Origin of the sequence: Nocardioides pelophilus, assembly GCF_014180685.1 — a bacterium.
Classification (GTDB): Bacteria; Actinomycetota; Actinomycetes; order Propionibacteriales; family Nocardioidaceae; genus Nocardioides; species Nocardioides pelophilus.
In genome coordinates this window covers 1-56,802 of sequence record NZ_JACEHF010000001.1, presented here as the reverse complement: position 1 = coordinate 56,802, position 56,802 = coordinate 1, and the positions used below count along the sequence as shown (strand labels likewise).

At 68.4% G+C, this 56,802-nt stretch carries 55 protein-coding genes; 35 read left to right on the top strand and 20 right to left on the bottom strand.

Annotated elements, in window-relative coordinates; all coding sequences use genetic code 11:
* Positions 1-207: 207 nt before the first annotated feature.
* The 5 genes from H0488_RS00270 to H0488_RS00250 all read right to left on the bottom strand — a co-directional run bounded on the left by H0488_RS00270 (position 208) and on the right by H0488_RS00250 (position 3,187).
* The gene (locus H0488_RS00270; protein ID WP_183097318.1) at positions 208-354 is read right to left on the bottom strand and encodes a hypothetical protein; all 147 of its coding nucleotides are present in this window, start codon (positions 352-354) and stop codon (positions 208-210) included.
* 13 nt (positions 355-367) lie between these two features.
* Complete coding sequence (locus tag H0488_RS00265; RefSeq protein ID WP_183097317.1) at positions 368-757, bottom strand: hypothetical protein; 390 nt, start codon at positions 755-757, stop codon at positions 368-370.
* A 120-nt stretch (positions 758-877) separates the two neighbouring features.
* Positions 878-1,372 carry an Abi-alpha family protein gene (locus H0488_RS00260; RefSeq protein WP_183097316.1) on the bottom strand — a complete coding sequence of 165 codons (495 nt, stop codon included), beginning with the start codon at positions 1,370-1,372 and terminating at the stop codon, positions 878-880.
* Between the two features lie 157 nt (positions 1,373-1,529).
* Complete coding sequence (locus tag H0488_RS00255) at positions 1,530-2,735, bottom strand: cytochrome P450 (protein ID WP_183097315.1); 1,206 nt, start codon at positions 2,733-2,735, stop codon at positions 1,530-1,532.
* On the bottom strand, positions 2,732-3,187 hold the full coding sequence (locus H0488_RS00250; RefSeq protein WP_183092397.1) for a PaaI family thioesterase: 456 nt from the start codon (positions 3,185-3,187) through the stop codon (positions 2,732-2,734). Before H0488_RS00250 ends, H0488_RS00255 begins: the two co-directional genes overlap by 4 nt.
* A 274-nt stretch (positions 3,188-3,461) precedes the next feature.
* On the opposite strand from H0488_RS00250, the gene H0488_RS00245 reads away from it, so the two are divergent.
* The gene (locus H0488_RS00245) at positions 3,462-4,280 is read left to right on the top strand and encodes a lysophospholipid acyltransferase family protein (RefSeq protein ID WP_312856151.1); all 819 of its coding nucleotides are present in this window, start codon (positions 3,462-3,464) and stop codon (positions 4,278-4,280) included.
* A 26-nt stretch (positions 4,281-4,306) separates the two neighbouring features.
* Here H0488_RS00245 and H0488_RS00240 read toward each other — a convergent pair whose 3' ends face one another.
* Complete coding sequence (locus H0488_RS00240) at positions 4,307-4,966, bottom strand: transglutaminase domain-containing protein (protein ID WP_183097314.1); 660 nt, start codon at positions 4,964-4,966, stop codon at positions 4,307-4,309.
* Complete coding sequence (locus H0488_RS00235) at positions 4,963-6,000, bottom strand: BtrH N-terminal domain-containing protein (RefSeq protein WP_246371262.1); 1,038 nt, start codon at positions 5,998-6,000, stop codon at positions 4,963-4,965. The genes H0488_RS00240 and H0488_RS00235 overlap by 4 nt, the downstream gene beginning before the upstream one ends.
* Positions 6,001-6,244: 244 nt before the next feature.
* On the opposite strand from H0488_RS00235, the gene H0488_RS00230 reads away from it, so the two are divergent.
* Positions 6,245-6,847, top strand: a complete 603-nt coding sequence (locus H0488_RS00230; RefSeq protein ID WP_183097312.1) for a TetR/AcrR family transcriptional regulator — start codon at positions 6,245-6,247, stop codon at positions 6,845-6,847.
* A 412-nt stretch (positions 6,848-7,259) separates the two neighbouring features.
* Here the strand turns inward: H0488_RS00230 and H0488_RS00225 are convergent, their stop codons facing one another.
* Together H0488_RS00225 and H0488_RS00220 are read right to left on the bottom strand one after the other, a co-directional pair.
* Positions 7,260-10,322, bottom strand: coding sequence for an MMPL family transporter (locus H0488_RS00225; RefSeq protein WP_183097311.1), 3,063 nt, complete (start codon positions 10,320-10,322; stop codon positions 7,260-7,262).
* On the bottom strand, positions 10,322-10,924 hold the full coding sequence (locus tag H0488_RS00220; RefSeq protein WP_183097310.1) for a TetR/AcrR family transcriptional regulator: 603 nt from the start codon (positions 10,922-10,924) through the stop codon (positions 10,322-10,324). The genes H0488_RS00225 and H0488_RS00220 overlap by 1 nt, the downstream gene beginning before the upstream one ends.
* Before the next feature lie 107 nt (positions 10,925-11,031).
* On the opposite strand from H0488_RS00220, the gene H0488_RS00215 reads away from it, so the two are divergent.
* From H0488_RS00215 to H0488_RS00205, 3 genes are all read left to right on the top strand, one after another.
* The gene (locus H0488_RS00215; protein ID WP_183097309.1) at positions 11,032-12,243 is read left to right on the top strand and encodes a cytochrome P450; all 1,212 of its coding nucleotides are present in this window, start codon (positions 11,032-11,034) and stop codon (positions 12,241-12,243) included.
* Positions 12,198-13,028, top strand: a complete 831-nt coding sequence (locus tag H0488_RS00210) for an SDR family NAD(P)-dependent oxidoreductase (protein WP_220794059.1) — start codon at positions 12,198-12,200, stop codon at positions 13,026-13,028. Before H0488_RS00215 ends, H0488_RS00210 begins: the two co-directional genes overlap by 46 nt.
* A gap of 125 nt (positions 13,029-13,153) precedes the next feature.
* Complete coding sequence (locus H0488_RS00205) at positions 13,154-14,506, top strand: cytochrome P450 (RefSeq protein ID WP_246371258.1); 1,353 nt, start codon at positions 13,154-13,156, stop codon at positions 14,504-14,506.
* Between the two features lie 274 nt (positions 14,507-14,780).
* Here the strand turns inward: H0488_RS00205 and H0488_RS00200 are convergent, their stop codons facing one another.
* Together H0488_RS00200 and H0488_RS00195 are read right to left on the bottom strand one after the other, a co-directional pair.
* Entirely contained in the window at positions 14,781-15,926 is a 1,146-nt protein-coding gene (locus H0488_RS00200; RefSeq protein WP_183097308.1) for an acyl-CoA dehydrogenase family protein, read from the bottom strand.
* Positions 15,927-16,266: 340 nt separating this feature from the next.
* On the bottom strand, positions 16,267-16,500 hold the full coding sequence (locus H0488_RS00195) for a hypothetical protein (protein WP_183097307.1): 234 nt from the start codon (positions 16,498-16,500) through the stop codon (positions 16,267-16,269).
* 498 nt (positions 16,501-16,998) lie between these two features.
* Between H0488_RS00195 and H0488_RS00190 the strand changes: the two genes are divergently transcribed.
* The 9 genes from H0488_RS00190 (at position 16,999) to H0488_RS25205 (ending at position 26,850) form a co-directional block, all read left to right on the top strand.
* Positions 16,999-17,748: an MlaE family ABC transporter permease gene (locus tag H0488_RS00190; RefSeq protein WP_220794058.1), complete on the top strand. Its 750-nt coding sequence runs from the start codon at positions 16,999-17,001 to the stop codon at positions 17,746-17,748.
* Positions 17,749-17,839: 91 nt separating this feature from the next.
* Complete coding sequence (locus tag H0488_RS00185) at positions 17,840-18,598, top strand: ABC transporter permease (RefSeq protein WP_220794057.1); 759 nt, start codon at positions 17,840-17,842, stop codon at positions 18,596-18,598.
* A gap of 62 nt (positions 18,599-18,660) precedes the next feature.
* The gene (locus H0488_RS00180; RefSeq protein WP_183097305.1) at positions 18,661-19,548 is read left to right on the top strand and encodes an ABC transporter ATP-binding protein; all 888 of its coding nucleotides are present in this window, start codon (positions 18,661-18,663) and stop codon (positions 19,546-19,548) included.
* 3 nt (positions 19,549-19,551) lie between these two features.
* The gene (locus H0488_RS00175; RefSeq protein WP_183097304.1) at positions 19,552-20,793 is read left to right on the top strand and encodes an MlaD family protein; all 1,242 of its coding nucleotides are present in this window, start codon (positions 19,552-19,554) and stop codon (positions 20,791-20,793) included.
* A complete protein-coding gene (locus H0488_RS00170) occupies positions 20,790-22,226 on the top strand; it encodes an MlaD family protein (protein WP_183097303.1) in 1,437 nt (478 codons plus the stop codon). Before H0488_RS00175 ends, H0488_RS00170 begins: the two co-directional genes overlap by 4 nt.
* Before the next feature lies 1 nt (position 22,227).
* Positions 22,228-23,514, top strand: a complete 1,287-nt coding sequence (locus H0488_RS00165; protein WP_183097302.1) for an MlaD family protein — start codon at positions 22,228-22,230, stop codon at positions 23,512-23,514.
* A 56-nt stretch (positions 23,515-23,570) separates the two neighbouring features.
* Positions 23,571-24,920: an MlaD family protein gene (locus H0488_RS00160; protein WP_220794056.1), complete on the top strand. Its 1,350-nt coding sequence runs from the start codon at positions 23,571-23,573 to the stop codon at positions 24,918-24,920.
* A gap of 74 nt (positions 24,921-24,994) precedes the next feature.
* The gene (locus H0488_RS00155) at positions 24,995-26,134 is read left to right on the top strand and encodes an MlaD family protein (RefSeq protein WP_246371253.1); all 1,140 of its coding nucleotides are present in this window, start codon (positions 24,995-24,997) and stop codon (positions 26,132-26,134) included.
* Positions 26,135-26,181: 47 nt separating this feature from the next.
* The gene (locus H0488_RS25205; RefSeq protein ID WP_376768436.1) at positions 26,182-26,850 is read left to right on the top strand and encodes a lipase family protein; all 669 of its coding nucleotides are present in this window, start codon (positions 26,182-26,184) and stop codon (positions 26,848-26,850) included.
* Positions 26,851-26,987: 137 nt separating this feature from the next.
* Here H0488_RS25205 and H0488_RS00150 read toward each other — a convergent pair whose 3' ends face one another.
* Both H0488_RS00150 and H0488_RS00145 read right to left on the bottom strand, forming a co-directional pair.
* Positions 26,988-28,553, bottom strand: coding sequence for an acyl-CoA carboxylase subunit beta (locus tag H0488_RS00150; protein ID WP_183097299.1), 1,566 nt, complete (start codon positions 28,551-28,553; stop codon positions 26,988-26,990).
* A 23-nt stretch (positions 28,554-28,576) separates the two neighbouring features.
* On the bottom strand, positions 28,577-29,581 hold the full coding sequence (locus H0488_RS00145) for an MBL fold metallo-hydrolase (RefSeq protein WP_183097298.1): 1,005 nt from the start codon (positions 29,579-29,581) through the stop codon (positions 28,577-28,579).
* A gap of 49 nt (positions 29,582-29,630) precedes the next feature.
* On the opposite strand from H0488_RS00145, the gene H0488_RS00140 reads away from it, so the two are divergent.
* Positions 29,631-30,494, top strand: a complete 864-nt coding sequence (locus H0488_RS00140; RefSeq protein WP_183097297.1) for an SDR family NAD(P)-dependent oxidoreductase — start codon at positions 29,631-29,633, stop codon at positions 30,492-30,494.
* 22 nt (positions 30,495-30,516) lie between these two features.
* Here the strand turns inward: H0488_RS00140 and H0488_RS00135 are convergent, their stop codons facing one another.
* The 5 genes from H0488_RS00135 to H0488_RS00115 form a co-directional block, all read right to left on the bottom strand.
* Positions 30,517-30,993, bottom strand: a complete 477-nt coding sequence (locus H0488_RS00135) for a nitroreductase family protein (protein WP_220794054.1) — start codon at positions 30,991-30,993, stop codon at positions 30,517-30,519.
* Entirely contained in the window at positions 30,993-31,991 is a 999-nt protein-coding gene (locus tag H0488_RS00130; protein ID WP_183097295.1) for an IS481 family transposase, read from the bottom strand. The genes H0488_RS00135 and H0488_RS00130 overlap by 1 nt, the downstream gene beginning before the upstream one ends.
* Before the next feature lie 66 nt (positions 31,992-32,057).
* A complete protein-coding gene (locus H0488_RS00125) occupies positions 32,058-32,321 on the bottom strand; it encodes a nitroreductase family protein (protein ID WP_183097294.1) in 264 nt (87 codons plus the stop codon).
* Between the two features lie 73 nt (positions 32,322-32,394).
* Positions 32,395-33,552, bottom strand: a complete 1,158-nt coding sequence (locus H0488_RS00120) for an acyl-CoA dehydrogenase family protein (protein WP_183097293.1) — start codon at positions 33,550-33,552, stop codon at positions 32,395-32,397.
* A gap of 7 nt (positions 33,553-33,559) precedes the next feature.
* Positions 33,560-34,714: an acetyl-CoA C-acetyltransferase gene (locus H0488_RS00115; RefSeq protein WP_183097292.1), complete on the bottom strand. Its 1,155-nt coding sequence runs from the start codon at positions 34,712-34,714 to the stop codon at positions 33,560-33,562.
* 100 nt (positions 34,715-34,814) lie between these two features.
* On the opposite strand from H0488_RS00115, the gene H0488_RS00110 reads away from it, so the two are divergent.
* The 19 genes from H0488_RS00110 to H0488_RS00020 all read left to right on the top strand — a co-directional run bounded on the left by H0488_RS00110 (position 34,815) and on the right by H0488_RS00020 (position 54,344).
* The gene (locus H0488_RS00110) at positions 34,815-35,267 is read left to right on the top strand and encodes a MaoC family dehydratase (protein WP_183097291.1); all 453 of its coding nucleotides are present in this window, start codon (positions 34,815-34,817) and stop codon (positions 35,265-35,267) included.
* Positions 35,264-36,016, top strand: coding sequence for a 3-oxoacyl-ACP reductase FabG (gene fabG, locus H0488_RS00105; protein WP_183097290.1), 753 nt, complete (start codon positions 35,264-35,266; stop codon positions 36,014-36,016). The genes H0488_RS00110 and fabG overlap by 4 nt, the downstream gene beginning before the upstream one ends.
* Positions 36,013-36,804: an enoyl-CoA hydratase/isomerase family protein gene (locus tag H0488_RS00100; RefSeq protein ID WP_220794053.1), complete on the top strand. Its 792-nt coding sequence runs from the start codon at positions 36,013-36,015 to the stop codon at positions 36,802-36,804. The genes fabG and H0488_RS00100 overlap by 4 nt, the downstream gene beginning before the upstream one ends.
* Positions 36,801-37,604, top strand: a complete 804-nt coding sequence (locus H0488_RS00095; RefSeq protein ID WP_183097289.1) for an enoyl-CoA hydratase/isomerase family protein — start codon at positions 36,801-36,803, stop codon at positions 37,602-37,604. Before H0488_RS00100 ends, H0488_RS00095 begins: the two co-directional genes overlap by 4 nt.
* Positions 37,605-37,612: 8 nt before the next feature.
* Positions 37,613-38,392, top strand: a complete 780-nt coding sequence (locus H0488_RS00090) for an enoyl-CoA hydratase/isomerase family protein (protein ID WP_220794052.1) — start codon at positions 37,613-37,615, stop codon at positions 38,390-38,392.
* 11 nt (positions 38,393-38,403) lie between these two features.
* Entirely contained in the window at positions 38,404-40,026 is a 1,623-nt protein-coding gene (locus H0488_RS00085; protein ID WP_183097288.1) for a class I adenylate-forming enzyme family protein, read from the top strand.
* Positions 40,027-40,089: 63 nt separating this feature from the next.
* Positions 40,090-41,868 (top strand): class I adenylate-forming enzyme family protein, encoded by a 1,779-nt coding sequence (locus H0488_RS00080; protein WP_183097287.1) that lies wholly within the window; start codon positions 40,090-40,092, stop codon positions 41,866-41,868.
* A complete protein-coding gene (locus H0488_RS00075; protein ID WP_183097286.1) occupies positions 41,865-43,139 on the top strand; it encodes an aromatic ring-hydroxylating oxygenase subunit alpha in 1,275 nt (424 codons plus the stop codon). The genes H0488_RS00080 and H0488_RS00075 overlap by 4 nt, the downstream gene beginning before the upstream one ends.
* A gap of 8 nt (positions 43,140-43,147) precedes the next feature.
* Positions 43,148-43,696, top strand: coding sequence for an aromatic-ring-hydroxylating dioxygenase subunit beta (locus tag H0488_RS00070; protein WP_220794051.1), 549 nt, complete (start codon positions 43,148-43,150; stop codon positions 43,694-43,696).
* Entirely contained in the window at positions 43,696-43,974 is a 279-nt protein-coding gene (locus tag H0488_RS00065; protein WP_220794050.1) for a hypothetical protein, read from the top strand. Before H0488_RS00070 ends, H0488_RS00065 begins: the two co-directional genes overlap by 1 nt.
* Positions 43,971-45,227: an acetyl-CoA hydrolase/transferase family protein gene (locus H0488_RS00060; protein WP_183097284.1), complete on the top strand. Its 1,257-nt coding sequence runs from the start codon at positions 43,971-43,973 to the stop codon at positions 45,225-45,227. Before H0488_RS00065 ends, H0488_RS00060 begins: the two co-directional genes overlap by 4 nt.
* A 21-nt stretch (positions 45,228-45,248) precedes the next feature.
* Complete coding sequence (locus H0488_RS00055; RefSeq protein WP_183097283.1) at positions 45,249-46,460, top strand: acetyl-CoA C-acetyltransferase; 1,212 nt, start codon at positions 45,249-45,251, stop codon at positions 46,458-46,460.
* Positions 46,457-47,854 carry an OB-fold domain-containing protein gene (locus tag H0488_RS00050; RefSeq protein WP_183097282.1) on the top strand — a complete coding sequence of 466 codons (1,398 nt, stop codon included), beginning with the start codon at positions 46,457-46,459 and terminating at the stop codon, positions 47,852-47,854. The genes H0488_RS00055 and H0488_RS00050 overlap by 4 nt, the downstream gene beginning before the upstream one ends.
* Complete coding sequence (locus tag H0488_RS00045) at positions 47,854-49,044, top strand: acetyl-CoA acetyltransferase (protein WP_183097281.1); 1,191 nt, start codon at positions 47,854-47,856, stop codon at positions 49,042-49,044. The genes H0488_RS00050 and H0488_RS00045 overlap by 1 nt, the downstream gene beginning before the upstream one ends.
* Positions 49,045-49,104: 60 nt before the next feature.
* Entirely contained in the window at positions 49,105-50,325 is a 1,221-nt protein-coding gene (locus tag H0488_RS00040) for an enoyl-CoA hydratase-related protein (RefSeq protein WP_220794049.1), read from the top strand.
* A 2-nt stretch (positions 50,326-50,327) separates the two neighbouring features.
* Positions 50,328-51,491 carry an acyl-CoA dehydrogenase family protein gene (locus H0488_RS00035; protein ID WP_183097280.1) on the top strand — a complete coding sequence of 388 codons (1,164 nt, stop codon included), beginning with the start codon at positions 50,328-50,330 and terminating at the stop codon, positions 51,489-51,491.
* 15 nt (positions 51,492-51,506) lie between these two features.
* A complete protein-coding gene (locus H0488_RS00030; RefSeq protein ID WP_183097279.1) occupies positions 51,507-52,841 on the top strand; it encodes a phytoene desaturase family protein in 1,335 nt (444 codons plus the stop codon).
* Positions 52,842-52,869: 28 nt separating this feature from the next.
* Positions 52,870-53,061, top strand: coding sequence for a ferredoxin (locus H0488_RS00025; protein WP_183097278.1), 192 nt, complete (start codon positions 52,870-52,872; stop codon positions 53,059-53,061).
* A 2-nt stretch (positions 53,062-53,063) separates the two neighbouring features.
* Complete coding sequence (locus H0488_RS00020) at positions 53,064-54,344, top strand: NAD(P)/FAD-dependent oxidoreductase (protein WP_183097277.1); 1,281 nt, start codon at positions 53,064-53,066, stop codon at positions 54,342-54,344.
* A gap of 16 nt (positions 54,345-54,360) precedes the next feature.
* On the opposite strand, the gene H0488_RS00015 is transcribed toward H0488_RS00020, so the two are convergent.
* Complete coding sequence (locus tag H0488_RS00015) at positions 54,361-55,008, bottom strand: TetR/AcrR family transcriptional regulator (protein ID WP_183097276.1); 648 nt, start codon at positions 55,006-55,008, stop codon at positions 54,361-54,363.
* A gap of 34 nt (positions 55,009-55,042) precedes the next feature.
* Positions 55,043-56,200 (bottom strand): acyl-CoA dehydrogenase family protein, encoded by a 1,158-nt coding sequence (locus tag H0488_RS00010; protein ID WP_183097275.1) that lies wholly within the window; start codon positions 56,198-56,200, stop codon positions 55,043-55,045.
* A gap of 70 nt (positions 56,201-56,270) precedes the next feature.
* Between H0488_RS00010 and H0488_RS00005 the strand changes: the two genes are divergently transcribed.
* Positions 56,271-56,802 (top strand): HpcH/HpaI aldolase/citrate lyase family protein (locus H0488_RS00005; protein WP_246371233.1); only part of this gene is annotated, 532 nt, incomplete at its 3' end.

Genomic DNA, 56,802 nt, shown 5'->3' with positions numbered 1-56,802 from the left:
GTCGGAGCACAGATAGGTCACCTCAGTGGCCGAAGTGCTCGATGACCTGGACCTGGATCCGCCGACGATGCCGCCGCTGCTCGTCTTCCTTGAAGACCGGCCGCGAGGACGGCGCCGACGGAGATCATCGGCAGGATCGAGTCGTACTCGACGTTGTCGAGCTGGCCCACCTTCTCCACGATTGTGCCCTCGAGATCGATGACGCTCTCATGGTGTAGTTCTGCGCGTCGCCGGGGTGTCGGGCAGCCGGTCGATCCCCAGCTGCGCAGCGGTCTCCTTCATCTCGCGGTAGCGGGTGCTGCCGATCACGAGCGACACCAGTGGGGTGGCGAGGCCCGTCTGGGCATCGATCACCGAGCTCACCTCCTTAGAGATCGGGGAGTCGAGTTTGTCGCCACTGCTCCCCTGTAAGGTGAACAGCCGATGTAGCGCGTGGGTTCGAGCGGCCGGAAGGGCATGTTGAGCGCGATGTTGTCGCTGACGACGCCGAAGCCGATCGCCGGCATGATCCACGGCTAGTGGAAGACGCCCAACGCGGGACCATCTCGACCAGGCCGATGCCGAACCCGAAGCAGATGCCGCTGCGGCGCACGAACGCCGTCGCGTCGGTGCTGAGCGACCGCAGCAGGTCGTTGAGCTTGTCCTTGTTGCGAATCTGCGTCGTGACCGCGAGGAACTGGACGTCGACGTAGCGTCTGAGGTCGCTGCGAATCTCCTTCATCAGGCGTTCGCCCACCTTCGGCGCCTGGCTGAGCACGCGTGCCTGGATCGCGCGGCGGCCGGCCTCGGGCAGCGAGTCCCACAGACCGGGGCGGATCTGCTCGGCGAGCTCGGGCGTGATAGGTGCGATCGCCTGGACCAGCGGCTAGCGCAGCTGCTAGAGGACGTTGGTCTCGGCCATCACGATCTCGTAGTCCTGCTTCATCGAGGCGTGCTCCGGTCCCTGCTCGACCAGGCCCAGCGAGAGCAGATGCGACACGTAGGTGGCCGGTTCCATCGCCGGTAGCGCGAGGTTGGCGGTCGGGCCAACCAACGCGGCGTTATCGAGCTGGACCTTCCCGGGGCCCCGGGTCGCGGACCGGTCGCGGACCGTCACCAGAGGTGAGGCGGAGACGTCGGAGAGGGCGTTGATGATCCGCGCCTCGTCGGGGACGCGCTGGTCGTCGATCAGCCGGTGGAAGAGCTCGCTCTGACCGCCGCCGGTGCTCTGGTCGAGGGCTCGGTCGAGCAAGCTCTGCTCTTCTGGTCGAGCGATGCGGCCGGCCGCGGACCCTCGAGCTCGCGGGGCGCGTTCCTGGGGACGGCGATACGGCTGCTGAGCAGGGCGCATCGACTGCTGCTCGGTCCAGCTGGCCGCCTGGATCTTCGTCATCGCCGCCTCCACCGCCCCGGAGAACACCCCGACCGTGCGCGCGTGCAGGCGTCCCGGCGTCAGAGCCCGAGTGGTTCGGTTGTCGGACTCCCCGAGCTCTCTGATGATCTTCGGGCACTCGCCTCCAGGCCGCTGGTCCTTTGGGGCCGTCAAGTGATCACGTCGCGACGGGCAGCTCCAGCAGCCCGCGGAAGGTGAGGCCGGGGCGCCATCGTGCCGGCGCGCTCGCCCGCAGGGCGGGGAAGCGGGCGAGCAAGCGCGGGAAGAGCAATCGGCCCTCGAGCCGTGCGAGAGGAGCGCCCAGGCAGTAGTGGATCCCGGCACCGAACGCGAGCGATCCGCTGTCGGGTCGGCCTAGATCGAGTCGGTGGGGATCTTCGAACCGTGCGGGGTCACGGTTGGCGGCGCCGATGAGGAGCAGCACCATAGTTCCGGGTGCGATGGGGACACCGTCAAGGTCGGTTGCCTCCATCGCGGTTCGGCCATCGGTCTGGATGGGCGCATCGAATCGGAGCAGTTCATCGATCGCCGTGAGCGAGAGATCAGGGTTGCGCCGCCAGCGGTCAGCCTGGTCGGGATGGTCAAGGAGCGCTGCGGTTCCGTTGGCGATGAGGTTGGTCGTTGTCTCGAACCCTGCGGCGAAGAGCAGCATCGCGGTGCCGACGCATTCCTCTTGGTCGAGTGCGCCTGTGTCACGATTCGCGGCCAAGCGCGACAGGAGGTCGTTTGTCGGACGCCTGCGCTTCTCGTTCAGTAGGTCGCCGAAGTAGTCCGCTAGTTGCGACTCTGCACGTGCGGCGGCTTGCATGCCGGCGACGTCCGCAGCAGGCTCGAGAGGGATGAGGAGATGACGAACCAGAGGTGCGGCGACAAGTCGGTCGGCTGAAGGAACTCCGAGCAGGTCCCCGATCACCGCTACCGGCAGCGGCAGGGCAAGGTCTGCCACGATGTCACAGCCCTGCCTCTCCTCGATCTGGTCGAGCAGCGTGTCTGTCGTGGACGCGACCCGCGCCTCCAGATCCGCTACGTGCCGCGGCGTGAAGACGTCCGAGACGAGTCGGCGGAGGCGCGTGTGGTGGGGCGGGTTCTGGAAGAGCATGGTGCGACGCAGGCGGGACAGCGTGGTCTGTTGGAGCTCTGGCGGCACGGGGTTGAGTTGAAACCCGAGTGACTCGTCGGCTTTGCCGAGGCGCGGGTCGCGAAGTGCCTGAGTGCAGGCGCGCCAACTGGAGAGGACCACGGTTCCCCTGGAAGCGATGAGGACGGGGGCCGTGGTACGGATCCTGTCGTAACCCCGGTAAGGACCGGCAGCGCCGTGGTCGTCCAGAAGCACGGATGCAAGCAGCTGGTCGGTCTCGCTCATGGGGCCGGCGGGGGCGAGAAGTGCGAGCGATCGACGGTCACGAAGGTTGCCTTGGCTGTTCCGTGAACGGTGCCGTCCGGTGCATCCACTTGTGCGGCGACGTGGAGTCGTCGCCCAGATCGATCGTTGATCGAAGCCGTGAACACGTAGTCCTGGTGGAGCCGGACTGGTCGGAGGTATTCCACGGTGAGGGACCGGGTGACGGCAAGTTGTCCCACGCTGTAGAGCAAGAATCCGAACAGGTCGTCGAACGCCGCCGCGACCAAGCCTCCGTGCGCGATCCCGGGTGCGCCAGTCTGGCGATCGTCGAAGCGGTGGACCGCGCGGACACCGGCTGCCGAGTTTTCGACGCGAAGCCCTAGGCCAGCAGGGTTGTCGGGTCCGCACCCGGCGCATGTAGCGGAGTGCGGAGGGAGGAGCTCGCCTTCGGCTGCCGGCGAGGTGTCCTTCATGAGGCGAACCCAGCTGTCGAGGTCCGTGCCGTTCGCACTTGTCGAGCCTGGGAGGAGGCACTGCTGCTGGGGAAGGTCAGGCACTGGTTGTCATCCTCGTCGGTAGTGGTTGCGAGCGAGGCAGAAGACCGCCCGTCGAACGTGGTCCGGTAAGAACCAGCGGACGCATCCTCATCACCCGATCCGGCACGTCGATCCTGCTCCAGAGCACGTCGGACCAGGGGGCGAGCGGACAGGGCCAATGTGAGACAGAAGGGTCAGGTTTGTCAACGAGGTGAACATTACATCGGAGTATGTCTATGATCTGCTCATGCTGGTCCATGGTGATTCCGTCCGGTCCCGGAAGGCCGTGGCTGCGCATGGTCCCCATGGGCGTGACAAGGAACGTCGTGGCGTGCCGTGGTGGGTGGCGATCACCGTGATCAAGCCAATACTCGTGGTGGTGCGGCGACGAGATTGGAGAGGTACGGAGCTGCTACCCGGGTCCGGCGGCGTGATCCTTGCTGCTAATCACGTCTCGCACGTCGACCCGCTGTTGCTGAGTGAGATGGTCCTGGCCCAGCGCCGTGTCCCGGCGTTTCTCGCCAAGTCGGCCCTCTTCGATCGTCGGCTAGTTGGCTGGTGGTTCCGGTCGGCTGGTCATATCGCGGTCGATCGTGAGGAAGGTCGTCAGGGGTACGACGCTGCACTCGCCGCCGTCCGCAGCGGCCGAGTGGTCCTGGTCTATCCCGAGGGGTCGATTACGAAGGCCGACGATGGATGGCCCATGGCTATGAAGAACGGCGCAGCGCGTTTGGCCTTGGAGTCGGGCGCGCCGCTTCTCCCGGTGGCTCAGTGGGGAGCGCAGGAACTGCTGCCGGCCTACAGCAAGCGTCCGCACCCCTTGCGCCGTCCGCGAGTGCTGATCGAGATCGGCCCGCCGGTCGACCTGGATGATCTTCGCGGGGGTGGCTCAGTGCACGAGGCGGCCAGTGAGGGCACGCGCCGACTCTTCGAGGCAATCGTGGGCATGTTGGAGCGGGTGCGCGGCGAGGGTCCGCCCGTTCGGTTGAGGCCCGCAGAACCCAGCGAACCATCGCCGCCGGAGGTGTAGAACGCAACCTCCGCGGGGGCGTGGTGTCAGCCTTCGACGGGGGAGAAGGTGTCATCCTCGCCCCTTGGGTAGAGCATGCCCCCATAGGTCGCCCGAAGGGCTTCCATGACTTCGGTGAAGGGGAGGTCGGCGAAGACGCCTCGCTCTCGCACGTACTCCATGTGCCTGCGGCCTGCGCCGTCGTACTGGTGCAGGAGGGCGTCCTTCGTGCCGTCGAACTCGAGTGGTGTGACGCCGAACCGTTGGCACAGTTCGCTGTTGAACGCCGGTGAGGCTTTGCGCCACTGACCCCCGACGTACATCTGTACCCAGCCGTGGTAGACGAACAGGTCCGTGCCCATCAACGTGAGGAGCTTGGGACTGGAAAGGTGGTTGCGAACATCGGAGAAGCCCAACATCGCAGGGATCTCGACCGCGCGCGCCGCCGCCGCCAATGCGACGGCCTTCGGGACGCACCACGCCGACTCTGAGGTCAGGATGGCGCTCGCGCGGTACTGGCCGGGATCTGCCGAGAGGCTGTACGGGTCGTAGCGGAGGCGGTCCCGCACGGCAGCGAACAGCCGACTTGCGCGTTCGCGGTCATCGGACGCGCCCGAGGTCACCGAGCGGGCGAAATCGACGACCGCCGGATGATCGCTGTCGACGTACGCGCTTGGCTGGATGCTTTCAGGTGGCGGAAGGGTCACCGCGACAACCTCGCCCGTTGCAACGAGAGCGCGGCGGCGTCCAACGCATCCGCCAACGCTGACTCCAAGCCCGGCAACGCCTGGGCCGCAGAGCCGGCGTCCCTCCACCGCTCATCGACGGAGCAATCCTTGCTCCAGGCCAGGTGCGCCACCTCGGTCCATGCCCGCGCGCAGTTCCTGGCTGCCGTCGCCAGGTGGTTCACGTCGCGACTACCTAGGTGCTCGGCGATCTCCGCGGAACCGCTCGCCAGGAGCCGCCGGAACAGGCCCCCTCCGGTGCCGGCTTTCTCGATGAAGGCTCCCAGCCCGAGCAGCACGACGTGGAGCTCGTCGTTGGCGAAAAGCTGGCGCCAGGTCAGGATGTCAGAGGCGAACAGTTGCGCCGCTTCGAGACCCCTGGCCCCCACCATGCCAGTGTCGACAGCTGCGATGACGGAGCCGGACGAGCCGCGCATGGTCGCGGCTGCCTGAGCGAAGGCCTCTCCGGCGACCTCTTGGAGCGGAGGCACGGCGGCGGGCCAGGCGATGTCGTAGAGGGTGTGCCTGGTCGGCACGGGGAAGGACGTTGATGCACGTGCGCGTGCCAATGCGTCGTAGGGGACCTCTTGGACTTCCTCGCGGTCGTTGTCGACGACGAACGCGATCCGGCGGTCGTTGTCGTACCCGATGATCACGATGTCGTGACGGCTCATCTGCAGGCGGACGCGGAGGTAGGGGAGTTCGCCGATGTCCCCCCACACCATGACCGGCTGGCCGTCGTCGATGCGGTCGCGCACCCAGGTCCAGCCGAGGTCGGCATCATCTGTGGAATGCATCGAGACCGTTGCTCCGAGCCGCTTCGGCAGATCGACCTCGAGATCGCCTCCTCGGCCGACGAGATAGATCGGTGGCACCATCTCGCCGGTACGTGCATAGGCGATGTCGAGCGCCCCTCCCAGCGCGAAGACCATGCCCTCGCTTGGAGGTTCGCCCCACCCCAATCCAGCCCAGTGCATCAAGTCACGCAAGGCACCTGACCCGCAGTGACCGCCCATCCGATGCGGATAGGGCGTGATGGTCGAGCCACGTGCGGACGTCATCTCGTTCCCCCATGCTGTCGACCGAGTTGGCAACGCACCGCAACAATACGGTGCTCAGTGCCTTCATTGTAGACGGCATTGGAATTCTGTACCCCCTCGACGTTGCGTGCCCGTGCGCCCCCGGTGATTCGCGATCGTGGCCAGCGACTCTGTCCGTGACAGACGTCATGAATGAAACAGGATCCATTACGCTGTTCGGGTGGATCGTCCGAGCGTCCGAGAGTCCTATCGACGGCACGTCCGCGGCTTGATCCTCGAATCGGCGTATGAGCTCGCAGTCGCCAAGGGCTGGGACAAGGTCCGGATGAGCGAGATCGCCGAGCGCGCCGGCGCGTCGAGGGCGCTGCTCTACAAGGTTTTCGGTGACAAGGCCAGTCTGGGCGACGCATTGTTGCTGCGCGAGGCCGACAGATTTCTGGCAGGGATCCACCTCGAACTGGAACGCCACAGATCCGACGCGGCCGCCGGCATCTCCGCCGCTGTCCAGTTCACGCTCACCGAGGCTGAGCGAAGCCCCCTGCTGAAGGCGGTCTTGATCTCACATCGTGACGCGACGGATCAACCGCTCGGCGTCCTGCCCCTCCTGACTACCTCGTTCACGCTACTCGAACGATCCACGGAGGTGCTCGTCGGGTGGTTCATGGAGAGCTTTCCCGAGCTCGACCGGACGGACGTCGATGACGCTGCCGATGCGCTGGTTCGGCTCACCGTGAGCCACCTTGCCCTCCCGAACGCCGACATGAACACCACGGGCCGCCAGATCACTGAAGTAGCGCTGAGGTACCTCGGACTCAGGTCGTAGAAATCTCGACAAGATTGTCTATGTCAGCCACTGAACCGCATGTAGGTCTTCAACGTGGCTGGCCTGGCGCTGGCTGACAGGTTTGCGCCGGTCACTCGGCGCTCGTTGTGACTCCTGAATCGCCTGATCCCTCGGGGTGTCAAGGCCCGGACCTGTCCAGCGGATGCCGGGTGGATGCCGGCGCCGACCCTGGCCCACAGCAATGGCTTGATCAGAAGCATGCCCACCGCGGGGACTGCGCCCCTCGCTGTGGCTCATGACAGGTCCGCCTCGCGATGGGACCTCCTCGTTCTGGTGTTCCACCCGGGCTGGAGCCGGCGACGACGTCTCATCCCGATCAGTTTGAAGAACCTCTCTTGTCGCAGTCGTGCTCGACTACCCGGAAGTGCCGGGCTCGGGCTTCGGGCCGGGGTCAGGACGCTGCAGGGGATGGTGCCGTCGTGGTTGATCCGCGGCGCCGGGTCGCGGAGGCCGGCCACCAGTTGTGGTTCTCGAGGAGTGCGGCGCAGGCGGGGACGATGAGGCTGCGGACCACGAAGGTGTCGAGCAGCAGTCCGGTGGCGACGGCGAAGCCGGTCTGGGCGAGAGTGATGACTGGTGAGGTGAGGATGGCGATGAAGGTGCTGGCGAAGATGATGCCTGCGGAGGTGATCACTGGGCCGGTGAGGGTGACGGCTTCGGCAACTTTGGCGCGGGTCAGGGTGGTGCCGTTCTCGCGCATGCGGCTCATCAGCAAGATGTTGTAGTCGGCGCCGACGGCTACGAGTAGCACGAAGGTGATCACGGGTACGGCGAACTGGATGTCGTGGCCGAGGAGGCTCTGGAAGACCAGGGTGGTTAGGCCGAGTGCTGCCGCGCAGGACAGAGCCACCGAGACGAGCAGGTACAAGGGGGCGGCGAGTGACCTCAGGGTGATGATGAGGACGAGGAGGACGACCAGGAGCACTGCCATCAGGACGAGCTTGGCGTCGTCGAGCAGGTAGCGGTTCAGGTCGGCGCCGAGACCGGCGGCGCCGGTGCCGCTGACGGTGGCATCGGCCAGGCGCGTCTGGTCGAGCGCGGTTTCGGCCGTCTCCTGCACTTCCTCGAAGCGGCGTAGCCCGTCCGGGCTCAGTGGGTCGGTGTCGCCGGTGACCTGGATTCGTGCCACGCGCCCGTCGGGGCTCAGGAACACTTCACGCGCGTAGGCGAACCGTTCGGCTCGCAGGGCATTGGCAGGCAGGTAGAAGCCTCCGGCCTCTGGGCTGTCGGCCTGGCGATTCACTGTGTTCAGGTAGGACTCCGAGCGACGCAAGCTCTCGGTGAGCCGGCTGGTCTGGTCGATGAGCTCTTCGATGCCCGGCGCGAAGGCGTCGGCGTTGTCGGCGATCTGCGAGGTACCGTCGGCCATCTGTCCCAGCCTGGTGCGCAGGAGTCGCTGTCCGCCGGCGATCCGGTCAGCACCGCGTTGGGCCTGCTCCAACCCGGCCGCGAGGCGGTCAAGGCCCCCGGCCAGGCGGCCTTGACCGCTCGCGATGCGTGCTGCGCCGTCCGCTGCCTTCTGCAAGCCGGGAAGCAGTTCGTCCTTCAGGCCGCGGTGGATCTCAGCTAGCCCTTCGCGCGCTCGACGACAGACCGGGTCAGCGGTGCAGAGCAGATCCCGATTGAGCGCCTGGACGATCATGCCTATCCCGCCCACGGCGACGCTGACTTGGTCGTGCGCAGTCTGGAGCCCTGTCGCCAAGGTCGCAGCGCCCCTTTGGAGTCGGCGTGCGCCCTGTGCCGCGCCCTCCGTGTTCTCCGCAGCTCGACCGAGCCCCCCGGCGAGGTCGGTGGTTCCATCCACCAGTCTATCGACGCCGTCGCGCGCACGGTCGGCGCCGCCGGCGACCTGGTCGATCGCATCGGCCAGCTGGGTGCTGCCCGAGGAGAGACGTTCCAGCCCGGGTTGTCCTTCCTCCAGACCGTCGCTGGCACGGCCGAGCCCGTCGGCGAATCTCTTGAGCTGCCGGGCGATCGAGGCCGGCTTGAGCGGCTTCCCGGCGGGCTGGGTGATGCTGCGCACCCCCGTGACCCCGTCTACCTTGGCTACTTGGCGGCTGAGCTCGTTGAGCACGGCCAGATCCTTGGGGTTGCGCATGTCCCGGGGCGATTCCACCAGCAGGTAGTCGGGCAGGGTCTCGTTGCGGGGGTAGTGCTCCTCCAACACCTCCAGCCCTTGGTTGCTCGGCGTGCCCTCGGGCTGGGAGTTGCGCTGGTCATAGGAGATCACCATGGTGGGCAAGAACGCGGCCAGCGCCACCAGCACAGCAGTGCCGACCAGGAGCACGCGAGCGGGTCGCCGCGCCACCAACTGGCCGACCCGGGACCACGCTGAGGTCGGCGCCGGCGCCCGCGCGGGACCGATCCGTGGCCCGAACCAGACCATCAACGCAGGCGTGAAGGTCAGGCTCACCGCGACGGTGACCGCGACACAGATCGCCATCGGGGGACCGGTGGTGGAGAAGATCGCGAGCTTGGTGAACCCCAGGCACGAGGCGGCCACGATGACGGTCCCGGCCGAGGCCAGCAACGCTGGGCCCACCTTGGTGGCGGACTCCTGAACTGCTGCCAGGGGGTCGTCTGTTCGTCCGTAGGCCTCCCGGAACCGGCTGATCAGAAACACGCAGTAGTCGGTGCCGGCGCCCAGCACGATCGCGGTGACGAACGCATCGGTGTAGGTCGACAGCGCCAGGCCCTGCTCACCCGCCCAGGCGAGCACCCCGCGAGCGCAGGCCAGCGCCACCCCGATCGTCACCACGGTGATCAGCACGGTGGTGAGCCGGCGGTAGATGATCAGCAGGATCATGATCAGCAGCAGAGCCGAGATCACAGTGATCCTCACCGAAGCGGCATTGACCTCCGTCGTCAGGTCCGTGATCATCGCCGGGTCACCAGTCACGTTCGTGGCGGTGCCAGGCGGCACCGACAGCTGGGCGACCTCGTCCCGCAGCCAGTGCACGTCTCGCTCCGAGCCCGGTGATCCCACGCCACTGGTCAACCCGACCACCATGTAGGCGGCCTCGCCGTCGTCGCTGACCAACTGTCGCCGAGCGTCCTTGTTGCCGACGAAGTGCTGCACGTCAGAGACCCGCTCCTCGTCCGCATGCAGCGCCCGCACCAGCTCCCGGTAGGCCCGGACATCAGCCGCGCGCAGACCGTCGCTATTGCTGAACACGACGTAGACGAACGATTCGGTGCGCCCCGACCCGAACGCCTCATCCATCCGATGCAACGTGTTCAGCGTGGGGGCGTCCTCCGGCAGAAACGCCGAACCGCTGCGCTCCACCACCGACGGGAGCGATGGCACCGCAACCGTTACTGCGACAGCCGCGATCAGCCAGCCGAGGACCACCAGCCGCGGGAAGCGAATTCCGGCTGAGCAGAGTCGGGCCAGGCGGCCCGGTGCGGCGGCTGTCCAGGTCTTGCGTTGGCTTGAACCGCGTTGCGGTCTCATCAGGACTCTTGTGGGGCCGAATCGGGGGGTAGGAGCCCGTCGAGGACCACGGTGAGGATGGAGGGGCTCAAACTCTCGGGGCTGAGTGGCCGGTCAGTGGCTAGGTATGACAGGGCACTCATGGTGACGGCGCCGAACAAGACCATCGCTGTCGTGACAGGGTCCTCGGTCGCTCGGAGCGACCCGTCGCGTACGCCCTCCTCGAGAAGATGTTGCACCGGTGTGTAGTAGGCCTCGGTGATGGCGGTTGCGATCTCGGGGATGCGACCGGCCCGGCCGAGGTTTCCCACGAGGGCTCGGCACACAGCGGGCTGATCAGCCATTACCCGCAACTGCGCTTGGACGACCGCGGTCAACCGGGTCGCCGCCGAGTCCGGTGCCTGCACTGCCATGGTGACCTCGTCGGCCATCTGTTGAAGCGCGTCTTGGAAAAGGAACGCCAGGATCTCTTCCTTGCCCGCGAAGTAGTAGTAGAGCGTCGCCTTCGGCACTCCGGTTGCGGAGGCGATGTCCTCGACCTTGGTGTCCTCAAGGCCGCGATCTGCGAACAGTTCGGCAGCGGCCGGCAGTCGAGCGGCGATCTGGGCGGGAACACGGCGCACGGCGGTCTCCTGTCGCTATAACCCGTGAGGCTATAACCTGTGAGTCTAGACTAACAGTCTAACTCCGTGGTCCAATACCATCCGGCGCTCGCGGAAGGGGCCCAGCCATGGTGGAGCTCTACGACCCGTTCGATCCAGCCGTGCATCAGGACCCGTACCCGGTGTACGAGGTGTTGAGAGAGCGGTGCCCGCTCTACCGGGCGGAGAACAGCAACACGTGGGTGTTGAGCAGGTACAGCGACGTCGAGGCAGCCCTGCTCGATGTGGGGACCTACTCATCGGCCCGCGGGATCTTCCCCACGCGCTCGGCGGTGGACATGACCGAGTTGTTCTTGCCGATGATGATCATGATGGACCCGCCCCGGCACACTGAGATGCGGTCGCTGGTCAGCAGAGTCTTCACCGCCCGCCGGATCGCCGGCCTGGCCGCAACGGTTCACGAGGCCGCCGACGAGCTGGTGGAGCCGTTCGCGGACCTGGCAGGGTGCGACTTCGTCCAGGACTTCGCCGGGCCGCTGCCGGCCATGGTGATCGCCGATCTCCTCGGCGTGCCGCGATCCGACCGCGACCAGTTCCGGATCTGGTCCAGCACGCTGGTCCAGGCCAACCCGTTGCTCGACATGGCCGGCCCGGGGCTCGCGGCCGCCGCTTCGCTGTATGACTACTTCGCCGAGTTCCTGACCGATCGACGCAGGAGACCACGTGAGGACTTGATCTCTGCGCTTGTTCAGGCCGAGGTCAACGGCGAGCGGCTCACTGAAGAGGAGCTCCTCGGCTTCTGCCTGCTCTTGCTGGTGGCCGGTCATGAGACGACCACCAACCTGCTGGGCAACAGTGCTGTCGTCCTCGCAGAGCATCCCGAGGCCCGTCGCAGGATGGCCGAGGACGCAACCCTCATCGCTCCGGCGGTCGAGGAGCTGCTGCGCTACGACTCTCCCGTCCAGGGCCTTTCCCGAACCCTCACCCGCGAGGTGAGGCTGCACGGGCAGACCATGATCGAAGGAGCGACCGTGCTTCTGCTGTTTGGCTCGGCCAACCGCGACGAACGCGCCTTCCCCTCAGCCGACGTGTTCGACATCGACCGCAAGCCGGACCACCAGGTCGCCTTCGGTCGTGGGATCCACTTCTGCCTGGGCGCAGCCCTTGCCCGCATGGAAGCCGCGGCCGCGCTCGCCACCATTCTGCGTCGATGGCCTGACTGGGACGTCGACCTCGCTGCCGCGACCCGGCTCCGCTCGGGGCCGGTCCGCGGCTACGCCTCAATCCCCATCACTTGGACCAGGACTCCCGTCGATGCGTCCGCGAGAGGAAATCGGTGACAGCCACATCACTTCGCGACCGGGTTGTCATCATCACCGGCGGCGGACGGGGCATCGGATACGCCACCGCCAAGAGACTCATCGCGCTCGGCGCCAAGGTGAGCATCGGCGACATCGACGAGTCGCGGGTGCTCACAGCGGCCGACGAGCTCGGGATTGAGGTCGCCGCCAGGTTGGACGTGACGGACCCGGCGTCGTTCCGTGCGTTCTACGCGACGGTGACCGACCGACTCGGAACGCCGTACGCGCTGATCAACAACGCCGCGATCATGCCCGTCGGACCAACCCTGGAGGAACCCGACGACGTGGCTCGCCGCATGGTCGACATCAACGTTCACGGTGTCATCACGGGCACGAAGCTCGCATTGGAGTCGATGTTGCCGCGACATGGCGGCCACATCATCAACGTTGCGTCGATGGCCGGCGAAACGTTCGTTCCCGGAGCCGCCACCTACTGCGCGACCAAGGCGGCGGTGATCGGCTTCACCGAAGCGGTCCGCCTCGAGCACCGCACCAGCGGCGTCGAGGTCTCGTTGGTGCTACCCCCGTCACCACCATCGACGCTGGTCACCGGAATCGCCGGACCGAGAGGTCTACGCAACGCCGAGCCCGAAGAGGTCGCCGACGCAATCGCCTCGCTCCTGCAGAGACCGCGACCCCGTGCCTACCTCACCGGGTCTCGGTCAGGAACATCTGGTCTCCGCCGACCAAGCCGAGCGCATGGCCTACGAAAACCGCGCCCGGAAGTCCTGAGAGCAACCCGATCACAAAGGAAGATCCCGTGAGCCCGCTTCTCCTCAGGCCCCGGAAGGCGCTGCGCGACCGCTGCTCCTCCCTCCTGATGCTCCCGGCGCCTCGGAAGGTGGACGAGGTGCTACTGGACCTCACGCACCGATGGCCCACCCGACCCTTGGCCGAACCACCACGGGGCAGCGGGCTGCGACCGGTCGAGGGCGACAAGGGGTGGCCGCTCCTGGGTCACACGGTGGACTACATCCGATTCGGCGCCCAGTTGGGTCGGGACCGGTACGCTCGCCTCGGTCCGGTCTCCTGGATGGGCGCGTTCGGCACACGAATGGTGGTCGTGGCCGGACCTTCGGCGACTCAGTCGGTGCTCGCGAACTCCGACAAGGCCTTCTCCCAGGACGGATGGACCTTCCTGATCGACAAGTTCTTCCATCGCGGCCTGATGCTAATGAGCTTCGATGAGCACCTCATGCACCGCCGGATCATGCAGGAAGCCTTCACCCGGGACCGGCTCGCTGGTTACGTGAACCAGGTCGCGCCGCAGGCACGGGAGGGCGTTGCTTCCTGGTCGAGCGACGGCCCCGTGCGGCTCTACCCGCTCCTGAAGGACCTCACATTGGACATCGCCACCGAGGTGTTCATGGGAGGCCGCGGCGGCGGGGACACGAGAGCCATCAACGAGGCCTTCGTCGCAACCGTCCGCGCGGCCAGCTCCATCGTCCGTCTGCCAATTCCCGGCACCCGCTTCCGGGCCGGCGTCAAGGGCCGCAGGGTGCTCGAGGACTACTTCCACAAGCACCTCCCCGCGACGCGGGCTGGAGGAGGCGACGACCTGTTCGCTGGTCTATGCCAGGCGACCACCGCCGACGGCGAGAGCTTCAGCGACGAGGACATCATCAATCACATGATCTTCCTCATGATGGCCGCGCACGACACCTCCACCATCACCACCGCCGCGGCCGCCTACTTCCTGGCCAAACACCCCCAGTGGCAAGAAGCCGCCCGGCGCGAGTCACTCGCCCTCGGAAAGGCCGTCGACATCGACGCCCTCGAAGGACTGACCACCCTCGACCTGGTGATCAGGGAGACGCTGCGCCTAGTGGCCCCCGTGCCGTTGGTGATGCGCAAGACAGTGAAAGACACTGAGGTCCAAGGACACCACGTCCCTGCGGGCACGCTGGTCGCTGTCGCCGCTGCAGTAAACCACTTCGACCACGCCTGCTGGACCCAGCCAGACACGTTCGACCCGAACAGGTTCGGCCCCGCGCGCCAGGAGGACAAGTCCCATCGAAACGCCTGGATCCCCTTCGGCGGCGGCGTTCACAAATGCATCGGACTGCACTTCGGGACCCTGGAGGTCAAGGCGATCCTGCACGAGATGCTGTTGAACTATCGTTGGACGGTGCCCGACAACTATCGGGTCCGCTGGGATAACACCTCGCTCCCGGTGCCCGCGGACGGCCTTCCCGTGCAATTCCAGCCCCTGACGGGGGCTCCGCCTGGACAACAACACTGAGACCACCGGATGCTTGCGGTTCCGCGGGTGTGCATACCTGAGTCACGGGTCCTTTCTTCTGGATGCGGGTGAGGGCGTCGAGGTTGCGTTGGTCGGTCGTGTCGGGCAAGGGTGTGCAGGAATTTCTGCGTGGTTTGGATTTGGGAGTGGCCCATGCGGGTCCATCACGGATTTGAGGTCGGCGCCACCGGCTAGTAGCAGTCTCCGGACACACCGGGGCGGTTCACAGGCTCGCGTGGCGGGGTTTGCGGCGCGGGGCGAGGGCGACGAAGTTTCAGAAGCCGAGCTCGCGCCCGATGAGCTCCTTCATGATCTCGTTGGAGCCGGCCCAGATCTTGGTCACCCGGGCATCCCGCCAGGCGCGGGCAACGCGGTACTCGTTCATGTAGCCGTAGCCACCGTGGATCTGCACGCAGTGGTCGATGACCTCGTTCTGCATCTGCGAGGACCACCACTTGGCCTTGGCGGCCTCGACCGCGGTGAGCTCACCATCGGTGTGCGCCTGCACGCACTTGTCCATGTAGGCCTCGCACACCTCGACCTGGGTGACCAGCTCGGCGAGCAGGAACTTGATGTGCTGGAAGCGCCCGATCGACTGGCCGAACGCCTGCCGGTCCTTGGCGTACTGGATCGTCTCGCCGAGGATCTGCTTGGCGTGGTGGGTGTTGGCGATGGCACAGGCGATCCGCTCCTGCGGCAGCTTCTGCATCATGTGGACGAAGCCCATGTTGAGCTCGCCGACGATCTCGGCGTCGGTCACCCGCACGTTCTCGAAGAACAGCTCGGAGGTGTCGGACTCCTCCATGCCGACCTTGTCGAGCTTGCGGCCGCGACCGAAGCCCTCCATGGTCGCCTCGAGCGCGAACAAGGTGATGCCCTTCGGGCCCTTCTCCGGGTCGGTGCGCGCGGCGGTGATGATCAGGTCGCCGGAGTAGCCGTTGGTGATGAAGGTCTTCGAGCCGTTGATGACCCACGCGTCGCCGTCACGGACGGCGGTGGTCTTCAGCGCGGCGAGGTCGGACCCACCGGACGGCTCGGTCATGCCGATGCCGAGCAGGATCTCGCCCGCGGCCACGCCCGGGAGCCACCGCTGCTTCTGCTCCTCGGTGCCGAGCTCGACGATGTACGGCGCGGTGATGTCGGCGTGGATGCCCACGCAGGTCGGCATCCACGCGCCGACCTTCGCCATCTCCTCGGTGAGGACCGCGTTGAAGCGGAAGTCGTCGGCCCCGGCGCCGCCATACTCATCGGGGATGGCGAGGCCGAGCATGCCCTGGGCGCCGGCCTCGAGCCAGAACTCGCGCGGCAGCGACTTCTCCTGGATGTACTTCTCCGCGTTCGGGGTGACGGACCGCTCGATCCAGGTGCGTGCCGACTCGCGGAACGCCTCGTGGTCCTCGTTGTAGATGTCACGCTTCATGCTGCGAGCCTATTTGGTCTTGGCCGCTTGCGATTCGTGCGAGAGTCCACGGGACGCCGCTCCAACCGTGCTTCGCGCACAATCCATGAGCGTCCCAGCGTTGGCGACAGCCCGAACGATCAGCGCGCGGAAGCCGGGTCGACGGGGTGAACCGGGTCCTCATTCTGCCTGGTGACAGCAGGTCGCTCCATATCAGAGCGAGAGGTCAGCCGCCTCGACCGACGCCTCAGCCTGACATGAGGTACAGGCGAGCGGAGAGCCGAGTGGTCGCAGCTGTCGAAGGGTGGCGGTCCTCCATGGTGACCCCCCGGGCTGTCCGTGGAGTGCGACGCTCGTCTTACTAGGCCGCGACGACGTCGACGGGTTCGAATCGGTGCCGAGGGACGTGGCGAGGCATGGCGCGGAGATCGGCCGAACGGGTCTTGGCCGCTTCGACGGCCCGCGCGGTTGCCGACATGTCGGGCCGCGCCAGTCGATCAACGATCGCGCCGCCGACATGTGCCACGATCGGGATCCACACGGGAATCAGCATGAACGCGAACAGCGGCACGAAGGCGGTAAGCAGGTCAGCCATGGTGGCATCCTCCTGAGTGATGGAGCCTGAGGTGAGGAGACGCTGCCACCCTGTGTCGACCTTGGACCACTGACGGCACCACGAACTTCCGGCTCGCCCTTGTGTCGTGCACACAACTGTTCTTCGGGTGGACGGCGGAGGGTCACCCTCGGCCACGTCGTATGGCTGCGTGACCGCGGGCGGACTGCTCATGCTCGCGCGTACCGCTAACCCGAGCGGGCTTCGACGCGCCGTACAAATGGCGACCGGGATCTTGTGCTGCACTCCCGAGAACGCCCGTGACGCAGGCTGCGAGCCTGCCGGAACTGAAGTGATGACGGTCTCATCCTGGCCGCCAATCGAAGAAACGGAGTGTCCGGTGGCGAAACAAGAGTGCGCTCGGGGGAGTCGATGACGACCGCGTCCTCGACCCGTCCTTCGCCGGCCGCGGCAGAGCGCGCGGGCTCGAGTCCTGCTGCGCGTCGAGCGTTGCGGTCGATACAGGGACCGTTCGTCCAGATGGGTGAGATGGCCCAGCTCCTCGGCCGTGTCACCGCGTCAGCTGTCCGCCAGCCGATCGGCTACTGGGGCGATGTTCGTGACCAGATGTTCGACACGTTGCGGCTCTGCTGGTTGCCGATGGCCGTCTCCTGCATGGCATTCGGATTCGGCGCGCCTGGGCTGCAGGCCGGCAACCTGTACCTTCTCTTCGGCATCCCGGAGCGCCTCGGCTCGTTCTTCGTGATGGCGTCGGTCCGTGAGTTCGCCCCCTGGATCAACGCGATGGTCGTGGCTGGCGTCGTTGGTACCGCCATCACCGCTGACCTCGGCGCGCGACGCATCCGCGAGGAGATCGACGCGATGGAGGTGCTCGGCCTCGACCCGGTGCGTGTCCTGATCCTTCCGCGGATCATCGCCGTTACCATCATGACGGGCCTGATGGATCTGGTGGCACTCGCCTTCGGAGTTCTTGGCGGCTACCTGGCAGCGCTGATGGTGGGCGCCTCGAGCGCGGCGTTCACCGCAAACTTCTTCGCCAACGCCACCACGACCGACATCTGGGCCAGCGTCGCCAAGACCACGATCTTCGGGCTGATCATCAGCGTCGTTTGTTGCTACAAGGGCTTTCACGCCAGCGGCGGACCCGCCGGTGTCGGACGCGCCGTCAACCAGGCGGTCGTGATCGCGTTTGCCGCCATCTGGTCCTTCAACTTCATCTTCACGACGATCCTGCTCGGCCTCGCCCCCGAGATCCAGGTCTACAGGTAAGAGGCGCGTCATGACACTTGCTCCCCAGCGGCCCGATGCCAAGAGTGGGCCACGTCCCCTCAACAGGGCAGCGTCCGGACTCAATGCAGGCTTGACTACTGCCGGTGACATCGTCCGATTCTCCGGCAGCGTCGTCCGGTCCTTCCGCGACGTGCGGCTCTACAGCACCGAGGTCCTCCACCAGGCCGGTGTCCTCATCCTCACGAGCGGACTCATCATCTGGGCGATGCAGGGCGTCATGGGAACGGTGTGCGGTCTTGAGGCCAGCTACACCCTGCGACAGATCGGGGCGCCGCTCTACTCGGGCATCTTCAACGCATGGTGCAGTCTGCGGGAGATGTCGCCCTACATGTGGGGCTACATCTTCGCCGCCAAGGTCGGCTGCGGCTTGGTTGCCGAGCTAGGGTCGATGCGGATCTCTGACGAGATCGACGCGCTTGAAGTGATGGGCATCAAGGCCAAGGCGTACCTGGTCGGCACGCGAGTCCTCGCGGCGTGGATCGCGATCCCGATGCTGTACACCGTGGGCCTGGCCGTCATGTACGTGACGATGTACCTGGTCACCGTCGTCCAGCTCGGTGGTGTCTCGCCCGGTGGCTATCTGTACATCTTCTGGCTCTACCAGAACCCGCTGGACTTCCTGTACTCCCAGATCAAGGTCCTGAGCTTCGGCACAGCGGTCGTCTTCGTCGGCTGCTACTACGGCTTCAACGCCAGCGGCGGACCCGTGGGCGTAGGCCGGGCGACCGCGAAATCGATGATGATCAACATGGTCGTCATCCATGTGCTCGGTGTGTTCACGACCCAACTCTTCTGGGGACTCAGTCCCAACGCCCCGGTCGCCAATTAGCACCCTTCGCGCGTCGCTCGTCATCAACTTTACGAACACCTTATCCATCACAGGAGACCTCTATGTCCAGCCTCGCCTCCATCATCGGGTCCAGCCGCGACTCTTCTCCCGCCGCGGGTGCCCCGATTTCGGACCGTGACACCGACGGTCAGCGCGCCGCGTTCGGCGACGACGGGACCCTGGCAGCCGATGGCACGCCGCACAGCATGGAGGTCAGGGGAGTCCACAAGGCGTTCGGCGACTTCAAGGTGCTGCAGGGACTTGACCTGAACTTCCAGGACGACGCCATCACGACGGTGCTCGGTCCCTCGGGCACGGGGAAGTCCGTCCTGATCAAGCACCTCGTCGGCCTGCTCGAGCCGGATGACGGCGAGGTGCTCGTCTTCGGCCAGGACTTGTGGAAGATGAGTGAGCACGACCGATACGAGATCCGGAAGAACATGGGGGTCCTGTTCCAGGACGGCGCCCTGTTCGGGTCGATGAACCTGTTTGACAACACGGCCTTCCCGCTGCGGAAGCACACGGACAAGTCCGAGGACGAGATCCGTGACATCGTGATGGCGCGACTGACGGAGGTCGGTCTCGAGCGGTCGCTGCACAAGCACCCGAACGAGGTCTCCGGGGGAATGCGGAAGCGCGCGGGGTTCGCGCGGGCGATGGTGATGGAACCGCGGATCGTGTTCTTCGACGAGCCGGACTCGGGTCTGGACCCGGTGCGTACCAGTCTCCTGAACGACGTGATCCTCGAGATGCACGCCCAGCACGGCGGCACCTACCTGCTGGTGACCCACGACATCCGAACGGCGCGCAAGGTCTCCGACTACGTGGGCCTGATCTGGAAGGGCCAGACCGTACACTACGGTCCCGCCGAGGAAGCTTTCGAGCACGACGACCCGTTCGTCCGCCAGTTCCTCAGCGGTGAGTCCGCCGGTCCGCTCGGGATGGACTGATCGATGTTGACGAATCTTCGATCGCTCGCCCCGGCGGTGTCGGCGGTCGCGCTCATCTCTGGTGCCGGGGTGCTCGGGCTGAGCCAGAGCTCCGGGTACGAGGTCAAAGTGGTTCTCGACTCGGCGACCAGCGTGGTCGAGGGAGCACCCGTGCAGGTCAACGGGTTCCAGGCCGGAACGGTGGAAGCCATCGAAGTGCATGACGGCAAGGCACAGCTCACGCTGTCGCTCGACGAGGACGTCGCACCACTGCACGACGGCGCCCAGGTGGTTGTCGGCTGGAAGGCCGTGCTGAGCGAGCGTCAGGTCGAGGTCACCGACGGTCCGGAGAAGAACCCGGAGATCCCGGACGGCGGGATGATCGTGGGACGGATGCCGAGCGCGGTCGAGATCGACGACATCCTGAACAGTCTTGACCCGCAGACCCGCCGCGAGATCCAAGGGCTGCTTGGCAACCTCGAGCAGGTTCTCGACGACCGGGCGCGCGACCTGGACGGAACCATCGAGGCGGGCGGTCCTGCCCTCGATGAGCTCGGCCAGCTGATGCTCGCGCTCGGAACCGACGGTCCGGCTATCAAGCACCTTGCGCAGCGCCTCGACGAGATGCTCGGCGTCATGGCTGCTCGCGATGGCGAACTCGACGCCATCGTCTCCTCGACGAGTGCCCTCGTCGACCAGATCTCGCAGAACCGGGAGGACCTCCGCACGGCACTCACGGCCCTGCCGCCGACGCTCGAGCAGGCGGACCAGACCCTCCGTCTCGTGCCCGGGACGGTTGACGAGGTGGAGCCCCTCCTGGCCGACCTGGCGCCCGCGACGAAGAGCCTGACTCCTGTAGCCAAGGACGTCGCGCCGCTCCTGCGGGACCTCCGACCCTTCGCCTCGGACCTGCGCCCCGCTCTCGAGAGTCTGTCTCGGCTGCTCGGTGTGGCACCGGGTCTTCTCGAGTCCCTCAGCGTGACAGTTCCGGGACTCACCACGGCCACGGAGGATCTCGAGGAACCGGTGAGGTTCCTTCGTCCTTATACCCCGGAGATCGCGGGTTTCGTGAGCACCTGGTCATCAGCGTTCTCCAACTACGACGCCAACGGGAACTTCGCGCGGATCTTCACCGAAGTGGGCCCGACCTCGTTCAACGAGAACCCCGGAGTCGTGCCCCCAGGCGTAACCCATGACCCGTATCCCGCGCCCGGTGAAGTCGTGGGGCAGTCCTGGACCGACGCGAACGGAGGTGAGATGGAGTGAGTGCGCACGTCGCGTCTGGCCAGCGAATGGCGCCCGCCGCCGCTCGGGTACGACTGGTCGTCGTCATCTCTGTTCTCGTGGTGCTGGGACTCTTCGTCACGGGCAGCCTCCTCGTCGCAGGCCCGGACACCCGTCTCATGCTTCGAGCGAGCTTTACCGACGCGAGCCCCCTCCTCGAGGGCAACGACGTAAGACTCGGTGGGGTCAAGGTTGGCCAGGTCGTCTCGATGCGCCTCCAGGACGACTCGACCGAAGTGACCATCGAGCTGGAGAAGGAGGCGTTGCCGGTCCACGCCGATGCTCGGCTGACCATTCGTCCCGTCACCCTCCTCGGCGAGCGCTATCTCGAGCTCGACCGAGGTAGCGAGGGTGCTCCCGTCCTCGCCGACGGAAGCCGGCTCGACCTCGAGCAGACGGGTTCGAGCGTCGCTCTCGACGAGGTCCTCGGTTCATTGGACGACCCGACATCCGCATCACTTGCGGCACTCATCGGGACCCTGGGTACCGGGATGGACGGCAACGGCGATGACGTGCAACGACTGATCGCCGCCCTTGCGCCCGCGCTGGGCGACACCCGAAAGCTCGCCAGTGTCCTGAGCCGGCAGAACGAGGAACTCGGTTCGTTGGTGGCTTCCTTCGCCAAGGTCGCGTCCGGGATCGCTGTCGACGACGGGCGACAGCTCGACAGGCTGGTCGCCGCCACCACCGCGGTGCTGCAGCAGACCGAGGTCAACGAGGCGGCGTTCCGCTCCATGCTGGAGGAGCTTCCCGACACGCTTCGGGCCGCGACCCGGACGCTCGGCAACCTGCAGGGCACCGCTGACGCCGCCGCCCCCACTCTTGCGGCACTGCGTCCCACAACGCGCAACCTCGAAGCCATCAGCGCCGAACTGCTGCGGTTCGCCGACGCTGCGGACCCCGCACTGGCCTCGGCCAACCCGGTCCTCGAGAAGGCGCAGGCGCTGGTTGCGGAAGCTCTCCCGATCGCGAGGCTGTTGCGGCAGAACACTCCCGCGCTCCGCGACGATGTCGAGGCTCTCGACCCCATCACCCGGACGCTGACGAGCGATCTCACGTCAGTGATGGAGTTCGTCCGCGGCTGGGCGTTGACCACCAACGGGCGGGACGGGTTGTCGCACTACTTCCGCGCAGCGTTCGTCCTCTCCGAGTACTCGGTCACTGGCTTGCTGCCCAACGGGATCCCCACCACGACCCCGACGACGGGCGACGCTGCCCCGACTGACGGCACGGACGACCCGCGCCAGCCTCTGGCTCCTCAAGACAGCCCACCGCTCTTGTCCGGACTGGATGACGACGTCAACAACCTCGTCGATTCCCTGCTGTCCCCACGAACCGACCGCACCGGCGGAGTGACCGGTCTCGAGCCGCGTCAAGAGGCGCGCGCTCTCCAGTTCCTGCTCGGAGGTGCCTGAGATGTCCGCAGTGGCGCGCCGGGAGCGCGCGAGGACCCGCTCCCTCAGGGTCGGGTTGGTGAGCCTGGTCGCGGCGGTAGCCGTGACGGCATTCGCGCTGACCGCCCAAAACGGCATGCCCGACTACGTGCCCGGCGTCGAACGAAGCGAGGTGGCTGCCCAGTTCAAGACCACCGGCGCGCTCCGTGCAGGCGACGACGTGAGGATCGCGAATGTCAGGTCCGGGTACGTCGACAGCATCGAGCTCGTCGACGGCAAGCCGGTCGTCAACATGCGACTCGACGACGGGCGTGCGGTCTACGCCGACGCCGAGGCGACCATCCGGTCCCGCTCCGCACTCGGTCAGAAGTACGTTGACCTGGACCCCGGCTCCGAAGACGCCGGAGCGATCGAGGACACGATCCCCCTGAGTCGCACGACCGAGGCGGTCGAGCTGGACGATGTCCTCGGGGCTCTCGACTCGAAGACCCGGACAGCCCTCCAAGCGACACTCCGGCAGACGGGAGGGGGCCTCGTCGGCCGTGGCGAGGACCTCCAGGACGGGCTCGACGGGCTCGACAGCACTCTCACCGATCTCGGCGTCGTCTCGGACGCTCTCGCGGTCGATGACGGATCAGATCTGACCCAGATCCTGGTGACGGCCGAGTCGGTGGCCTCGTCGCTGGACCAGCAGGAGCAGGAGCTCGCTTCAATGACCGAGCAGCTGGCCACGACGGTCGAAGCGATCGGGACCGACGAGCAAGAGCCGCTCGGACAGGTCTTGCTCAAGGCGCCTTCCACCCTTCGCGAGGTCCGCCGAGCGCTCGTCGACCTCGACGGCCCCTTGGCTGACACTAAGACCGCGGCCATCCGGTTGCGTCCCGGTGCTCGTGCCCTCGCAACGGCAATGCCCGACACCCGTGGGCTGCTCCGCGAGTCCGTCGAACCACTCGAGGCGGTACCCGGTGTCGTGGAGGTGGCCGACCCGGCGGTCTCCAGACTGACCGGCACCCTCGCAAACGCGCGTCCGCTGGTCGCCCAGTTCGGAACCGCTGTATCCCGAGGTCGAGCTCCGTTGATGACCTTGGCGCCCTACGCCCCAGAGGCTCTTCTGTTCTTCCAGAACGCCGCCGACGCCCTGTCCCAGGGCGATGCTTCGGGGCACTGGCTCCGGATCTATCCCGTCGTCAGCGCCGAAAACATCATCGGCAATCTGCCCATCGATAGCCCCTTGCTCCAGCGCGAGGCGTACCCCGATCCCGGTGAGGCCCCGCAGCACCGGACGAACGATCTCCAGGTGGTTCCATGAGACCGGCCAGCGCGCTTCGCGCCTTCGCACCCAGCACGTCTGCCCGGCTCGGCGTGGTGCTGGTCGTCGTCACCGTTCTCGCGGCTGTCGGCTTGTTCAGCAAGGACCGGATCGGGTCGATGCTTATGCCGGGCTCCACGATTGAGGTTCACTTCGATCGCGCCTACAAACTCCGCCCCGACGTCAGCCGGGTCAAGGTCGCTTACGTGGTCGTCGGCAAGGTCACCGCGGTCGAGAAGGACGGCGACGGCGCGGTGGTCACGCTCAAGGTAGAGGACGACGTCCTCGACTCGCTGGGCAGCGAGCCCTCCGCCACCATCCGGCCCACCACGCTGCTCGGTGGTTCCTACTTCGTGGATCTCGAGCCCGGAGGCGATCCTGGTGCTTTCGAGGCACGATCGATCCCCAGCAGCCGTACGGCTGTTCCCGTCGAGCTGGACAAGGTGGCGCGTGCACTGCAGCCCGCGGCTCTTAAGGGCATGCAGGTCGCGACCGGAGAGCTGGAGAGTTCCTTGGAACGCACCGGACGGCGCGCGCTGCGGCGTCTTTTGGAGACGGCACCGGACACCTTGGCTCCGGCGGCTGACGTCCTGAGGGCGACGCGCGGGGAGCGACCACACCATGACCTCAGGTCAATCGTGTCCGGACTCGAGAACACGGCCCGGGCGCTGCCGGCCGATGACCGTCTCGACGCGATCCTCGGCGATCTTGCGGTCGTGATGTCAGTTCTGGGACGCCGTTCCCCGGAGCTCGCGGCAGCGATCGCCGAGCTGCCCGAGACGCTGCCGGCCACGGAGGCGGGTCTGCACGACCTGGGACGTACCCTCACGACCTTGCGTGAGGTCTCCGCCGAGACCAGGCCCCTCGTGAGGCAGCTCCGTACCACTCTGGACACCGCTCAGCCCGTGATCTGGGATAGCCGACCACTCGTCGCCGACCTGCGCGGTCTGATCCAGTCGGCCCGGCCCCTGCTCGATGACCTCGTGCCGACGGCGATCAGCGCCGACCACGTGGTCACGGACATCGGGGGGCCCGTCATCGACCGGGTGAACCGCGAGCTCGTGCCCTGGCTTCGCAGCGACTACCACGGCAAGGGCCCGTACTCGATGAGCGAGACCGACGAGCCGCTCTACCAGGAGCTTGCCTACATGTTCGCCAACCTGGACCGTGCGACGGGGATGGTCGACAACAACGGCCACGCGATCTCGTTCCAGCCGGGGGTCGGCAGCAGCAGCATCGGTGGCACCCCCATCTCGATCGAGCAGATGTTCAAGATTCTGACAGCCGCCTTCTACCTTCCCGAGCCTGTCGAGACCGTGCCACCGCACGACGGGGCACCGTCGGCGCCTGGAACACCTTCGCTCAACGACCTGCTGGACGACCTGCTTGCTGGAGGGCATCGATGAGCGCGCGCGCACGACTGAGGCGAAACTGGGAGCGAGTTCGCACCGAGCCAGGGCTGAAGAAGAACGTCGTCGTGATGGTCGCACTCGTCGTGGTGGCCACGATCGCCGGCACGTGGGTGCTCACCAATCAACGGTTCACCGCGCCGTGGGCGGACAAGTTCGAGTTCGCTGCGGAGTTCGAGGCCGTGCCGGGCGTCGCGCCGGGCAACGGCCAGGAGGTCCGGATGTACGGCGTGATCGTGGGCCAGATCACCGACGCTCGGGTGAACGACCAGGGTCGGGCCGAGTTGGAGATGACCCTCGAGCCGGGACACCCTGTGTACGAGAACGCCACGCTCGTCCTCCGTCCCAAGAGCCCGCTCAACGAGATGTACGTCGAGATCGATCCCGGTGGGCCGCCCGCCGAAGAGGTCGAGGAGGGCACGACGCTGCCCGTCACCAACACGGAGCGTCCGGTGCAGCTCGACGAAGTGCTGGGTCACTTGGACGACGGCGCGAGGACGGCGCTGACGAAGCTCCTCGCGGAGGCCGACGCGGCACTCACGGACGCCGACGAGCACCTTCCGGCCGGGCTGCAGGAGGCGACAGGTCTCACGGAGGATCTGGCGCCTGTTCTCCGCGAGCTCGACGAGCGACGCACCTCGCTTCGGACGCTCGTCTCGGCCGTCGCTCAGATCTCTTCGGCGGTCGGGGAGGACGATGCCCGGCTGAATGCTCTCGCCGGGGCGCTCAGCAGCACGTTGAGCTCGATGTCGGGCGAGTCTGAAAGCCTCGACGCGAGCTTGTCCGAGCTGCCTGCACTCGCGCGCCAGCTCACGGCTTCCACCCGCGCTGTTAGCCGGCTGACCCGTCAGCTCGACCCGACCTTGCGCGATGTCCAGGACGCCACAGCTGTGTTGCCCGACGCTCTGGAGCGTGTCGACAGCACGGTCCAGCGACTGAGCACCACCGTGGAAGTCGCTCGGCCTCTGGTGCGCCGGGCCTCCCCGTTGGTCGCCGAGCTGCGCCCCGTCGTGGACGACCTCCGGGCCGCCCTCCCGGTCGCGGAGCGGACGACTGCGCGCTTGGACCCGGTCACCGCGATGCTGCTCCGATACCTGCCCGACCTGGGGGCCTTCGTGGTGAACACCCGCTCGATCGTGAGCATGCGAGATGCGAACGGCGGGATCCTGCGAGGGCTGCTCACGGTCAACACCACGTACGCACACCGGTAGCGGCTTGGGGTTATTCCGGAGGCTCGTTTGGTACCGGATCTGCTGCTATCGCGCAGCCGAGCTATGCGCCTGAGCTGAACATCACCGGGATTGCGGTAGGAGGTTTCGTGTCTCGCCCCGATAAGATCCTTGCAGCGCTAAACGGAGGACCTTTCGCAGGCTTCCTGCCTTCGACGCTACCGGGAATTATTCGAGGGAACCCAATCATCAAGCCGTCATTCAAGAAGCATCTCACGCCAGCCGGACGCCGCTTGCTGGCTTCCGGCGACTCGAGATGCGTGGTGTCCAACTTAGCATTATATCCCCTGCTGAATATGAATAGATACCTAACGATTCCGTACAGCCGACTCCTTGCGCTCCCCCCGGTCGAGAAAGGCCTAAAGGCTATGGCGCTCCGTAGGGGGACGCCGATGGCACCAGTTCTAGTTTATCAAGCTGTATTGGACGAACTCGTACCAGAGGCTGATGCCGCCGAAACTGTCGCTAAGTGGTGCAAGCGGGGCGCGCGGGTAAAATATGTCCGCGACCTAGTTAGCGACCATGTCAGTCTGGCGCTCACCGGCGCACCTCTGGCTCTTCAGTGGCTCAATGCACGCTTGGGTGGCGAACGGGTTGGGGTGGGCTGTTCGACAACGACCACCCTATCCACCCTGCTCATCCCAGGCGTAAGCACTACATCTCCCGGGTCCTCCAAACCCTCCTTTCCCCGTCACTAGTGAACCGTCTGATCCGTAGAGGGGTCAGGACCAGGTCGGTGCGCCGGTTGGCCGGGATCTGCCAGTCCAGAATCCGCTGGTAGAAGACGTCGACGACGAACGCGACGTAGGCGAAACCGCCCCGGTCGGAAGCTAGGTCAGAGAGGTGCTACGGCATGCCGACGGGGAGTGAGCACCTGCATCTGGCCGTGGCGGGGGAGGTCGGGCAGCAGGTCGGCGAGCCACCCCCGCGTCTCGCTCGGCCGGATCACCGCGTCGAAGCCGAACCCTTCCGCGCCCCGCAGGGCGCCGATACCGCCACGGAAGCCCTCGGTGAGCTCGGCGCGACGGCCGTCCGGGTCAGGCGCCGAGGCCACCTCGCGACCGTAAACCAGCTCGATCGCTGTCTCCACCGCCATGACCGCGGTCTCGGCATGCGGCCAGGCCACCACCAACTCGGGGTTGAACGTCCGGCCGCCAGAAAGGATGACGTAGCCGCCGCCATAACCCTTCCGAGCGACGACGGTGAACATCGGGACCGTCGCCGCACCGAGCTCCGCAGACAGTCGTGCACTGCTTCGGGCCAGTCCGCTCCGCTCGGCCTCCTCCCCGACAGCGAGGCCGGGCAGGTCCATGATGACCAGCACCGGGATGCCAAAGGCGTCGCATAGCGAGATGAAGTGCGCCGCCTTGTCGGCCGCCGGAGCGTCGAGCATCCCGGCCTTGACCGCGGGCTGGCTGGCGACCACGCCGACGACACACCCCTCGATCCGGCCGAGCATCGTGATCAAGTTCGGGGCGAAAACCGACTTCAGCTCCAGGTCCGAGTCCTCGTCCAGGAGGCCGTCCAGGACGTCGTACATGTCGTAACCGACCCGAAGATCGGCCGGCACCGTCTCGTCCAGTGTCGCGGCCGCATGCCGGTCCGGTGGTGCGGCGACAGCCACCGGCAACGGGGCATCCGCGTTCAGGGGCAGGAAGGAGAGGTACCAGCGCAGGTGGTCGAGCGCCTCCTCCTCGGTGTCTACCGCCAGGTCAATGGTGCCGTACGACGCCTGGGCGTCCGGACTGCTGAGCTGCTCGGAGTCGACGTCCTCCCCGGTGGCCGCCCGGACGAGCGCCGGAGGGGCCATCCCGACGCTGGCAATCCCCCGGACAGCGACGACGTAGTCGCACAGCGCGGCAGCGAGGGTGGGTTGCCCGTACCCCGGGCCAAGGATGGCTGCCACCATCGGCACCCATCCCGAGAGTCGCGTCTGGAGCTCCTGAATGTCGAACCCGCCCGCGAACTCGCGTGCGTCGAGTCCCTCGCTGATCCGATGGCCACCACCATCGAACAGCATCACCACTGGGATCCCGCGGGTCGCAGCGATCTCCCAGCACCGGCGCATCTTCGCGTTGCCGATGAGGCCGTTGCTACCGCCTGCCGCGGTGTAGTCACTGGCCAGCACCACGACCGGGCGACCATCGATCCGGGCGGTCCCCGTGACCAGTCCGTCCGCGGGGATCGGTTGCCCGCCCGGACCGGGCTCCGCCGGTCGGGCGAGTGCCCCGATCTCGTGGAAACTGTCAGGGTCGGTCAGCTGCGCGATGCGCTCGCGCGCCGTCTGCTTGCCCCGAGCGTGCTGCCGTGCGACAGCCTCCGCGCGGGAGTCGTCGTGGACGCTCGCGAGCGCGACGTCGAGCTGGGTCTGGTGGTGAGGCGACCGCGGACCAGAAAGCATGCTTCCTCCGACGTGTTGGGCGATCAGTGCTGGTGGTCGAGGTAGTGGTCGACGCCGTCCATCGTCGTTCGACGGAGTCGGTCCTGGCGAGCAAGCAGCACCAGGTGTGCCTCGGTCTCGAGCACCGCGGTCATCCGGTGCACGGGATCGAGCTCGCGCAGCCGACGGTGGTGGCGCGTCCAGGTCATCGCGTCGGCCACCTCGTGGGCGGTCGAACGGCCATGACGGACCAGGGACGTGATGACGTCCAACCGCGTGCCGTGGTGCTCGAGCAGCTCGAGCGCACGGGTTCGGGAGCTGCCGACTGCGAGGTCGGCCGGGCCGTGTGCCGGCAACATGCGCAAGTCAGGGCGCTCTGCGACCAGGCGCAGGGACGACAGGTAGCTGATCAGGGACAGGGCGTCCGGCTCGCGCTCGTAGGCGATGGACGGGGAGATGCGAGGCAGGACGTGGTCTCCAGTCAGCAGCAGGCCCTCCTCGGGGATCTCGAAGCAGACGTGCCCGCGGGTGTGGCCAGGCGTGGCAATCACGTGGATGTTCACACCGCCGCATTCGATCACGTCGTCGTCGTCCAGCCAGGCCGCCGGCAGGCCGAAGTCCATGTCCTGCTCGTGGATAGTGGCGGGCAGGCCCGCGATCTCGTCGGCGAGCGCGCCCGCGCCGGCGGCGCGGAGCAGCTCGACCTGTCTCGGGAACGCCCCCTCAAGGTCGAACCAGGCGTGGATGCTGCGGTCGTCACCACGGCCGAGGTGGACGGGGATGTCGTGGCGCTCCTGCCATGCGAGGCCTTGGGTGTAGTGGTCCCAGTGATGGTGGCTGGTGAGGATCCGACTGATGTCGCTCGGGGACAGTCCGAGCTCGTCCAAGCCGCTCCGCAGGGCGGTCTCGGTCTCGGGAGAGGACCAGCCGGGATCGACGAGGACGGTCTCCGCGTCGCCCAGCACGACGTAGCAGTTGACACTGCTGAGTCCCTGGAGGGGGAGGGGGAGCTCGATCCGGACGAGACGGTCGCTGAGGTGTTCGATCATGACCTATTCTTAATCTGAATTAGATTTCGAGACTACCTTAGGGGAGAACATGGCTGGAGTCGAAGGTCAGGTCGTCATCGTCACGGGAGCCGGGGGTGGCCTGGGACGTGAGTACGCCCTCTTCCTGGCCAGCGTTGGCGCCAAGGTCGTGGTCAACGACCTCGGCGGCGGACGGGACGGAAGTGGTGCCGGCACCGCGATGGCGGACGAGGTTGTCGCGGAAATTCGAGCCGCCGGTGGCGACGCTGTCGCCAACTACGACAGTGTGGCGACCGAGGAGGGGGCAGCGGCGATCGTGGCTACGGCTGTCGGGGCCTACGGTGCCCTGCACGGCCTGGTCAACAACGCCGGGATCCTGCGCGACATGTCGTTCTCGAAGATGACCACCGACGCATGGAAGCTCCTGCAGTCCGTGCATCTCGACGGCAGCTACCACATGTCCAAGGCGGTCTGGCCGCACTTCCGCGCCCAGGGCTTCGGCCGGATCGTGATGGCCACCTCCACCAGCGGGCTCTTCGGCAACTTCGGCCAGGCCAACTACGGCGCGGCCAAGGCCGGTCTGGTGGGTCTGACTCACACCCTGGCGATCGAGGGTGCCCGCGACGGAGTCCAGGTCAACGCGATCGCGCCGATGGCCGCGACCCGGATGACGGAGGACGTAGCACCCTCGGAGCTCCTCGACAAGCTGCCGCCGGCCTTCGTGGCCCCGGTCGTGACGTACCTGCTCACCGAGGAGTGCGCCGAGTCCGGCTCGGTGTTCGTCGTCGGCGGCGGGCAGACCTACCGCGTGGCCCAGTTCCAGAACGCTGGGGTGACGTTCCCGGAGCCGCCCAGCCTGCGGGAGGTCTCCGCTCGGTGGTCGGAGATCTCTGACCTGTCCGAGGTCACGATCGGCGTCAACCCGGTCGGGTGACGGGTGACTGCCTGGGCAGGCCTCAGGCAGGCAGACCCTGGACGACCCGGTCGATCTCCTCACGATCCGTGCGGAAGGTGTTGGCCGGGTGGTCGGGGTCCGCGTGTCCCAAGGACACGGCGCACACCACGTCGCGGTCCTCGGCGATCACGAAGTGCTCCCGCACCGCATCGGCGTACATGCCGATCGCACCCTGGGCGATCGCACCGAGGTCGTAGGCCTCGGCGAGGTTGAGCAGGTTGGCGACGTAGGCGCCGCAGTCCATTACGCCGTCGGTACCCAGCGTCTTGGGGCTGGTGATCACCGCGACGTGCGGGGCGCCGAAGAAGCGGACGATCTCCAGCATCTGGGGCGAGTGGCCGTCATGGTCTTCCCGTGCGACGCCGACAGCGTCGTACAGGGCCATGCCGCAGCTGCGCCGCCGCTCGGCGTACACCCCCTCGTAGCGCTCGGGACCGGGGCTGTCCGGGGTCTCCGGGCCGGACAGCACCCGGGCCACTAGCTGTGATGCCCAGCCAGGTTGTCCAACCGGGTGATGGGTGGTTGGCCGCCGAGGGCTGAGTGGGGCCGGTGGTGGTTGTACTGGTGGAGCCATCCTGCCAGGGCTGCTCGTCGGGCGTTCTCGGAGTTGTAGAGGCGTCGGTAGGCCCAGCCGTCGGCCAGGGTGCGGTGGAGGCGTTCGACCTTGCCGTTGGTCTGGGGCCGGTAGGGCCGGGTCTTCTTCATGGTGATGCCGAGCTCGGTGCAGGTGTCGCGCCACAGCACCGACTTGTAGGCCGATCCGTTGTCGGAGAGGACTCGCTCGACGCTCACGCCGTGTTCGGCGAACCAGGCCACGGCGCGGTAGAGCACCCCGACCGCGGTGACGGCGAGCTCGTCGTCGTGGCACTCGGCGTAGGCCAGTCGGGTGTAGTCATCGATCACGGTGTGCACGAAGCAGGTGCCGATCTTGGGGTGGTACTTGCGGGACTTGATCCCGGTGCGATCGCGGGTGGCCTGTCGGTTGCGATGGCCCTGCTGCTTGCCGAGGTAGCGCCATCCGCCGCCGTCGGGGATGTTGCCGAACTTGGTGGTGTCGACGTGGAGCAGCTCGCCGGGGCGCGAGCGTTCGTAGCGGCGAGCTGGTTCGCCGGTGACTCGGTCGGTATAGGACAGCCGGTTGAGTCGGCAGCGGACCAGGACCGCGTGCACGGTCGAGGGCGGCACGCCGAGCCGGGCACCGATCTGGACCGGTCCCAGACGCTGCTTCCAGCGCAGGTGCACGATCTTGCGGACCACTGGCTGAGGAGTCTTGGCGTGCTGGGTGTGCCGGGCCGAGGACCGGTCGTTCATCCCGGCCGGCCCCGCAGCCCGGTAGCGCTGGGCCCATTTGTCGGCCGTGCGCCAGGACACGTTGTAGAACTCTGCGGCCCGCGACGTTGGCCAGCACTCCTCGACGATCAACCGAGCCAGACGCAGCCTGTGCCGTGGGGTGAGCGCAGCGTTAGCGTGGGACATGAAGGCCTCCTTGTGGCGGAGCGGTTTCTAGACAGCTCCACTCCACCGCGGGAGGCCTTCACCCATCTACAGCTGCGCCGTACCCAATCGCACAACGTGCCTGGGCATCACAACTAGCCGCTCGCTCAGAGCGGCCAGGCCCGTGCCGGAAAGCAGGTGGACCTGCCACGCCTGGGAGTTGCACCACGAGGGGGTGCGCTGCGCCACCTCGAAGAGGCGTCGCAGCGTCAACGGGTCGACCGGCTCGCGGGTGAACCCGCGGCAGCTGGACCGTCGGTCGAGGACCTCGGTCAGGGCCTCGAGCGTGCTGGACGGACGGGCGGTCCTCATGGGGTCTCCGGTACGTCGTGGTGTGGCGCGCGATGTAAGGTGAGAAGCGGGGGACGCGCACCAGGACATGTCGTCAACGCCCGCCCGCGATGTCGCGGCCGATGATCTCCTTCATGATCTCCGTGGTGCCGCCGTAGATCGTCTGGACCCGGGTGTCGACGTAGGCCTTGCCCACCGCGTACTCGCGCATGAACCCGTAGCCGCCGTGCAGCTGCAGGCACTGGTCGATGACCCGCTTCTGCAGCTCACTGACGTACCACTTGCCCTTCGCCGCCTCCACGGGCGTCAAGGTGCCCGCGTTGTAGGCCAGGACCGAGGCGTCCACGTAAGTCTGAGCCACGTCTAGCTCGGTGGCCATCTCCGCCAGCGCGAACCTCGTGTTCTGGAAGTCGACGAGGCGCTTTCCGAAGGCGGTCCGGTCCTTGAGGTACGCGACGGTCTGGTCGAGGATGGCGCGCGCCGTCGTGATGGACTGGTTGGCGACACCCAGGCGCTCTCGGGGCAGGTGGCTCATCAGGTACTTCAGGCCCTGACCCTCCTCGCCGAGCAGGTTGGCCGCAGGGACGCGGGCGTCGGTGAAGAAGAGCTCCGCGGTGTCCTGGGCCGGCAGGCCGATCTTGTCGAGCTTGCGCCCACGCTCGAACCCCGGTGTCGAGTCGGCCTCGACCATGAGCAGGCTGAACCCGTTCGAGCCGCCGTCCGGGTCGGTGCGGACCGCGAGCACCACCAGGTCAGCCATGATCCCGCTCGAGATGAACGTCTTCTGGCCGTTGACGACCCAGTGGTCGCCGTCCCGGCGTGCGGACGTGCGGATGCCCTGCAGGTCGCTGCCGGTCCCCGGCTCCGTCATCGCCAGCGCGCCGATGAGCTCACCCGCGGCGAAGCCGGGCAGCCAGCGCTGTTTCTGCTCATCGTTCGCCCGGCCCAGGAGATAGGCGAGGAAGAGGTCGTCCTGCAGCCCGAGCGTCACGCTGAACGAGATCGCGTTGACCCGGGCGACCTCCTCGCCCACCACCAGGCGGAACCGGTAGTCGTCGACCCCGCTGCCGCCGTACTCCTCGGGGACCTGCAGGCCGTAGAGGCCCGCCTCGGCGGCAGCCCGGAAGACCTCACGGGGGATCCACCGGTCGTCGTCCCACTGGTCCTTGTGCGGGACGACCTCGCGGACCAGGAACTCCCGCACGGTCTGCCGGTAGGCCTCGTGGTCGTCGTCGTACAGCGTGCGCTCCATGACCGTCTCAGCCCAACCGCTCGATGATTGTCACGTTGGCCTGACCGCCGCCCTCGCACATCGTCTGCAGGCCGAAACGTCCGCCGGTGCGCTCGAGCTCGTGCAGGAGCGAGGTCATCAGGCGCGCTCCGGTGCAGCCGATCGGGTGACCCAGGGCGATGGCGCCCCCGTTGGGGTTGACCTTGGCCGGATCGGCGCCAAGCTCGCGGTTCCAGGCGAGCACCACGGGGGCGAACGCCTCGTTGATCTCCACCACGTCGATGTCGTCAATGCTCATGTCGACCTTCTTCAGGGCGTGCTGGGTGGCGCGGATCGGTGCGGACAGCATCATCACCGGGTCGTCGCCGCGGACGGAGACGTGGTGGATCCGTGCGCGCGGCGTCAGGTTGTGGTCCTTGACCGCCTGCTCCGAGGCGATCAGGAGGGCGGCGGCACCGTCGGAGATCTGGGAGGCGACGGCGGCGGTCAGCACGCCGCCGGGGACGAGCGTCTTCAGCCCCGCCATCTTCTCGCGGCTGGTGTCGCGCCGCGGGCCCTCGTCGGTCGAGATGCCGGCGTACGGCGCGATCTCGCGCTCGAAGTGACCGGCGTCGATCGCAGCGAGTGCACGCTGGTGGCTTTGGTAGGCCCACTCCTCGCAGTCGTCGCGGGTGAGCTTCCAGTGCTCGGCCATCATCTCGGCGCCGCGGAACTGCGAGATCGCCTGGTCGCCGTAGCGCTGGCTCCAGCCCTCCGAGCCCGACCAGGGGTCCGTGGAGCCGAAGGGTTCGCCGGCGCCGAAGGCGCTGAGGATCGGGAACTGACTCATCTTCTGGACGCCGCCGGCGATGACGAGGTCCTGGTAGCCGCTCGCGACGCCCATCGCGGCGAAGCTCACGGCCTGCTGGGCCGACCCGCATTGTCGGTCGATGGTCACGCCGGGGACGGACTCGGGGAAGCCCGCCGCGAGGGCAGCGGTGCGGGCGATGTCGCCGGCCTGCGCGCCAATGTTGTCCAGGCACCCGAGCACGACGTCCTCGATCGCCGCCGGGTCGACGCCGGTGCGGTCCACCAGCGCCTGCAGCGGGTGGGCGGCTAGGTCGGCGGGATGGGTGGCGGCGAGGCCGCCGTTGCGGCGTCCGACCGGTGTGCGGACTGCTTCGACGATATAGGCCTCGGACATGGGTTCCTCCTGGGTCGGGCGCGCGGGCGAACGTTGACGGGAACGGTGTTGCAACATAATCTACTTTAGATTTGAAAATCTACACACGGAGGGCGGATGCATGAAGGTCTACGGTGGGATCGCTGAGTTCGCGGGTGCGCAGGGCGACGTTCTCGGGGCCTCGGACTGGATCGAGGTCGACCAGCCCCGCATCAACGCGTTCGCGGACGCCACGGGCGACCACCAGTGGATCCACGTGGATGCCGAGCGGGCCGCCGGCGGACCGTTCGGCGCGACGATCGCGCACGGGTTCCTCACGCTCTCGCTGCTGCCGCCCCTGCTCAACCAGCTCTACCGCGTGGACGACGTGACGATGGCGGTCAACTACGGGCTGGACAAGGTGCGCTTCGTCGCGCCCGTGCGGGTGGGCAGCAAGGTGCGGGTCGCTGCGAAGGTGCTCAAGGTGATTCCGCTCGACGGTGCAGTGCAGGCTGTCTTCGAGACAGTGATCGAGGTCGAGGGGGCGGAGAAGCCGGCCGCCGTGGTCCAGTCGATCATCAGGTACGTCGCATGAGCGCCGCTGGCAGCGGGAGGCTGCTGGAGGGTCGACGCGCGATCGTGACCGGTGCCGCCCAGGGCATCGGCCTCGCCATCGCCACGGTGCTCGTCGACCAGGGAGCGAAGGTCACGATCGCCGACCTCGACGGTGACAGAGCGGTAGCCGCGGCGACGCGCCTCGGTCCAGCGGCGCGCGGCGTGGCCTGCGACGTCACCTCTGAGAAGAGCGTGGCCGACCTGGTCGACGGTGCCGTCGCCGAGCACGGTGGGCTCGACGTGCTGGTGAACAACGCCGGCATCACCCGGGACGCCTCGCTGCGGAAGATGACCCTCGAGAACTTCCAGGCCGTCATCACGGTCCACCTCCAGGGCACCTGGCTCGGCATCCGTGCAGCCAGCGAGGTCATGCGCGACGCCAAGGGCGGGAGCATCATCAACATCTCCTCGATGTCCGGGAAGGTCGGGAACCCAGGTCAGACCAACTACAGCGCCGCCAAGGCCGGCATCGTCGGCATGACCAAGGCGGCTGCCAAGGAGCTGGCGCACCACGGCGTCCGCGTCAACGCGATCCAGCCCGGCCTGATCCGCACCCCGATGACGGAGGCGATGACCCCGGAGGCGTATGCCGCCACCGAGGCCACTATCCCCATGCGGCGTGCCGGGGAGCCCGAGGAGATCGCCAACGTGGTGGCCTTCCTCGCCTCCGACCTGTCCAGCTACATGACCGGTGCCGTGCTCGAGGTCTCCGGCGGGAGGGGCATGTGAAGGCCGCGGACGGGCCCACGCCGGTCACCATCGACATCTCCGCCGGTATCGCCACCTTGACCCTTGATCGGCCAGGCGCCATAAATGCGGTGACCACCGCGCTGGCCGCGGCGCTCGAGCAGGCACTGCGCCACGTCGGGGCGTCGGCCGAGGTTCGGGTCGTGGTGGTCCGTGGCGCCGGAGGGAACTTCTGCGCAGGCGGGGACTTCGAGGAGGTGCAGCGACTCCGCTCGGTGGGCCGGGAAGCGCTGCGCACCCTCTTCGCCGCCTTCCGCGACGCGTGCGCTGCGGTGAGCGAGATCCCGCAGCCGGTGATCGCAGCCGTGGAGGGAGTCGCCATGGCGGGTGGGTTCGAGCTGATGCAGGCCAGTGACATCGTGCTGGTGCGCGACGACGCGCGGATCTCCGACAACCACGTGAACTTTGGCATGGTGCCCGGCGGAGGCGGGTCACAGCGGCTGCCGCGCTTGGTCGGTCGCCAGCGTGCGACCGCCCTGCTCCTCTCCGGGGACCGGCTCTCGGGCGCCGACGCCGTGGCCTGGGGGCTGGCCTACCGGTCGTTCCCCGCGGACACGTTCGACGAGGCCGTCGCCGCCTTTGCCCGGAAGCTCGCCGACCGTCGTCCGGATGCGGTGCAGACCATCAAGCGGCTGGTCCGCGACGGACTGACCACCGACGTCGAGAAGGGTCTGGATCTCGAGCTGGACGCCGTCGTTGACCACATCGCCGGCGACGCCGGCGGCACCAGCGTGTCGGCCTTCGCCGACCGGAAGGAAGGCACGTCATGACCGCTCTGGTCACCGAAGGACCGGTCCTGCTCGATCTCGCCGACGGCATCGCCCGGATCCGGCTCAACCGGCCCGAGGTCGCGAACGCGGTCGACGCCGACTTGCTGCGCGCACTGCACGAAGTCGCCCTGCGCTGCCACGCCGAGCCGACCGTGCGAGTCGTCGTGCTCAGCGGGGAGGGCCGCAACTTCTGCGCCGGCGGCGACGTCAAGACGTTCGCCGGCAAGGGCGAGGAGCTCCCCGCCTACCTTCGCGAGGCGACCGCGTGGCTGCAGCTCGCGACTGCCGCGCTGATCCAGCTCAAGGCCCCCGTCATCGCGCAGGTGCAGGGCTTCGCCGCGGGCGGGGCCGGGTTCGGTCTGGTCTGCGCGGCCGACCTGGTCGTCGCGGCGGAGGGGTCGAAGTTCTTCTCCGGCGCGGTCCGCGTCGGCATGGCGCCTGACGCCGGCACGACCGTGACCCTGGCGCGCATCGTCGGCCTGCGCCGGGCGATGGACATCCTGCTCACGAACCCGACTCTCACCGCGACCGAGGCGCTCGGGATGGGCATCGTCACCCGGGTGGTGCCCGACCAGGAGCTCGCGGGCGCCGTCGACACCCTCGCCGCCGAGCTCGCGGCTCAGCCACCCCTGGGCCTGTCGGCCACCAAGCGTCTGGTCTGGGACGGCCTCGGCTCGACGGTGGCGGAGCGGCTCCCCGAGGAGGCGCGCGTCGTCTCCGAGCTGTCCGGCACCGCCGACAGCCGGGAGGCGCTGGCGGCCGTCATCGAGCGCCGGCCCGGTAGGTACGAAGGCCGGTGAGCGCCGCGGTGGAGATTCCGGTTCTGGTCGAGGACCGGGGTGCGGTCCGTGTCATCACGCTGAACCGGCCGCACCTGCGCAACGCGATCGACCTGTCGCTGCGCTACGCCCTGGCCGAGGCGATCGAGGCTGCGGACGGTGACGCCACGGTCCGCGCAGTGGTCCTCACCGGGGCGGAGGGCGCGTTCTGCTCCGGTGGCGACATCTCGACGATGCAGCGCCGGCCGCGGCACGAGACCACCCCGCGGGCCCAGGCGGCGCAGCGGATCATTCGCGCGCTCTGGCACACCCCCAAGCCGGTGATCGCGGCGGTGGAAGGCCCGGCCTTCGGGGCCGGCGTGGCACTCGCCCTCGCCTGCGACCGCGTGGTGGCAGCGAGCGACGCCACCCTCGCCACGACCTTCACCGGAGTCGGACTCGCCGGCGACATGGGGATCTTCGCCTCGCTGCCTGCTCGCGTCGGTGCCCCCCGGGCGCGGCAGATGCTGATGCTGGGCTCTCGTATCAGCGGTGCCGAAGCCGGGGTCATCGGTCCCGTCGACCGTGTCGTCGACCCCGGGACGGCCCTGGCGGCTGCTCTCGAGGACGCCGCAACCCTCGCCGCCGGGCCGCCGCTCGCTCTCGGCGCCATCAAGCAGATGCTCTCCGGCGAGCCGCGTCACCCGCTTGCCGTGCTCGACCTCGAAGTGCGCAACCAGACCCTGCTCTGGGACAGCGACGACTTCGCCGAAGGCGTGTCCGCATTTGCCGAGAAACGTCGCCCCGTATTCGGGCCGGCCACACCCTAGGAGAGAAGCACATGACCTCGTACCTGACCGCCGACAACAGCGTGGCGCTGAGTGACCTCACCATCCCGGGTCTGCTCGCCGACCGGGCCGACCGCTACCCCGACCGCCTGGCCCTGGTGGCCAACCGGCACGGCGACGGGACCGAGGTGCGACTGAGCTACGGCGAGCTGCACGAGGAGGCCCAGCGCATCGCGACCGGGTTGCGGCGGCTGGCGGCCCCTGGTGACTTCGTAGCACTCTGGGCGCCGAACGTCGCTGAGTGGGTGCTCATCCAGCACGGAGCCGCTCTTGCGGGCGTGGTCCTGGTGGCGCTCAACCCCGTGCTCCGCAAGCCTGAGCTGGAGTACGCCGTGGACCACTCCCGGTGCACGGTCCTGCTGCACGCCGACCGCAGCCGGGACTACGACATGGCCTCGGTGGCTCGTGAGGTCGCCGCGACCCGGCCGGACCTGCGGCTGGTCAGCCTCTCGGAGCGTGATCAGTGGCGCGCGGAGGAGCCCGATCGTGCAGTCCTCGCCGCTGCGCCGACGGACGCCGACCTGCCGGTCATGCTGCAGTACACCTCCGGCACCACCGGCAACCCGAAGGGTGTGCTGCTCCGGCACCGCTCGCTGGTCAACGTCGCCAAGCTCACCATGGACTACGTCGACATGCCGGCCGGCGCCGTGACCATCAACCCCCTGCCGATGTTCCACACCGCGGCCTGCGTCATCGGCACCCTCGGCCCGCTGTGGCTGGCCGGGACCGAGGTGCTGGTCGAGCAGTTCGCGCCCGGGCCGGTGCTGGAGACGATGCGCCGCGAGAACGTCGAGGTCCTCTTCTTCGTGCCCGCCGTGCTCGGGGCACTGCTGGAGGCGCAGCGGACCTCGTCCGAGCCCGCGCCGCGGCTGGCGGTGGCGCTGGGTGGGGCCTCCAACGTACCCGCCGCGATGATCGAGGCGACCGAGCAGACCTTCGGCGCCGCGGTCACGAACGTCTTCGGTCAGACGGAGCTGGCGCCCGTGCTGACCGCCACCCGGCCGAGTGACTCACGTGAGGACAAGCTGGGCACCGTGGGTCACCCCCTTCCCCAGGTGGACGTCAAGATCGTCGACCCGGCCACCGGCGAGGTGGTGCCGCTCGGCCGCGCCGGCGAGATCTGCGCACGTGGCTACCAGCAGCTGGTCGAGTACCTCCACGACGCCGAGGCGACCGCGAGGACCATCGACGCTGACGGCTTCGTGCACACCGGGGACCTGGGCTCGATGGACGAGCGGGGCTACATCACGCTGACGGGTCGGCTCAAGGATCTGATCATCCGGGGCGGCGAGAACATCGCTCCCGCCAGCATCGAGTCCTGCCTGGCAGAGCACCCGGCCGTCCTCGGCGCAACGGTGTTCGGAGTCCCGGACGAGCGGATGGGGGAGGTCGTCGGCGCCGCCGTGCACGTGCGAGAGCTGGGCATGGCCGCGGACCCTGCGGCCCTGGTCGAGTCGCTGACCGCCCACTGCCGTGAACGGCTCTCGCCATACAAGGTGCCCAGCCGTTGGTTCGTCGCCGGCGAGCTGCCCGCCACCCCCACCGGCAAGATCCAGAAGTTCAAGCTCCTCGACCTGGTCGGCACCAGCGCGCTGCGTGACGTCACACCCGACTGACGAAGCTTGTCAGATCCCCCACGACCAGATAATCTAATCAAGATTAAAGAAAGGAGGTGCGGCGTGACCTACGACATCGCCGAGCGCCGCACTGCCCTGCAGGAGCGCTTCAGCACCTGGACCCCGCGGACTCTCGACGCCTGGCTCGACGTCTGCGCTGCTCAGTTCCCCGAGCGCGACCTGGTGGTCACGGACGAACGCGTCCTCTCCTACGCCGAGGTCGCAGCCGAGTCTCGGTGCCTCGCCGACGGCCTCGCCACCCTGGGCGTCCGCAAGGGCGACCACGTCGGCCTGCTGATGGCCAACCATGCCGAGTTCGTCACGATGAAGTTCGCGATCGCCCGGGCAGGAGCGGTCGCGATCCCGTTCAACTTCCTCTACCGCATCGACGAGCTGCGCTACGTGCTGAAGCAGTCCGACTGCACGGTGCTGATCACCAACGCCGGATTCCAGAACCTCGACCACGCCGGCATGCTCGACAAGATCGTCCCGGGCTGGGACACCCCCGACTTCCCCGAGCGACCGCCGGCCGGGGACCGGGCGCCTGACGCGCTGCGTCACGTCGTGCTCGTCGAACGACCCGGGGATGCCCCTCGCCCCGGAGCATTCACCGGCACCGCGCTCGCCAAGCTCGGGGAGCAGCACCCGGGATCGGCGGACCCCGGTCACCGCCCGGACGACATCTCCGACCTGCTCTACACCTCGGGTAGCACCGGCTCCCCCAAGGGCGTCCAGGTCACGCACGACGCAGTGCTCCGGACCGGCTACGCCTCGGCGTTGACCCGGGCCTACGAGGACGGGCGGAGGATCCTCTTCTCGCTGCCCTGCTACCACATGTTCGGCTACGTGGAGGGCCTCCTGTCCGCGACGTACGTCGGCGGAGCGGTCATCATGCTGCCGTCCTTCACCGCCGAGGCCTATCTCGGCGCGGTCGAGAAGCACCGCGCCACGGACATGCTGTGCGTCCCGACCATGGCGGTGGCCATGGTGGAGAGCACCTCGCGGCACGAGGCCGACCTGTCCAGCCTGCGCGCGATCCTGTGCGGCTCCGCGCCCGCTCCGGTGTGGCTGTGGGAGCAGGTCGAGCGCGACTTCGGCGTCAGTGAGATCGTCACCGGCTACGGGATGACCGAGTGCGGCGGAGCGATGACGCTCAGCCTTCCGGAGGACGAGCTGGCACTGACCTCGACCACGGTGGGCCGGCCGAAGCTGGCCGGCTCGGCGGGTGTGCCGGGAAGCGAGCACGGTGCCACCGGCTTGGCCGCGCTGTGCGTCTACCGCACGGTCGACCCGCTCAGCGGCGAGGTGCTGCCGGACGGCACGGCGGGCGAGCTCACCTCGTCCGGCCCCACCACGATGCTCGGCTACCACGCCAAGCCAGAGGAGACCGCAGCCGCGCTGCACGCCGGCCCGGACGGCACGGTCTGGCTCCACTCGGGGGACCTCGGGCGGGTGCGTGAGGACGGCTACCTCGTCCTCACCGGCCGCAGCAAGGAGGTCTACAAGTCCGGTGGTGAACTGGTGATGCCGAAGGAGGTCGAGGAGGTCCTCGGAGCCCACCCCGGCATCAGCCAGGTCTACGCCGTCGGCGTCGTCGACGACCGGTGGGGCGAGATCGGCTGCGCCGTGGTCGTCCGTGCCCCAGGCCCGGACGGAGACGGTCTCGACGCGGAGGGCGTCATCGCCTACGCCAAGGAGCACCTCGCCCGCTTCAAGGTGCCCAAGCGCGTGGAGTTCCTCGACTCACTCAAGCTCCCGACCACCGCGACCGGCAAGGTCCAGAAGTTCCGGCTCGTCGAGCTGGTCGCCCAACCCGCCCCGCTCGAAGGAGAACGACGATGACTGCTCTGCTCCCCCCCGAGATCGAGGGCGGCAGCCGCTTCGACCGGCTCGTCCAGCCTGCACGCGTGCACGGCTCGCTGTACACCGACCCGTCGATCTTCGCCGAGGAGCTGCGCAAGATCTGGCACCGAACCTGGGTCTTCGTCGGCCACGAGAGCGAGGTCCCGCAGCCGAACGACTACGTGCGCAAGCAACTCGCCGACCAGGACGTCGTGATGACCCGCGACAAGGACGGCGAGTTGCACCTCCTGATCAACCGGTGCGCCCACCGCGGGCTGCAGGTGTGCGACGACAAGGCCGGCAACTCCAGCTCGTTCCGCTGCCCCTACCACGGGTGGACCTACCGCAACACCGGCGAACTGCTGGGCTACCCCTACAACAAGGGGTACGGCGGCAAGAACAAGCTCGAGCTCGGCATGGGCAAGGTCGCTCGCGTGGACTCCTACCACGGCTTCGTCTTCGGCAGCCTGGCAGCCGAGGGGCCGTCACTGGACGAGCACCTCGGTGCCGCCAAGGGTGAGATCGACCGCCTGGTCGGGCTCTCGCCGGACGGTCAGGTAAAGCTCGACGCCGGGTGGCTGCGCCACCGGACGCGATCCAACTGGAAGTTCCTCGCCGAGAACGAGACCGACGGCTACCACCCCCAGTTCGTCCACGGCTCGATCTTCGGCGTCACCGGCAGCCCGATCGGCGCGCTCTACAGCGACAACTCGACGGCCGTGACCCGCAACCTGGGCGACGGTCACAGCGAGAACGACCTGCGACCGGAGTTCCGCAGCTTCGCCGAGCCGATGCGCTGGTTCGGCACCACCCCCGACCGGGTCCCCGGCTACGTGGCTGCGATGCACGAGGCCTACGGCGACGACGCCCAGCGACGGATGATCGAGGGTGCGCCCCATGTGATGATCTTCCCCAACCTGTTCATCGCCGAGATCCAGGTCTTCAACATCCAGCCCGTCGCGGTGGGGGAGTGCGTGCAGTACGCCACCGCGGTGCAGATGGCCGGTGGGCACGAGCTCAACCAGAGGATGGTGTCGCAGTCGATCGGCTCGGTCGGTCCTGCCGGCATGCTGCTGGCCGACGACACCGAGATGTACGAGCGCAACCAGCGCGGCGTCGAGATGGCTGACCCGGAGTGGCTCGACGTGCGCCGAGGCCTGGGTCGGGAGAGCGTCGACGCGGCCGGCTTCACCATCGGTGCCGCGACGGACGAGACCGGCATGCGCGGGTTCTGGACCCACTACAAGTCACTGATGGAGGCCGAGGACTGATGGTGACCGTGAACGCCCTGACCGAGCTGCCGCCGCGTCCCGACGCAGGGGAGCTCGTCGCCATCCCGCAGGGGTGGGAGGTGCGAGAGGTCGAGCAGTTCCTCTACCGGGAAGCCCGGTTGGCCGACGAGAACGACTACGACGGCTGGGAGGCGCTGTGGACCAACGACGCGCTCTACTGGGTACCCGTCGACGGCGAGGGCGACCACCCGCGCAGCACGGTCTCGGTCATCTTCGACAACCGCAACCGGATCTCGACCCGGATGAAGCAGGTCAAGACCGGCAAGCGCTACGCGCAGGCACCGCCGTCGAACCTGCGCCGGATCATCGGCAACGTGGAGCTGATCGGCGGTCGTGAGAACGCCGCCGGTGGGGTCGACCTCGAGGTGGGTGCGAATTTCATGGCACTCGAGTCGCGGCCGCGCGGCAACGAGCTGTGGGGCGGGCGGGTCACCTACCGGCTCCGCCAGGTGGACGGGCAGATCCGGCTCGTCTACAAGAAGGTCGTGCTCGTCGACAACGAGCGTCCGCTACCGACGCTGGGGTTCCTGATCTGATGGCCACCACACCTGACCCGCAACGCCACGACGTCGTCTTCGAGGAGCCGACCGGACCGCTCGCGGTGCCCGGTGTCGGAGCCGTGGTCGAGAGCGAGTTCGCCTCGGTGTCCGTGCGCCTCGACCAGAGCGGGAACTCCGTGCGGCTGCGGGTCGAGGACCTCCGGACCGGACGGGTGCGGTTCCTCGACGCGCTCGAGCTCGAGTCGATCGTCTGGCTCGAGGACGGGCACCTGACCCAGCTGCTCGACCCCTCGCACGAACGGTGGCGTGGGTGACCTCTGCGGGTCTCGACCTCGCCGGACTCATCCGGCCGGGTGACACGGTCACGTGGGGCCAGGCCTGCGCCGAGCCCGCCACGCTCACCGAGCTCCTCGTGCAGCAGGCCGATCGGATCGGGTCGCTGCGCTGCTTCGTCGGCATCCCCGCGGAGTCGGCAGTCACCGCCCGGACCGTGCCCTCGACGCTGTCGGTGCACTCCTACTGCGGTGCCGGCACCAACGCAGCACTGCACGCCGCGGGACGACTCGACGTGTGGCCGGTCCACTACTCCGCCCTGCCGGCGCTGCTGAGCCAGGGCGCGCTCGAGGCAGACGTGGTGCTCGTGCAGGTCTCGTCCCCCGACGAGCAGGGTCGGCACAGCCTGGGCCTGGCCGACGACTACTTCTCCGCAGCGCTCGACACCGCCCGGGTCGTGATCGCCGAGGTCAACGACCAGGTGCCGTTCACCTTCGGAGCCCGCACGCTCACAGCCGACCAGTGGACCGCCGCGATCCACACGTCCCGCACCCCCGGCCAGCTCCTCACCCCGGCGATCGGCGAGGACACCGCCGCCACCGCCCGGCGGGTCGCCCGTCTCGTCCCGGACGGAGCGACCCTGCAGTTCGGCATCGGCGCCCTGCCCGAAGCGGTCCTGGCGGCGCTCGTCGACCACCGCGACCTCGGGATCCACTCGGGCATCCTCAACGACACCGCGATGCGGCTGGTGGAGTCGGGCGTCGCGACCGGGGCGCGGAAGACCCACGACCCGGGGGTGGCGGTCGGCGGCCTTCTCGGTGGCACTGCCGACCTCTTCCGCTGGGCACACCGCAACCCTGCCGTGCAGCTGCGCTCCACCAGCTACACCCACGACCCCGAGGTGCTCGCGACGTCCCACCAGCTCGTGGCCGTCAACTCCGCGATCGAGGTCGACCTGACCGGTCAGGTCAATGCCGAGGTCGCCGGTGGTCGCTACGTCGGTGCGGTCGGCGGCGCGGTCGACTTCCTCCGCGGGGCCGCCCGTTCGCCCGGGGGGTTGCCGATCGTCGCCCTGCCGTCGACGGCCCACGGCCACAGCCGGATCGTCAGCACCCTCTCCGGGCCCGTGTCGACACCTCGCGCCGAAGGTGTCCTGGTCGTCACCGAGCACGGCGTCGCCGACCTCCGCGGCACCACCCTGACCCAGCGCGTCGAGCGGATGATCGCCGTCGCGCACCCCGCCCACCGGGCCGAGCTGGAGGCGAGCGCCGACCGGGTGCTCGCCTCGGCCTGAGCCCGCAACGACAGGAGCACCATGAGACGCGTCGCCATCGTCCAGCCCATGCGGACCGCCGTCGGCACCTTCGGCGGCTCGCTCCGCCCGGTCCCGGCCGAGGACCTTGCGGCCTCCATCATCAAGGCTGTCGTGGACAGCTCGGGGATCGACCCCGGCGTGGTCGAGGACGTGGCCTTCGCCCAGTCCTACGCCAACTCCGAGGCGCCGTGCATCGGCCGCTGGGCAGCGCTCGCCGCCGGCCTCCCGATCGAGGTGCCCGGCTTCCAGGTCGACCGCCGCTGCGGAGGCGGCCTGCAGGCCGTGATCAACGCGGCGATGACGGTGCAGACGGGCGCCGCCGACGTGGTGATCGCCGGCGGTGTGGAGTCGATGAGCAACATCGAGCACTACACCACCACCGCCCGCTGGGGTTCGCGCTCGGGGAACCAGACCCTCTACGACCGCCTGGACCGCGGCCGCGAGCGTTCCCAGCCCGAGGACCGGTTCGGCCCGATCAGCGGCATGATCGAGACCGCGGAGAACCTGGCGAAGCAGTTCGGCATCGGTCGCGACCAGGCCGACGCCTTCGCCGCCCGCAGCCACCAGCGCGCCGCGGCCGCATGGGAGACGGGCGCGTTCACCGAGGAGGTGGTGCCGGTGACGGTGCCGCAGCGCCGCGGCGACGACGTCGTCTTCGACCGGGACGAGGGCGTGCGGCCCGACTCCACCGTCGAGTCCCTGGCGCGGCTGCGCACGCTCACTCCCGGCGGCACGGTGACCGCCGGCAACGCCGCACAGCAGAACGACGCCGCAGCCGCCTGCCTCGTCGTCGCGGAGGACAAGCTCGAGGAGCTCGGCCTCGAGCCGTTGGCGTGGTTCGAGGGGTGGGCGGCCGCGGGATGCGACCCGGCGGTCATGGGCATCGGCCCGGTCCCCGCCGTGCAGCGCCTGTTCGCGCGCACGGGCGTCACCTTCGACGACCTCGACCTGATCGAGGTCAACGAGGCGTTCGCCGTGCAGGTCCTCGCCGTGCTCGCCGGGTGGGGGGTCGAGCTCGACGAGGTCGACGATCGTCTCAACGTCAACGGGTCCGGCATCTCCCTCGGGCACCCCATCGGCGCCACCGGCGTCCGAATCCTCACCTCGATGCTCCACGAGCTGGACCGTCGCCAGGGCGGCCTGGCGCTGGAGACGATGTGCATCGGCGGCGGCCAGGGCATCGCCGCGCTCTTCCGCGGGGTGCACGCATGAGCGGTCCCGCGGTCGGGTTGATCGGATACGGCGCCTACCTGCCGTCGTACCGGCTGGGGGGCGACAGCGGCGTGCGTGGCCGGCGGGTGGTGGCGTCCTTCGACGAGGACGCCACCACGATGGCGGTCGAGGCGGCCCGCGCAGCCCTCGGCACCGAGCCGACATCCCTGTGGTGGGCGAGCACCTCCCCGCCGTACCTCGACAAGACCAACGCGGCAGCCGTGCACGCGGCACTCCGCCTGCCCTCGGCCGTTCCCGCGGCCGACCTGATCGGGTCTGCGCGGTCGACCTTCGCCGGGATCCGCGCCGCCCGGGAGACCGGTGGCCTGGTGGTCGCTGCCGACGTGCGCGTCGGGAAGCCGGGCTCCCTGGACGAACGGACCGGCGGGGACGGCGCTGCGGCCACCAGGCCACCGGTCTCCCTGGACGAACGGACCGGCGGCGACGGCGCTGCGGCCGTCCACTTCGGTGCGGGCGAGGCGATCGCCGACGTGCTCGGGGTCGCCGGCGAGACCCTCGAGCTGCTCGATCGCTGGCGCGACCCGCACCGGACCACCGGTGAGCAGTGGGAGGAGCGCTTCGGCTTCGAGCGGTACGCCGACGTGGTGCGCTCCGTCGCGGCCCGGCTGCTCGAGGAGGCCGGGCTCGCGGCGGCCGACCACGTCGTCGTGACCAGTGGCAACCCCGGCGTCACCAAGCGCGCGGGCAGTCTCGTCACGGGGACCCTGTCCTCGACGACCTCCCCCATCGGCTTCTCCGGAGCGGCCGACCCGCTGCTCGGGCTGGCTGCGGTCCTCGACGTCGCCGGTCCCGGGGAGACGGTGCTCGTGCTGTCCGCGACCGACGGGTGCGACGGGCTGCTGCTCCGCACCACCGCCCACCTGTCGGCGCGACGGTCCACCCGTCCGGTCGCTGCGCAGCTGGAGGGTGCCCTCCCGGTGCCCTACCCGACGTACCTGTCCTGGCGCGGCCTGCTCGAGCGCGAGCTTCCACGACGACCCGAGCCGGACCGGCCCGCGGGGCCGCCGTCGGCGCGCGCCGCGGAGTGGAAGTTCGGGTTCGCGGGCAGCCGGTGCACCGAGTGCGGCTTCCTGCACCTCCCGCCGCTGCGGGTGTGTCGCGCCTGTAGCGCCGTTGATGCGATGGAGACGGTGTCGGGCGCCGAGCTCAGCGGCTCGGTCGCCACGTTCACCGTGGACCGGCTGGCCTTCTCGCCCTCTCCGCCGGTGGTCGACGTGGTCGTCGACTTCGCCGGGGGTGGCCGTACGACGCTCGAGGTCGCGGACGCCGATCCGGACGGCATCGCCGTGGGTTCGCAGGTCGAGCTCGTGTTCCGGCGGTTGTTCACCGCCGGGAACGTGCACAACTACTTCTGGAAGGCACGGGTCCGCTGATGGCAAGCAAGGGGATCAAGGACGCCGTCGCGATCGTCGGCATGGGGTGCACCCGGTTCGGGGAGCGGTGGGATTCCTCCACCGACGACCTCCTGATCGAGGCCGTGGGGGAGTGCCTCACCTCGGCCGGCGTCGCGCGTGACGACGTCGACGCCTACTGGCTCGGCACGTTGAACTCCGGACAGTCGGGGCTGGCCCTGAGCCGTCCGCTCGGCCTGGACTACAAGCCGGTGACCCGGGTGGAAAACTACTGCGCCACGGGGTCGGAGTCGTTCCGCAACGCCTGCTACGCGGTCGCGTCGGGTGCCTACGACCGCGTGATGGCGGTCGGGGTGGAGAAGCTCAAGGACTCCGGGTTCTCCGGGCTCCTCCGGGCCGACCCGCCCTCCGACGGCACCGCTGCCGAGCTCTCGTTGACCGCACCGGCGGCGTTCTCGCTGCTCGACCCGGCCTACACCAGCAAGTACGGCGTCGACCCGCGCGCCATGCGTGAGGCGATGACCCACGTCGCGTGGAAGAACCATGTCAACGGCGCCCAGAACCCCAAGGCGCAGTTCCGCAAGGAGGTCTCCAGGGAGACCATCGACGGTGCCCCGCGGGTCGCCGGTCGGCTCGGCATCTTCGACTGCTCCGGTGTCTCCGACGGCGCGGCCGCCGCGCTCGTCGTCCGAGCGGAGGACGCCTACGACTACACCGACCGGCCGATCTTCGTGAAGGCGCTGTCGCTGGCGTCCGGTCCGATGCGGGGCGGGCTCGACCCCGACTACGACTTCACCTCGTTCCCGGAGGTCGTGCACACCGCAACGGATGCCTATGCCCAGGCCGGCATCACCGACCCGCGCTCGGAGCTGTCGATGGCCGAGGTGCACGACTGCTTCACGCCCACCGAGCTGGTCCTCATGGAGGACCTCGGCTTCGCCGACCGGGGACAGGCCTGGAAGGACGCCCTGGGCGGTGACTTCGACGCCGCCGGCCGGCTCCCCGTCAACATCGACGGCGGCCTGAAGTCCTTCGGCCACCCGGTGGGCGCCAGTGGCCTGCGGATGCTCTACGAGGCATGGCTGCAGCTGCGCGGCGAGGCCGACCAGCGTCAGCTCGCCGACCCGCGACTCGCGCTCACCCACAACCTCGGTGGGCGCCCGGGCGGGTGTGTCTCCTTCGTGTCCGTCGTCGGCAACGAGCGAGGCTGAGCGCGTGGTCACCGGACGCCGCTCTGGCATCTTCGCGGTATTTAATCTATATTCAATTTTGTGATCACCGAGCCGACGTCGACGCCGCAGCTGCGCGCCCGGGTCGAGCGCCTGTATGCCGCCCTCGCCGTGGGGGACGAGACGGCGATCGGGGCGTTGCTCACCACGGACTTCGTCGGTCGGGTCACGCCCGGGCTCCCCTTCGGCATCGGAGGTGAGCACCACGGCGCCGCGGCGATGATCCGCGACGTCTGGTTCATGATCGGCAAGCACTGGCGGGTCCGACCCGTCCCCGAGTCCTTCAGCCGTCTGGAGGGCGACCGTCTCCACGTGACCGGCGCCTACCAGGGCAGGTCCCGTGTCGCGGGAGCGCCGGTCGATGCGTGGTTCATCCACGACTTCACGTTCCGCGGCGACCTCATCTCCGGGCTCACGCAGGTTACGGACTCGATGGCCTTCGTCGACGCGCTGGCGGACGAGGCCCCCTTGACGTCCGTGGGACTGACGGTCGCGGACGGCGTTGCCACTCTTTGCCTGAACCGTCCCGACGCTCGCAACGCCATCGACCAGCAGCTCGCCGACGAGCTCCTCGTGGCGGCACTCCGCATCGCCCGTGACGGCAGCGTGCGCGCTGTCCTGGTCTGCGGCGACGGCACAGACCTCACCGTGGGCGGCGACATCGCCGCCTTCGCCCGACCGGGCCGCGAGGGTCCTGCGGACCTCGGTCACACACTGCGCCAGATGGTCACTCCCTTCCACCTCGCCCTCGAGGTCCTCGCCGGCCTCGACGCCCCGATCGTGACCGTGGCCCACGGGTCGGTCGTGGGCGGCGGGCTCGGCCTGGTCTACGCCGCCGACCTCGTCGTCGCAGCGGAGGACACCCGGTTCGTGACCGCGTTCGCGGCGCTCGGCCTCAGCGGTGACGGTGGCGGCACCTGGCACCTGCCCCGGCGGATCGGTCCCGCCCGCGCCGCGCGGGCCTACCTCACCAACGAGCCGATCACGGCCGCGGAGGGGCTCGACTGGGGCCTGGTCAACGAGGTCGTCCCGACCGACGAGGCCCGGGCGCGCGGTGCGGAGCTGGCGCGCGGCCTGGCCGAGGGGCCCACCCGTGCCTTCGCCCAGATGCGCGCGCTGCTGCGCCAGTCCTGGGACCGCAGCCTGCCCGAGCAGCTGCATGCCGAGATCGAGGCGCTTGCCGCCACCGGCCGCACTGACGACGCCCGAGCCGCAGTCGAGGCCTTCCTCGTCCGGCGACGCCCCGCCTTCGAAGGGAAGTGACCGTGCCCGGACTCATCCGCGACACCGAGGACCACCGCGCCATCCGCGAGAGCGTCGCGAAGATCTGCGCCCGCTACGACCAGAAGTACTTCCTCGAGCGATCACACGCCGGGGAGGACGTCACCGAGCTCTGGAGCGAGCTCGGCAAGGCGGGCCTGCTGGGCGTCCACCTGCCCGAGGAGCACGGCGGCGGCGGCGGTGGCATGCAGGACGCCGTCGTCGTCGTCGAGGAGCTCGCGGCGCACGGGATGCCGATGCTGGTGTGGGTGATCTCCCCGGCGATGATCGGGTCGGTCCTCGCGGCCCACGCCTCCGAGGAGCTGAAGCAGGAGTGGCTCCCGGGCATCGCCGACGGCACGCGGAAGATCGCTTTCGGCCTCACCGAGCCCGACGCCGGCTCGAACAGCCACGAGGTCGCCACCATGGCCCGCCGAGACGGCGACGGGTGGCGGATCAGCGGGTCGAAGTACTACATCTCCGCGGTCGACCAGTGCGACGCGATCCTGCTGGTCGCCCGCGACGAGGAGCTCTCCACGCCGGAGAAGAAGCGACTCTCGATCTTCGTCGTCCCGACCGATGCCCCAGGGCTGAGCTACCAGAAGATCCCGACGTCGATCGTGTCCCCGGACAAGCAGTTCAGCGTGTTCCTCGACGACGTGCGCGTCGGACCCGACTCGCTGGTCGGTGAGGCCGGGCAGGGGCTGCGTCACGTCTTCGCCGCGCTGAACCCGGAGCGGATCCTGGTCGGAGCGATCACCACCGGTGTCGGCCGCTACGCGATCGAGAAGGCGTCGGAGTACGCGAAGACCCGCCAGGTCTGGTCGGTCCCGATCGGGCAGCACCAGGGTGTCGCGCACCCGCTCGCAGCCGCGCACATCGACGTCGAGGTCGCCCGCCTGGCCACCCAGCACGCCGCCGTCCTCTACGACGAGGGTGACGCCGGGGTCGCCGAGGCGGCCAACATCGCGAAGTTCGTGGGTGCCGAGGCAGCACTCAAGGCGCTGGACCAGGCGATCCAGGTCCACGGCGGCAACGGCCTCTCCCACGAGTACGGCCTGTCCGAGCTGTGGTTCGTCACCCGCCTCATGCGCACGGCCCCGGTCAGCCGGGAGATGGTCCTCAACTTCGTCGCGCAGACCTCCCTCGGCCTGCCGCGCTCGTACTGATCAGGAGACACAGTGATGACCGACCACACCCCCACGGGCGACGCGACGTACGACGTCATCGTCATCGGCGCCGGCGCCGGCGGGCTCTTCACCGCCGCTCGCCTGCAGCACCAGGGCTACCGGACCCTCGTCCTCGAGAGGCTCGACAAGGTCGGTGGCCGCGCGTCGACGACCGAGATCGACGGGTTCAAGGTCAACGACGGCGCGATCGTCATCGAGTGCGGGGGCGTCACCGAGCGCTCCTGCCGCGAGCTCGACGTCCCGTGGGAGATCCGCGAGCCCAGTCCGCCGATCCTCTACCGCATCAAGGGCAAGGACGTGGACGTGACCGGCGGTGGCTGGGGCTTCCTGCTGCAGAAGCTCACCCGTCAGGGCGCCAAGCTGGTCAGCGGGATCGGCGCGGCTCGCAAGGACGACGACGCGCTCCCCGAGGACGAGCTGAGCCTGGCGGACTGGGTGTCGAGGTACACCAGGAACGAGGGGGTGCACGGCATCTTCCGCAACATGGCGGCGTCGGTCTTCGCCGTCGGCTCGGAGGACCTGCCGGCGCGGGTGTTCCTCACCTACTTCACGCGCAAGAGCGCGTTCAAGCGGTTCGGCTTCCACCCCGAGGGCACGATCGGCCTCTGGAGGGCACTGGCGGCGGCGATCGAGCGCGACGGGGGCGAGGTCCGCCTCTCGACCGAGGTCGAGCGGATCCTCCTCGACGGCGACCGTGTCACGGGCGTCGTGCTCGCCGGCGGCGCGACGGTCAGCGCCCCGGTGGTGGTGAGCGACGTCGGCCCGGCCGCGACGCTGGAGCTGCTCGGTGAGGCCGAGGTGCCGGCCGACTTCCGCGAGACCGTCAAGAGCAACGACCGCCCCACGGCGATGATCACGGTCAACTTCGCCAGCCGGGAGCGGCTGGTCGAGGCCCCCGGGATGCTCAGCTTCGCCACCTCGCGTCGCCTGGCCTACATCGCCAACTTCACCGACAGCTGCCCGGAGATGGCGCCCGAGGGCTGGCACCTCTACGTCGGCACCGCGGTACCGAAGCCGTCGGTCGGCGACTTCGACGAGGAGGCCGAGTACGCCCTGCTGCTCGAGGACCTGCGGGAGACGATCCCGGGCTTCGACGAGCAGGCCCGCATCCTCAGCAAGGTGACCACGCGCGACGGGTGGCCGCCGCAGCGCGCCGTCTCCGGCTTCGACATGTCCCACGACACGCCGTTCACCGGCCTGTGGAACGTCGGCGACGCCGTCAAGGAGTACGCCAACGGGGGGACGACCGCGTGTGCGGAGACGGCCGAGATCGTCGTGGGCAAGATCGTGGCCGAGCACGCTCCGGCCCGGGCCTCCCAGCACGTCTGAGTCAACAAGTCAGAGAAGGTGGAGAACTATGAAGTGTGTCGTCGACTACGGCAAGTGCACCGGTCTGGGCATCTGCGAGTCGCTCGCGCCCGACTTCTTCGAGGTCAACGACGACGGTGACCTCGAGCTGCTCAAGGAGGACATCGCCCCGGACGAGCTCCAGGCCGTCGAGGAGGCCGTTGCCGGCTGCCCGACCGAAGCCCTGAGCATCGAGCGTTGACGATGGTCGACTCCACGAGCCGGCTCCCGACCCAGCCGCGGCGCCTCGTCGTCGTCGGAGCCTCCCTCGCCGGGCTCCGGGCGGTGGAGGCCGCGCGCAAGGCCGGGTTCGACGGCGAGATCGTGCTGGTCGGCGCGGAGCCGCACCTGCCCTACGACAGGCCGCCGCTCTCCAAGGCGTTCCTCGACAGGGCCGTCGCTGGGGAGGGGCTCGCGCCGCCGCCGTACTTCCGCACCGCGGAGACGATGTGCGAGCTCGGCGTCGAACTCCGTCTCGGTGTCCCCGCCTCGGGGCTCGACACCGATCGTCGCGTCGTGCTGGTCGGCGACGAGGAGGTCGCGTATGACGCCCTGGTGATCGCGACGGGCGCGCAGCCGCGGATGCTGCCCGGGGTCGAGGGCCTGGCCGGCGTCCACGCGTTGCGCACCCTCGACGACTCCATCGCCGTGCGGGAGGCGCTCGAGGCGGGCGCTCGGACAGTAGTCGTCGGCGCCGGTTTCATCGGATCCGAGGTCGCCGCGACCGCCCGCAAGCGCGGTCTCGAGGCGACCATCGTGGAGGCACTTCCCACGCCCCTGGTCCGAGCCACCGGCCGCGAGATGGGCGCCGCGATCGCGGCGCTCCACGAGCGCAACGGGACCACCCTTCGCTGCGGCACCGGCGTGCGCGCGATCGAGGGCGACGGCCGCGTGGAGCGGGTCGTCCTCGAGGACGGCACCACGATCCCGGCCGATCTCGTCGTGGTCGGCATCGGCGTCGTTCCGTCGGTCGGCTGGCTCGCGGGCTCCGGGCTGACGCTGGACAACGGCATCGTGTGCGACGAGAACCTGTGGACCGGGGTGCCCGGCGTCTACGCCGCCGGCGACGTGGCCAACTGGGTCAACCCGCTCCTCGGCGAGCGGCAGCGGATGGAGAACTGGACCGCGGCGGCCGAGCAGGGCGCTGCCGCTGCCCGCAACGCCCTCGACCCCGAGCACGCACGCCCCTACGGCACGGTGCCCTACTTCTGGTCCGACTGGTACGACGTGCGGATCCAGTTCGTCGGCTCTCCTGACGCCGACGAGGTGCTCCTCGTCGACGGCGACCCGGACGGCGGCTCGCGCTGGGTCGCGCTCTACCGTCGCAGCGACCGGCTGATCGGTGCGCTGACGGTCAACGGCCAGGGGGAGATCATGAAGTACCGCGGGCAGATCATGAAGCGCGGCAGCTGGGCCGACGCGCTGGTGTTCGCGGAGAAGCGGCGCGAGCTGGCACGGCAGAAGGCCGCAGCCGCAGCTGGCTGACCACAGGGCGGCGGGGTCAGTCGGTCGGTGCCAGTGCGTGGCGGATGAAGGACTGCGCGTTGGCCACGACCCGGTCCATGGCCACCCGACCGGGCTGCCACCACTCGGCCGCCCAGTTCACGGTGCCCATGATGAGCATCTGGGCGACGTAGAGGTCCAGGTCCTCGCGGAGCTGTCCCTCCTCGGCGGCGCGCACGACCAGGCCGCGCCAGATCGCGCCGTATTTCTTCTCCTCGACCTGCTGGCGCTCCCGGATCTTGTCCGGCACCTGCCCGGAGTTGCGGATCGCCGCGGTCGTGTAGTCGGAGATCTCGAGTTCGTGGCGCAGGTGTGCCTCGACGGCGATGAGGATGCAGTCCATCGCGGTGGAGTCGTCGGGGGCCTTGTCGAGCTCGGCGACCAGGTGGGCCCTCATGTCGGCGAGGCCGACCCACATGACCTCTTCGATCAGGTCCTCACGCGAGGGGAAGTAGTAGTAGATCGCCGGTGCCTGCAGCTCGGCGACCTCGGCGACGTCACTCAGGCGCAGGCCGCCGTAGCCCTTGGTGCTGAGCACCCGCGCCGCCGCGTCGAGGATCCGGACCCGCGTGCGTGCCGACTTCTTGTCGAGGTCCTTGCGGCTGTCCGCCGTCGCGAGGACCGGGCTCCTCGAAGTCTTGGCCATGTCGGGATCCTATTCGTCGACCGAGGCCACGAAGTCACCGGTCGAGGCCGCCGCGCCGGACCAGCTGTCCGGCGATCACGTTGCGCTGGATCTCGTTGGTGCCTTCGCCCACGATCATGAGCGGCGCGTCGCGGAAGTAGCGCTCGACGTCGTACTCGGTCGAGTAGCCGTAGCCACCATGGATCCGCACGGCGTCCAGGGCGATCTCCATGCCGACCTCGGAGGCGTACAGCTTCGCCATCCCTGCCTCCATGTCGCAGCGCTCGCCCGATTCGTACTTCTCGGCGGCGTATAGGACGAGCTGGCGGGCAGCGGTCAGCTTGGTGGCCATGTTGGCCAGGTAGTTGCCGATCGACTGGTGCTTCCAGATCGGCTTGCCGAAGCTCTCCCGCACCTGGGAGTAGGCGAGCGCGTCGTCGAACGCGGCCTGGGCGACACCGACGGCCCGTGCTGCGACCTGCAGCCGGCCGGTCTCGAGCCCGCGCATCATCTGGGCGAAACCCTCGCCCTCGGCCGCCCCGAGAAGGGAGGAGCGCGGAGTGCGGAAGTCGTCGAAGGACAGCTCGCAGCTCTCGACGCCCTTGTAACCCAGCTTGGGCAGGTCGCGGGAGACGACCAGGCCGGGCCCGTGCTCGACCAGGAGGATGGAGACGCCCTGGTGTCGCGGCTGCGCCTGGGGGTCGGTCTTGACCAGCAGTGCGATCAGTCCGGACCGGCGGGCGTTGCTGATCCAGGTCTTCGAGCCGTTGACGACGTAGTCGTCGCCGTCCTTGCGGGCCTGGGTCGTCATCGCCTGCAGGTCCGAGCCGCCTCCGGGCTCGGTGAGCGCCATCGTCGCTCGCAGCTCGCCGCTCGCCATCCGGGGAAGGTAGGACTGCTTCTGTTCCTCCGTGCCGTAGGCGAGGATCAGCTTCGCGACGACGGTGTGGCCGCCCATGGCGCCGGCCAGGCTCATCCAGCCGCGCGCCAGCTCCGCGGTGACCTGGACGTAGCAGGGCATCGAGACGGCGACCTCGCCGTAGGGCTCGGGGATGGCGAGGCCGTAGATGCCGAGCTCCTTCATCTGCTCGATCCACTTTTCGGGGTACTCGTTGGCGTGTTCGAGCTCCTGGACCTTGCCGCGGACGGTGCGGTCGATCCAGTCGCGCACCAGTGCGACGACCTCTTGTTCCTCGGTCGAGAGGTTCGCCATGGTCGGTCCCATCCTTTGCTCGGTGTCGGCCGGCTTGCTCAGGCTCAATAGTTTAACGTAGATTAAAAGAATGGTTACAGTCAACGCAGCCCCCACGGGATCCGTGACTCCGGTGCGCCGGTCGGTGCTCTGCGTCCCGGCCGGGGACGACCGCAAGCTGCAGAAGGCGCTCGAGTCCGCGGCGGACGAGGTGGTGATCGACCTCGAGGACGCCGTCGCCGTAGGGGACAAGGATCGTGCCCGCCGCCACCTCGCTGAGGTCGACTGGGCCGGCTCTCCGCAGCTCCCGCAGATCTCCGTCAGGGTCAATGCTCCCCGGACCCCGTGGTGCCATCGTGACCTCGAGGTTGTCGTGGCCCACGTGCCGGCTGCCTCGGTGGTGGTGCCGAAGGTGGAGTCGCGAGCCGACATCGGCTTCGTCGAGAGGTTGCTCGACGGGCTCGCGGCGGAGGCCGGCCGCGGCGTCCTGGTCGGCGTGCAGGCCCTGGTTGAGACGGCCGCCGGAGTCGCCGCCCTCGCCGACATCGTCAGCGGCATCGACCGCCTGGAAGCCGTCATCGTGGGCTACGCCGACCTGGCCGCCTCGCTCGGACGTCCCCGCC

Bases quoted from the DNA above. Each gene is read 5' to 3' on its own strand.
- H0488_RS00115 (WP_183097292.1), bottom strand. From the start codon at position 34,714: ATGTCCGAGGCCTATATCGTCGAAGCAGTCCGCACACCGGTCGGACGC.
- fabG (WP_183097290.1), top strand. From the start codon at position 35,264: ATGAGCGCCGCTGGCAGCGGGAGGCTGCTGGAGGGTCGACGCGCGATC.
- H0488_RS00050 (WP_183097282.1), top strand. From the start codon at position 46,457: ATGAGCGGTCCCGCGGTCGGGTTGATCGGATACGGCGCCTACCTGCCG.
- H0488_RS00120 (WP_183097293.1), bottom strand. From the start codon at position 33,552: ATGGAGCGCACGCTGTACGACGACGACCACGAGGCCTACCGGCAGACC.
- H0488_RS00095 (WP_183097289.1), top strand. From the start codon at position 36,801: ATGACCGCTCTGGTCACCGAAGGACCGGTCCTGCTCGATCTCGCCGAC.
- H0488_RS00075 (WP_183097286.1), top strand. From the start codon at position 41,865: ATGACTGCTCTGCTCCCCCCCGAGATCGAGGGCGGCAGCCGCTTCGAC.
- H0488_RS00175 (WP_183097304.1), top strand. From the start codon at position 19,552: ATGTTGACGAATCTTCGATCGCTCGCCCCGGCGGTGTCGGCGGTCGCG.
- H0488_RS00110 (WP_183097291.1), top strand. From the start codon at position 34,815: ATGAAGGTCTACGGTGGGATCGCTGAGTTCGCGGGTGCGCAGGGCGAC.
- H0488_RS00235 (WP_246371262.1), bottom strand. From the start codon at position 6,000: ATGGGCGGTCACTGCGGGTCAGGTGCCTTGCGTGACTTGATGCACTGG.
- H0488_RS00260 (WP_183097316.1), bottom strand. From the start codon at position 1,372: ATGACGAAGATCCAGGCGGCCAGCTGGACCGAGCAGCAGTCGATGCGC.
- H0488_RS00190 (WP_220794058.1), top strand. From the start codon at position 16,999: ATGGGTGAGATGGCCCAGCTCCTCGGCCGTGTCACCGCGTCAGCTGTC.
- H0488_RS00195 (WP_183097307.1), bottom strand. From the start codon at position 16,500: ATGGCTGACCTGCTTACCGCCTTCGTGCCGCTGTTCGCGTTCATGCTG.
- H0488_RS00145 (WP_183097298.1), bottom strand. From the start codon at position 29,581: ATGATCGAACACCTCAGCGACCGTCTCGTCCGGATCGAGCTCCCCCTC.
- H0488_RS00025 (WP_183097278.1), top strand. From the start codon at position 52,870: ATGAAGTGTGTCGTCGACTACGGCAAGTGCACCGGTCTGGGCATCTGC.
- H0488_RS00200 (WP_183097308.1), bottom strand. From the start codon at position 15,926: ATGAAGCGTGACATCTACAACGAGGACCACGAGGCGTTCCGCGAGTCG.
- H0488_RS00155 (WP_246371253.1), top strand. From the start codon at position 24,995: ATGGTCGCACTCGTCGTGGTGGCCACGATCGCCGGCACGTGGGTGCTC.
- H0488_RS00180 (WP_183097305.1), top strand. From the start codon at position 18,661: ATGTCCAGCCTCGCCTCCATCATCGGGTCCAGCCGCGACTCTTCTCCC.
- H0488_RS00085 (WP_183097288.1), top strand. From the start codon at position 38,404: ATGACCTCGTACCTGACCGCCGACAACAGCGTGGCGCTGAGTGACCTC.
- H0488_RS00130 (WP_183097295.1), bottom strand. From the start codon at position 31,991: ATGTCCCACGCTAACGCTGCGCTCACCCCACGGCACAGGCTGCGTCTG.
- H0488_RS00250 (WP_183092397.1), bottom strand. From the start codon at position 3,187: ATGAAGGACACCTCGCCGGCAGCCGAAGGCGAGCTCCTCCCTCCGCAC.
- H0488_RS00065 (WP_220794050.1), top strand. From the start codon at position 43,696: ATGGCCACCACACCTGACCCGCAACGCCACGACGTCGTCTTCGAGGAG.
- H0488_RS00010 (WP_183097275.1), bottom strand. From the start codon at position 56,200: ATGGCGAACCTCTCGACCGAGGAACAAGAGGTCGTCGCACTGGTGCGC.
- H0488_RS00015 (WP_183097276.1), bottom strand. From the start codon at position 55,008: ATGGCCAAGACTTCGAGGAGCCCGGTCCTCGCGACGGCGGACAGCCGC.
- H0488_RS00140 (WP_183097297.1), top strand. From the start codon at position 29,631: ATGGCTGGAGTCGAAGGTCAGGTCGTCATCGTCACGGGAGCCGGGGGT.
- H0488_RS00020 (WP_183097277.1), top strand. From the start codon at position 53,064: ATGGTCGACTCCACGAGCCGGCTCCCGACCCAGCCGCGGCGCCTCGTC.
- H0488_RS00255 (WP_183097315.1), bottom strand. From the start codon at position 2,735: ATGAGCGAGACCGACCAGCTGCTTGCATCCGTGCTTCTGGACGACCAC.
- H0488_RS00165 (WP_183097302.1), top strand. From the start codon at position 22,228: ATGTCCGCAGTGGCGCGCCGGGAGCGCGCGAGGACCCGCTCCCTCAGG.
- H0488_RS00055 (WP_183097283.1), top strand. From the start codon at position 45,249: ATGAGACGCGTCGCCATCGTCCAGCCCATGCGGACCGCCGTCGGCACC.
- H0488_RS00045 (WP_183097281.1), top strand. From the start codon at position 47,854: ATGGCAAGCAAGGGGATCAAGGACGCCGTCGCGATCGTCGGCATGGGG.
- H0488_RS00150 (WP_183097299.1), bottom strand. From the start codon at position 28,553: ATGCTTTCTGGTCCGCGGTCGCCTCACCACCAGACCCAGCTCGACGTC.
- H0488_RS00030 (WP_183097279.1), top strand. From the start codon at position 51,507: ATGACCGACCACACCCCCACGGGCGACGCGACGTACGACGTCATCGTC.
- H0488_RS00215 (WP_183097309.1), top strand. From the start codon at position 11,032: ATGGTGGAGCTCTACGACCCGTTCGATCCAGCCGTGCATCAGGACCCG.
- H0488_RS00125 (WP_183097294.1), bottom strand. From the start codon at position 32,321: ATGAGGACCGCCCGTCCGTCCAGCACGCTCGAGGCCCTGACCGAGGTC.
- H0488_RS00225 (WP_183097311.1), bottom strand. From the start codon at position 10,322: ATGAGACCGCAACGCGGTTCAAGCCAACGCAAGACCTGGACAGCCGCC.